At 72.8% G+C, this 55345-nt stretch carries 53 protein-coding genes and 1 pseudogene; 31 read left to right on the top strand and 23 right to left on the bottom strand.

Features of this window, described 5'->3' with window-relative positions; translation table 11 throughout:
- The first annotated feature begins 6 nt into the window (after positions 1 to 6).
- The 3 genes from ilvA (at position 7) to EDD39_RS02515 (ending at position 3308) form a co-directional block, all read left to right on the top strand.
- Positions 7 to 1218, top strand: coding sequence for a threonine ammonia-lyase (ilvA, locus tag EDD39_RS02525; protein ID WP_123553168.1), 1212 nt, complete (start codon positions 7 to 9; stop codon positions 1216 to 1218).
- Positions 1219 to 1414: 196 nt separating this feature from the next.
- Positions 1415 to 2446, top strand: coding sequence for an ATP-binding cassette domain-containing protein (locus EDD39_RS02520; RefSeq protein WP_123553167.1), 1032 nt, complete (start codon positions 1415 to 1417; stop codon positions 2444 to 2446).
- Position 2447: 1 nt separating this feature from the next.
- Complete coding sequence (locus EDD39_RS02515; protein ID WP_123553166.1) at positions 2448 to 3308, top strand: ABC transporter permease; 861 nt, start codon at positions 2448 to 2450, stop codon at positions 3306 to 3308.
- A 151-nt stretch (positions 3309 to 3459) separates the two neighbouring features.
- On the opposite strand, the gene greA is transcribed toward EDD39_RS02515, so the two are convergent.
- Positions 3460 to 3957 (bottom strand): transcription elongation factor GreA, encoded by a 498-nt coding sequence (gene greA / locus EDD39_RS02510; protein ID WP_030462771.1) that lies wholly within the window; start codon positions 3955 to 3957, stop codon positions 3460 to 3462.
- A 322-nt stretch (positions 3958 to 4279) separates the two neighbouring features.
- Positions 4280 to 4717, bottom strand: a complete 438-nt coding sequence (locus EDD39_RS02505; protein WP_123553165.1) for a DUF4307 domain-containing protein — start codon at positions 4715 to 4717, stop codon at positions 4280 to 4282.
- 157 nt (positions 4718 to 4874) lie between these two features.
- On the opposite strand from EDD39_RS02505, the gene mca reads away from it, so the two are divergent.
- Together mca and EDD39_RS02495 are read left to right on the top strand one after the other, a co-directional pair.
- Positions 4875 to 5744, top strand: a complete 870-nt coding sequence (gene mca / locus EDD39_RS02500) for a mycothiol conjugate amidase Mca (RefSeq protein WP_123553164.1) — start codon at positions 4875 to 4877, stop codon at positions 5742 to 5744.
- A 60-nt stretch (positions 5745 to 5804) separates the two neighbouring features.
- Positions 5805 to 5996 (top strand): hypothetical protein, encoded by a 192-nt coding sequence (locus tag EDD39_RS02495; RefSeq protein WP_030462774.1) that lies wholly within the window; start codon positions 5805 to 5807, stop codon positions 5994 to 5996.
- Between the two features lie 293 nt (positions 5997 to 6289).
- On the opposite strand, the gene EDD39_RS02490 is transcribed toward EDD39_RS02495, so the two are convergent.
- Positions 6290 to 6856: a Uma2 family endonuclease gene (locus EDD39_RS02490; RefSeq protein ID WP_123553163.1), complete on the bottom strand. Its 567-nt coding sequence runs from the start codon at positions 6854 to 6856 to the stop codon at positions 6290 to 6292.
- 196 nt (positions 6857 to 7052) lie between these two features.
- Between EDD39_RS02490 and EDD39_RS02485 the strand changes: the two are divergent.
- From EDD39_RS02485 to EDD39_RS02475, 3 genes and pseudogenes are all read left to right on the top strand, one after another.
- A pseudogene (locus tag EDD39_RS02485) lies at positions 7053 to 7208 on the top strand (DUF255 domain-containing protein); the annotation flags it as partial.
- Positions 7209 to 7363: 155 nt separating this feature from the next.
- Positions 7364 to 7717, top strand: a complete 354-nt coding sequence (locus tag EDD39_RS02480; protein WP_123553161.1) for a hypothetical protein — start codon at positions 7364 to 7366, stop codon at positions 7715 to 7717.
- On the top strand, positions 7714 to 7965 hold the full coding sequence (locus EDD39_RS02475) for a hypothetical protein (RefSeq protein WP_123553160.1): 252 nt from the start codon (positions 7714 to 7716) through the stop codon (positions 7963 to 7965). Before EDD39_RS02480 ends, EDD39_RS02475 begins: the two co-directional genes overlap by 4 nt.
- A 107-nt stretch (positions 7966 to 8072) precedes the next feature.
- Here EDD39_RS02475 and EDD39_RS02470 read toward each other — a convergent pair whose 3' ends face one another.
- Positions 8073 to 8603 (bottom strand): hypothetical protein, encoded by a 531-nt coding sequence (locus tag EDD39_RS02470; protein WP_123553159.1) that lies wholly within the window; start codon positions 8601 to 8603, stop codon positions 8073 to 8075.
- 91 nt (positions 8604 to 8694) lie between these two features.
- Here EDD39_RS02470 and EDD39_RS02465 point away from each other — a divergent pair, with 91 nt between their 5' ends.
- The 3 genes from EDD39_RS02465 (at position 8695) to EDD39_RS02455 (ending at position 13339) form a co-directional block, all read left to right on the top strand.
- The gene (locus tag EDD39_RS02465) at positions 8695 to 10257 is read left to right on the top strand and encodes a 5'-methylthioadenosine/S-adenosylhomocysteine nucleosidase family protein (protein WP_341869278.1); all 1563 of its coding nucleotides are present in this window, start codon (positions 8695 to 8697) and stop codon (positions 10255 to 10257) included.
- Between the two features lie 142 nt (positions 10258 to 10399).
- The gene (locus EDD39_RS02460; RefSeq protein ID WP_123553157.1) at positions 10400 to 12436 is read left to right on the top strand and encodes a thioredoxin domain-containing protein; all 2037 of its coding nucleotides are present in this window, start codon (positions 10400 to 10402) and stop codon (positions 12434 to 12436) included.
- 51 nt (positions 12437 to 12487) lie between these two features.
- Positions 12488 to 13339 carry a GNAT family N-acetyltransferase gene (locus tag EDD39_RS02455; RefSeq protein ID WP_123553156.1) on the top strand — a complete coding sequence of 284 codons (852 nt, stop codon included), beginning with the start codon at positions 12488 to 12490 and terminating at the stop codon, positions 13337 to 13339.
- Between the two features lie 19 nt (positions 13340 to 13358).
- Here EDD39_RS02455 and EDD39_RS02450 read toward each other — a convergent pair whose 3' ends face one another.
- Positions 13359 to 14297, bottom strand: a complete 939-nt coding sequence (locus EDD39_RS02450) for a hypothetical protein (protein WP_123553155.1) — start codon at positions 14295 to 14297, stop codon at positions 13359 to 13361.
- Positions 14298 to 14539: 242 nt separating this feature from the next.
- Here EDD39_RS02450 and EDD39_RS02445 point away from each other — a divergent pair, with 242 nt between their 5' ends.
- Positions 14540 to 15184: a papain-like cysteine protease family protein gene (locus EDD39_RS02445; protein WP_123553154.1), complete on the top strand. Its 645-nt coding sequence runs from the start codon at positions 14540 to 14542 to the stop codon at positions 15182 to 15184.
- An 11-nt stretch (positions 15185 to 15195) separates the two neighbouring features.
- Entirely contained in the window at positions 15196 to 16035 is an 840-nt protein-coding gene (locus EDD39_RS02440) for a hypothetical protein (RefSeq protein WP_123553153.1), read from the top strand.
- Positions 16036 to 16158: 123 nt separating this feature from the next.
- On the opposite strand, the gene EDD39_RS02435 is transcribed toward EDD39_RS02440, so the two are convergent.
- Positions 16159 to 17124 carry a GlxA family transcriptional regulator gene (locus EDD39_RS02435; RefSeq protein WP_123553152.1) on the bottom strand — a complete coding sequence of 322 codons (966 nt, stop codon included), beginning with the start codon at positions 17122 to 17124 and terminating at the stop codon, positions 16159 to 16161.
- A gap of 162 nt (positions 17125 to 17286) precedes the next feature.
- On the opposite strand from EDD39_RS02435, the gene EDD39_RS02430 reads away from it, so the two are divergent.
- The gene (locus EDD39_RS02430; protein ID WP_123553151.1) at positions 17287 to 18222 is read left to right on the top strand and encodes an NADP-dependent oxidoreductase; all 936 of its coding nucleotides are present in this window, start codon (positions 17287 to 17289) and stop codon (positions 18220 to 18222) included.
- Positions 18223 to 18240: 18 nt separating this feature from the next.
- On the opposite strand, the gene EDD39_RS02425 is transcribed toward EDD39_RS02430, so the two are convergent.
- A complete protein-coding gene (locus tag EDD39_RS02425) occupies positions 18241 to 18909 on the bottom strand; it encodes a TetR family transcriptional regulator (RefSeq protein ID WP_123553150.1) in 669 nt (222 codons plus the stop codon).
- A gap of 344 nt (positions 18910 to 19253) precedes the next feature.
- Here EDD39_RS02425 and EDD39_RS02420 point away from each other — a divergent pair, with 344 nt between their 5' ends.
- Positions 19254 to 19523, top strand: coding sequence for a hypothetical protein (locus tag EDD39_RS02420; RefSeq protein ID WP_123553149.1), 270 nt, complete (start codon positions 19254 to 19256; stop codon positions 19521 to 19523).
- 19 nt (positions 19524 to 19542) lie between these two features.
- Here EDD39_RS02420 and trhA read toward each other — a convergent pair whose 3' ends face one another.
- Positions 19543 to 20211, bottom strand: coding sequence for a PAQR family membrane homeostasis protein TrhA (gene trhA, locus EDD39_RS02415; RefSeq protein ID WP_123553148.1), 669 nt, complete (start codon positions 20209 to 20211; stop codon positions 19543 to 19545).
- A 264-nt stretch (positions 20212 to 20475) separates the two neighbouring features.
- Here trhA and EDD39_RS02410 point away from each other — a divergent pair, with 264 nt between their 5' ends.
- Positions 20476 to 22305 (top strand): phosphoenolpyruvate carboxykinase (GTP), encoded by a 1830-nt coding sequence (locus EDD39_RS02410; RefSeq protein ID WP_208765444.1) that lies wholly within the window; start codon positions 20476 to 20478, stop codon positions 22303 to 22305.
- 69 nt (positions 22306 to 22374) lie between these two features.
- On the opposite strand, the gene EDD39_RS02405 is transcribed toward EDD39_RS02410, so the two are convergent.
- Positions 22375 to 23589 carry a pyridoxal phosphate-dependent aminotransferase gene (locus EDD39_RS02405; RefSeq protein ID WP_030460567.1) on the bottom strand — a complete coding sequence of 405 codons (1215 nt, stop codon included), beginning with the start codon at positions 23587 to 23589 and terminating at the stop codon, positions 22375 to 22377.
- A gap of 119 nt (positions 23590 to 23708) precedes the next feature.
- On the opposite strand from EDD39_RS02405, the gene EDD39_RS02400 reads away from it, so the two are divergent.
- Positions 23709 to 24380, top strand: a complete 672-nt coding sequence (locus tag EDD39_RS02400) for a prepilin peptidase (RefSeq protein ID WP_123553147.1) — start codon at positions 23709 to 23711, stop codon at positions 24378 to 24380.
- 165 nt (positions 24381 to 24545) lie between these two features.
- Here the strand turns inward: EDD39_RS02400 and EDD39_RS02395 are convergent, their stop codons facing one another.
- On the bottom strand, positions 24546 to 26159 hold the full coding sequence (locus tag EDD39_RS02395; RefSeq protein ID WP_123553146.1) for a chitinase: 1614 nt from the start codon (positions 26157 to 26159) through the stop codon (positions 24546 to 24548).
- A gap of 330 nt (positions 26160 to 26489) precedes the next feature.
- Between EDD39_RS02395 and EDD39_RS02390 the strand changes: the two genes are divergently transcribed.
- The 4 genes from EDD39_RS02390 to EDD39_RS02375 all read left to right on the top strand — a co-directional run bounded on the left by EDD39_RS02390 (position 26490) and on the right by EDD39_RS02375 (position 31730).
- Entirely contained in the window at positions 26490 to 27284 is a 795-nt protein-coding gene (locus EDD39_RS02390; protein ID WP_123553145.1) for an isoprenyl transferase, read from the top strand.
- Between the two features lie 191 nt (positions 27285 to 27475).
- On the top strand, positions 27476 to 28807 hold the full coding sequence (gene phoH2, locus EDD39_RS02385; RefSeq protein WP_123553144.1) for an RNA 5'-3' helicase PhoH2: 1332 nt from the start codon (positions 27476 to 27478) through the stop codon (positions 28805 to 28807).
- Positions 28808 to 29214: 407 nt separating this feature from the next.
- Positions 29215 to 29889, top strand: a complete 675-nt coding sequence (locus EDD39_RS02380) for an aggregation-promoting factor C-terminal-like domain-containing protein (RefSeq protein ID WP_030460562.1) — start codon at positions 29215 to 29217, stop codon at positions 29887 to 29889.
- Positions 29890 to 30293: 404 nt separating this feature from the next.
- Positions 30294 to 31730, top strand: coding sequence for an AI-2E family transporter (locus tag EDD39_RS02375; protein ID WP_123553143.1), 1437 nt, complete (start codon positions 30294 to 30296; stop codon positions 31728 to 31730).
- A gap of 115 nt (positions 31731 to 31845) precedes the next feature.
- Here EDD39_RS02375 and EDD39_RS02370 read toward each other — a convergent pair whose 3' ends face one another.
- A complete protein-coding gene (locus EDD39_RS02370; RefSeq protein WP_123553142.1) occupies positions 31846 to 32379 on the bottom strand; it encodes an alkyl hydroperoxide reductase in 534 nt (177 codons plus the stop codon).
- A 5-nt stretch (positions 32380 to 32384) separates the two neighbouring features.
- Positions 32385 to 32936, bottom strand: a complete 552-nt coding sequence (locus EDD39_RS02365) for a peroxiredoxin (protein WP_123553141.1) — start codon at positions 32934 to 32936, stop codon at positions 32385 to 32387.
- 173 nt (positions 32937 to 33109) lie between these two features.
- Between EDD39_RS02365 and EDD39_RS02360 the strand changes: the two genes are divergently transcribed.
- From EDD39_RS02360 to EDD39_RS02350, 3 genes are all read left to right on the top strand, one after another.
- Entirely contained in the window at positions 33110 to 34051 is a 942-nt protein-coding gene (locus EDD39_RS02360) for a LysR substrate-binding domain-containing protein (RefSeq protein ID WP_123553140.1), read from the top strand.
- Positions 34052 to 34148: 97 nt separating this feature from the next.
- Complete coding sequence (locus EDD39_RS40535; protein WP_279638377.1) at positions 34149 to 35126, top strand: AAA family ATPase; 978 nt, start codon at positions 34149 to 34151, stop codon at positions 35124 to 35126.
- Positions 35123 to 35848: an HNH endonuclease gene (locus EDD39_RS02350; RefSeq protein WP_244256573.1), complete on the top strand. Its 726-nt coding sequence runs from the start codon at positions 35123 to 35125 to the stop codon at positions 35846 to 35848. Before EDD39_RS40535 ends, EDD39_RS02350 begins: the two co-directional genes overlap by 4 nt.
- A gap of 50 nt (positions 35849 to 35898) precedes the next feature.
- Here EDD39_RS02350 and EDD39_RS02345 read toward each other — a convergent pair whose 3' ends face one another.
- The 3 genes from EDD39_RS02345 to EDD39_RS02335 form a co-directional block, all read right to left on the bottom strand.
- A complete protein-coding gene (locus EDD39_RS02345; RefSeq protein ID WP_123553138.1) occupies positions 35899 to 37653 on the bottom strand; it encodes an ATP-binding SpoIIE family protein phosphatase in 1755 nt (584 codons plus the stop codon).
- Between the two features lie 52 nt (positions 37654 to 37705).
- Positions 37706 to 38443: a class I SAM-dependent methyltransferase gene (locus EDD39_RS02340; protein ID WP_123553137.1), complete on the bottom strand. Its 738-nt coding sequence runs from the start codon at positions 38441 to 38443 to the stop codon at positions 37706 to 37708.
- Positions 38444 to 38869: 426 nt separating this feature from the next.
- The gene (locus EDD39_RS02335; protein ID WP_123553136.1) at positions 38870 to 41851 is read right to left on the bottom strand and encodes an AfsR/SARP family transcriptional regulator; all 2982 of its coding nucleotides are present in this window, start codon (positions 41849 to 41851) and stop codon (positions 38870 to 38872) included.
- Between the two features lie 211 nt (positions 41852 to 42062).
- Here EDD39_RS02335 and EDD39_RS02330 point away from each other — a divergent pair, with 211 nt between their 5' ends.
- Positions 42063 to 42269 (top strand): hypothetical protein, encoded by a 207-nt coding sequence (locus tag EDD39_RS02330; RefSeq protein ID WP_123553135.1) that lies wholly within the window; start codon positions 42063 to 42065, stop codon positions 42267 to 42269.
- Positions 42270 to 42344: 75 nt separating this feature from the next.
- Here the strand turns inward: EDD39_RS02330 and EDD39_RS02325 are convergent, their stop codons facing one another.
- Positions 42345 to 44006, bottom strand: coding sequence for a fumarate hydratase (locus tag EDD39_RS02325; protein ID WP_123553134.1), 1662 nt, complete (start codon positions 44004 to 44006; stop codon positions 42345 to 42347).
- A gap of 160 nt (positions 44007 to 44166) precedes the next feature.
- On the opposite strand from EDD39_RS02325, the gene EDD39_RS02320 reads away from it, so the two are divergent.
- Entirely contained in the window at positions 44167 to 44895 is a 729-nt protein-coding gene (locus tag EDD39_RS02320) for a DUF1707 SHOCT-like domain-containing protein (RefSeq protein ID WP_123553133.1), read from the top strand.
- A gap of 243 nt (positions 44896 to 45138) precedes the next feature.
- Positions 45139 to 45489 carry a WhiB family transcriptional regulator gene (locus EDD39_RS02315; protein ID WP_030460549.1) on the top strand — a complete coding sequence of 117 codons (351 nt, stop codon included), beginning with the start codon at positions 45139 to 45141 and terminating at the stop codon, positions 45487 to 45489.
- A 184-nt stretch (positions 45490 to 45673) separates the two neighbouring features.
- Here the strand turns inward: EDD39_RS02315 and glpX are convergent, their stop codons facing one another.
- Positions 45674 to 46714, bottom strand: coding sequence for a class II fructose-bisphosphatase (gene glpX / locus EDD39_RS02310; protein ID WP_030917639.1), 1041 nt, complete (start codon positions 46712 to 46714; stop codon positions 45674 to 45676).
- Positions 46715 to 46907: 193 nt separating this feature from the next.
- Between glpX and EDD39_RS02305 the strand changes: the two genes are divergently transcribed.
- Positions 46908 to 47435: a DUF4245 domain-containing protein gene (locus EDD39_RS02305; RefSeq protein WP_244256572.1), complete on the top strand. Its 528-nt coding sequence runs from the start codon at positions 46908 to 46910 to the stop codon at positions 47433 to 47435.
- Positions 47436 to 47554: 119 nt separating this feature from the next.
- On the opposite strand, the gene EDD39_RS02300 is transcribed toward EDD39_RS02305, so the two are convergent.
- Both EDD39_RS02300 and EDD39_RS02295 read right to left on the bottom strand, forming a co-directional pair.
- A complete protein-coding gene (locus EDD39_RS02300) occupies positions 47555 to 48148 on the bottom strand; it encodes a malonic semialdehyde reductase (RefSeq protein WP_123553131.1) in 594 nt (197 codons plus the stop codon).
- Between the two features lie 145 nt (positions 48149 to 48293).
- Positions 48294 to 48533, bottom strand: coding sequence for an exodeoxyribonuclease VII small subunit (locus EDD39_RS02295; protein ID WP_123553130.1), 240 nt, complete (start codon positions 48531 to 48533; stop codon positions 48294 to 48296).
- Positions 48534 to 48606: 73 nt separating this feature from the next.
- On the opposite strand from EDD39_RS02295, the gene EDD39_RS02290 reads away from it, so the two are divergent.
- Positions 48607 to 49089, top strand: a complete 483-nt coding sequence (locus EDD39_RS02290; RefSeq protein WP_123553129.1) for a GNAT family N-acetyltransferase — start codon at positions 48607 to 48609, stop codon at positions 49087 to 49089.
- On the opposite strand, the gene EDD39_RS02285 is transcribed toward EDD39_RS02290, so the two are convergent.
- From EDD39_RS02285 to EDD39_RS02275, 3 genes are all read right to left on the bottom strand, one after another.
- On the bottom strand, positions 49020 to 49712 hold the full coding sequence (locus EDD39_RS02285) for an RNA polymerase sigma factor (RefSeq protein WP_123553128.1): 693 nt from the start codon (positions 49710 to 49712) through the stop codon (positions 49020 to 49022). The two genes, EDD39_RS02290 and EDD39_RS02285, sit on opposite strands and share 70 nt — an antisense overlap.
- 165 nt (positions 49713 to 49877) lie before the next feature.
- The gene (gene xseA / locus EDD39_RS02280) at positions 49878 to 51104 is read right to left on the bottom strand and encodes an exodeoxyribonuclease VII large subunit (protein ID WP_123553127.1); all 1227 of its coding nucleotides are present in this window, start codon (positions 51102 to 51104) and stop codon (positions 49878 to 49880) included.
- A 236-nt stretch (positions 51105 to 51340) separates the two neighbouring features.
- On the bottom strand, positions 51341 to 52675 hold the full coding sequence (locus EDD39_RS02275) for an APC family permease (protein ID WP_123553126.1): 1335 nt from the start codon (positions 52673 to 52675) through the stop codon (positions 51341 to 51343).
- 84 nt (positions 52676 to 52759) lie between these two features.
- Between EDD39_RS02275 and EDD39_RS02270 the strand changes: the two genes are divergently transcribed.
- Both EDD39_RS02270 and ppgK read left to right on the top strand, forming a co-directional pair.
- On the top strand, positions 52760 to 53734 hold the full coding sequence (locus tag EDD39_RS02270; protein WP_123553125.1) for a 4-hydroxy-3-methylbut-2-enyl diphosphate reductase: 975 nt from the start codon (positions 52760 to 52762) through the stop codon (positions 53732 to 53734).
- Positions 53735 to 53888: 154 nt separating this feature from the next.
- The gene (gene ppgK, locus EDD39_RS02265) at positions 53889 to 54665 is read left to right on the top strand and encodes a polyphosphate--glucose phosphotransferase (protein ID WP_123553124.1); all 777 of its coding nucleotides are present in this window, start codon (positions 53889 to 53891) and stop codon (positions 54663 to 54665) included.
- A 10-nt stretch (positions 54666 to 54675) separates the two neighbouring features.
- Here ppgK and EDD39_RS02260 read toward each other — a convergent pair whose 3' ends face one another.
- A complete protein-coding gene (locus tag EDD39_RS02260; protein WP_148089377.1) occupies positions 54676 to 55257 on the bottom strand; it encodes a DUF6542 domain-containing protein in 582 nt (193 codons plus the stop codon).
- Positions 55258 to 55345: the final 88 nt, after the last annotated feature.

Here is a 55345-nt window from a genome sequence, read left to right as displayed (position 1 = left end):
GCCCCCATGCACAGGTGGCCGATCACGGTGGACGACGTCCGGGGCGCGCAGAAGATGCTGGCGGGGGTGGCCCGGGTGACCCCGATGCAGACCAGCCGCCACCTCTCCGGGACGGCCGGCACCCCCGTCCACCTCAAGTGCGAGAACCTGCAGCGCACCGGCTCGTTCAAGCTGCGCGGCGCGTACGTGCGGATCGCCGGGCTCTCCCCGGTCGAGCGGGCCGCCGGGGTGGTCGCCGCCAGCGCCGGCAACCACGCGCAGGGCGTCGCGCTGGCGGCCGCGCTGCTGGGGGTGCGCTCCACCGTCTTCATGCCGGTCGCCGCCCCGCTGCCGAAGGTGGCCGCCACCCGCGAGTACGGCGCCGAGGTCCGGCTGCACGGCGCCAACGTCGACCAGGCGCTGCGGGCCGCCCGCGAGTACGCCGAGGACACCGGAGCGGTCTTCATCCACCCCTTCGACCACTGGGACGTGATCACCGGTCAGGCCACCGTGGGCCTGGAGGTCCTGGAGCAGTGCCCCGAGGTGCGCACCGTGCTGGTCGGCACCGGCGGCGGCGGGCTGCTGGCGGGCGTGGCGATCGCGATCAAGGCGCTGCGCCCGGACGTCCGGGTGATCGGCGTGCAGGCCGCGGCGGCGGCCGCGTACCCGCCCTCGCTGGCGGCGGGGCGTCCGGTCTCGCTGGAGCGGTTCGCCACCATGGCGGACGGCATCATGGTCGGCCGCCCCGGCGACATCCCGTTCGACGTGGTGAACGTCCTCGCCGACGGGGTGCTGACGGTCTCCGAGGACGCGCTCTCCCGGGCCCTGCTGGTCGGCCTGGAGCGGCTCAAGCTGGTGGTCGAGCCCGCCGGGGCGGCGCCGATCGCCGCGCTGATGGCGGAGCCCGGCCGGTTCGAGGGCCCGGTGGTGGCGGTGCTCTCCGGCGGCAACATCGACCCGCAGCTGATGCAGCGGGTGCTGCGGCACGGCCTGGCCGCGGCGGGCCGCTACCTGTCGCTGCGGGTCCGCCTCGCCGACAAGCCGGGCGCGCTGGCCGACCTGCTGGGCGTGCTGACCAGGGTGGACGCCAACGTGCTGGACGTCGCGCACGTGCGGATCGACCCGCAGCTGGGCCTGGCCGAGGTCGAGGTGGACCTGCACCTGGAGACCAAGGGCCCCGAGCACTGCGCGGCGGTGATCGGCGAGCTGCGCGAGGACGGGTACGTGGTCAGCCGCTGAGCCGGCCGGCGCCCTCCGGCGGGACTGTCAGTGGCGGCTGCCAGGCTGTGACCCGTCTCACCTGCGACGCTTGACGCGATATATCGCGAGTGGAAGCATCTTGCGATGTATCGCGAGCTTGCCGCAGGCAGGCCCGGGTAACAAATCGGATGATTTCCTTCCAGAACCGACTCGCATCAGGAGATGAGGCAGCCCCATGGCGGCAGCCATCGAAGCCGAGAACCTGGTCAAGACGTTCGGTGACGTCCGCGCCCTGGACGGCGTGAGCCTGGACGTCCCCGAGGGCACCGTGCTCGGGCTGCTCGGCCCCAACGGCGCGGGCAAGACCACCACCGTCCGCGTCCTGACCACCCTGCTCCAACCCGACTCCGGCCGGGCCACCGTGGCCGGCGTCGACGTCCTCAAGCACCCCAACAAGGTGCGCAGCCTGATCGGCCTGTCCGGCCAGTACGCCGCCGTCGACGAGTACCTCACCGGCCGCGAGAACCTCCAGATGGTCGGCGAGCTCTACCAGATGAGCGCCCGCGACGCGAAGCGCCGGGCCCTCGAACTGCTCGAGTGGTTCAACCTCTCCGAGGCCATGGACCGCACCGCCAAGACCTACTCCGGCGGCATGCGCCGCCGCCTCGACCTGGCCGCCGCCCTGGTCGTCCGGCCCCCGGTGATGTTCCTCGACGAACCCACCACCGGCCTCGACCCGCGCAACCGGCTCGCCCTCTGGGAGGTCATCGAGACCCTGGTCGAGCAGGGCACCACCCTGCTGCTCACCACCCAGTACCTGGAGGAGGCCGACCGCCTCGCCCACGACATCGCGGTGGTCGACCACGGCAGGGTGATCGCCCGCGGCACCGCCGACGAGCTCAAGGCCCAGATCGGCGGCGAACGCATCGAGGTGGTCGTCCGCGCCGCCGACCTCGTCCCCGAGGCGGTCGCCGCGCTCACCCCCTACGCCAAGGGCGACCCCACGGTCGAGCGCAACACCCGCCGGATCACCGTCCCGGTCAGCGGCGGCGCCCGGGTGCTCGCCGACGCCATCCGCGAACTGGACGCCCGCTCCATCGAGATCGACGACATCGGCCTGCGCCGCCCCACCCTCGACGACGTCTTCCTCTCCCTCACCGGCCACGCCACCGAGGACGGGACGGGCCCGGACGGCGCGGCCGGAGGCGGGGGCGACGCGCCCGCGGCGGCCGGGAAGGGCCGCCGCGGCCAGGGGAAGGACGCCTGAGATGACACTCTCCGACACCCGGGGCGCCATCGGCGGCGCCCCCGTCACCCCGCGCCGCGGCGTCGCCGCCACCGCCCACGACTCCTGGGTGGTGGCGAAGAGGAACCTGCGCCGGATGACCCGGATCCCCGAGATCGTGGTCTTCGGCCTGATGCAGCCGGTCATGTTCGTGCTGCTGTTCTCGTACGTCATGGGCGGCGCGATCGCCATCCCCGGCGCCCCGACCAACCACCAGACGTACATCGAGTACCTGATGGCCGGCATCTTCGCCCAGACCGTCACCTTCGCGGTGGCCGGCGCCTCGGCCGGCATCGCGGAGGACATGACCAAGGGCCTGGTCGACCGGTTCCGCTCGCTGCCGATGTCCCGGGCCGCCGTGCTCACCGGCCGCACCCTGGCCGACCTGGTGCAGACCGCGTTCACCGTGGTCGTGCTGGCCCTGGTCGCGCTGCTGGTCGGCTGGCGGATCCACCACGGCTTCCCCAAGGCGCTCGCCGCGTTCGGCCTGCTGCTGCTGCTCGGCTACGCCTTCTCCTGGATCGGCGCGCTGATCGGCCTGTCGGTGCGCAGCCCCGAGGCGGCCACCTCGGCCGGCCTGATCTGGCTGTTCCCGCTGACCTTCGTCTCCAACGCGTTCGTGCCGGTCAGCTCGATGCCGAGCTGGCTGCAGCCGATCGCCTGCTGGAACCCGTTCTCCGCCACCGTCCAGGCCTGCCGCAGCCTGTTCGGCAACCCGCTCGGCCCGGTGCCGGACTTCTGGCCGATGCACCACCCGGTGCCGGTGTCGGTGGGCTGGTCGCTGGTCATCCTGGCGGTGTTCTCCTGGCTGTCGGTGCGCAAGTACCGCCGCGCCGCGGGCTGAACCGGCCGTCCGACCGCCGCCGGACGCACGACGGCCGCTCCCCCCACCCGGGGGAGCGGCCGTCGTCGTGCGTGCGGGCCCTGCGTGCGGGCGGGGCTTGCGTGCGTGCGGGCCTGCGGGTCTTGCGGGCCGCGCGTGCCTTGCGGAGCGGTCAGCCGGAGAACGGCTTGGCGTCGACGATCTTCACGCTGGCCTTCTTGCCGTTCGGCAGCTCGTACTGGGCGTCCTCGCCCACCGACTTGCCGATGATGCCCCGGCCCAGCGGCGACTGCGGGGAGTACACGTCGATGTCGCCGTCGGTGACCTCGCGGGAGGCCAGCAGGAACTCCATGGTGTCGTCCAGGTCGCCGTCGAAGGCGACCTTCACCAGCATGCCCGGGGCCACCACGCCCGAGTCGGCCGGGGCCTCGCCGACCTTCGCGCGCTCCAGCAGCTGGGACAGCTGGCGGATCCGCGCCTCGGTCTTGCCCTGCTCGTCCTTGGCCGCGTGGTAGCCGGCGTTCTCCTTGAGGTCGCCCTCCTCGCGCGCGGCCTCGATCTTCTTCGCGATCTCGATGCGCCAGGGCCCGGTCAACTGGTCAAGCTCGGCCTTGAGCTTGTTGTAGTGGTCCTGAGTGAGCCAGGTCACGTCATCGTTGGTCTGGGTCACAGGGGTGCTCCTCGTCGGTGCCGGCGCCGCCCCGGGGGTGGACCGGTGGCGGTGGGTCGATTTTCTGGGTTTTCTGGGCAGATGCAAAGCAACGCCCGCTCCCGTGCCGACCGGCGTGGAAGGGGCGAAACCACGAGCCTAACAAGTTCCCGGCCTGGACGGGAGGTTTGCGGGCAGGCCGCCCGCCGGGCCCGGGGCCGCCGCGCGCACCGACCCCTCCGAAAGGGTGAGCGGGCGGGCCGGGCGGGGCGTCACCCCCGTTGTCGCGGGCAGGGACGCTGCTCCTAGTCGCGGACGGCGCTGCTCCTCGTCGCAGGCGGCGCTACTTCTTGCCGGGGGTGCAGCCGAGCAGTTCCGCCGTGGTGCCGCGGGCGGTGGTGCGCAGCGTGACCACCTCGACGTAGCTGCTGCCCGCCGCCGGGACCTGGAAGTCCGACTGGCCGACCACCGCGCCGTCCGCGCCCTGCGAGCGGACCGTGCAGACGCCCGCGGTGCCGTCGCTCTTGCGCACCGAGAGCTGCAGCTGCAGCTCGGTGTCCGACACCGCCTGGAAGGTCGGCACCGTCCCGTTCAGCTTGGTCTCCCGCAGCAGGTACGAGCCGCCCAGCCAGGCGATCAGCCCGAGGAACAGCACGCCGCAGACCACCGCGGCGATCCGCAGCTTGCGGTCGGCGGCCCGGTCGTCGGTCCGGCTGTAGCGGCCGGCCGGCGGGGCGGCCGGGGCGGCGGCCGGGGTCCGGGGCGTAGGGCTGTGGTCCATGGCGGGGCTCGGTCCTTTCGCTGAGGGGCGTTCGTCCTTCGGTGGGAATGGACTGGCCCTTCAGTCCGTCACTATAGGAGGGGCACGTCCGCGCCAGAGGCGGCGGGGGAGCCGGCCCGACGAACCGGACATACCTGTACCTGAAGGGGACCAGGCGTTGAGCGAGCAGTTGCGTTTGATGGCGGTGCACGCGCACCCGGACGACGAGTCCAGCAAGGGCGCCGCCACCATGGCGATGTACGTGTCACAGGGGGTGGAGGTCCTGGTCGCCACGTGCACCGGGGGAGAGCGCGGCTCGATCCTCAACCCCAAGCTCCAGGGCGACCCGTGGGTCGAGGAGAACATCCACGAGGTCCGCCGCAAGGAGATGGACGCCGCCCGTGAGATCCTCGGCGTCCAGCAGGCCTGGCTCGGCTACGTCGACTCGGGCCTGCCCGAGGGCGACCCGCTGCCCCCGCTGCCCGAGGGCTGCTTCGCCCTCGAGGAGGTGGAGGTCGCGGCCGGGGCCCTGGTCAAGCTGATCCGCGAGTTCCGCCCGCACGTGATCACCACGTACGACGAGAACGGCGGCTACCCGCACCCCGACCACATCATGACCCACAAGATCACCATGGCCGCCTTCGACGCCGCCGGGGACCCGGCGGCCTACCCAGAGGCGGGCGAGCCCTGGCAGCCCTCCAAGCTCTACTACAACCACGGCTTCCCGATGGGCCGGATCCGCGCCCTGCACGCCTACCTCAGCGCCAACGGCCACGAGTCCCCCTACGGCGAGTGGATCGAGGGCTGGGAGAAGTCCGGCCGCGCCGAGCGGGAGATCACCACCCGGGTCGAGTGCGGGGACTTCTTCGAGATCCGCGACAAGGCCCTGATCGCCCACGCCACCCAGATCGACCCCGACGGGCCCTGGTTCCGCGTCCCGCTCGACGTCCAGCGCGAGGTCTGGCCCACCGAGGACTACGAACTCGCCAAGTCCCTGATCGACACCGACCTCCCCGAGACCGACCTCTTCGCCGGCCTCCGCAAGTAACCCCACCCCGCACCACCCCCCGGTGACCCGGCCGCCTTAAGGCCGGGTCACCATGGAGGAATGAGCACCCCCGTGAACCCCACCCAGCTCGCCACCGCCCTGGCCCTCGACGAAACCAAGGTCACCCCCGGCCTCCTCGGCTTCGTCGTCTTCGCCGCCCTCGGCATCGCCACCTGGTTCCTCCTCAAGTCCATGAACGCCCGCTTCAAGAAGATCGACTTCACCGAGCAGCCGGACCCGAAGGACGACTGACCCCCCGGTACGGCGGCTGCGGATCCACCCGTGCCGTCGTCGAGCGGGCCGAAGGCCGCAAGGGGAATGCCGGCTTCCGCCGGACCGGTGACCACGACCGGCTGCCGGGAGGAGGGGAACGGGGACGAGTTGCCCGGTACTTGGACCGTGGCACCGCTGACGGCGACGTCCGCGTAACGGTCGGCTGGAGGCCCAAGCCCGGGTCGTTCTTGTAGGCACCGCCGATCGGTCCGCGAAGAAGCGAGGCGGACGCCGGCGGTCGAGCGTCGACAGCGGGGCGGTTTCGCGGTTCCTTACAAGTCCCCAAGATCGACGGTGATGGCGAAAGGCGCGGTCGCCTTCACCGAGCCGGTGAACATGTCGCCGTCCCTGTAAGTCTTGGTGGCAGGGTCGAGAACGTAGGTGTACACGATCGGGATCCCGGTGGCGGCCTGTTCGACCCGCCAGTAGAAGGGGATGCCAGCCCTGGCGTACTGGTCGACCTTCACGATCCGGTCCGTGGTCTCCGAGCCGGGCGACACGACCTCGACGACCAGCAGTACGTGCTCGGGGCGGGTGGGCGTGAGGTCGATGGTCTCCGCCCGGTAGACGATGACGTCAGGGCGGCGGTTGGTGAGGGGAACGTCCTGCAGGCGGACGTCGAAGTCCGTGTCGGCGTTCCAGTCCGGGCCCGCGGCGGCGTCCAGGGCGTTGGCCAGGATGCGGGCCAGCCGGTTGTGGCGCTTGGAGGCGCTCGGGCTCACGACGACCATCCCGTCCACGACCTCGATGCCGGCGCACTGCTCCTCGGACCAGGAGTCGTACTGCTCCGCGCTGATCTGCGTGTGCATCCACGCGGGCGCCACCATCTCGGCGCTCATGGTCTACCTCCTTCGAGAGGCTTCGGCAGGTCCGGCGCTGCTGCGCTCAGCCTACTGTTCCGAGGTGCCGGGCCGTCCGACTCGGAAGGGGAGGAGCCGCCCACCACGTCATGGCGCACGAGTGCGATTCGGCCAAGTGCGGCGGGCCCGTCAGTGTTTCACCGGTCGCGGCAGGCGCTGTGAGAGGCTGGGGCGTATGAACCGGCTGGCTGGTGTGACCTCGCCTTATCTGCTTCAGCACGCTGACAACCCGGTCGACTGGTGGCCGTGGGGACCGGAGGCGTTCGAGGAGGCGGAGCGGCGGGGGGTGCCGGTCCTGCTGTCGGTGGGGTACGCGGCCTGCCACTGGTGCCAGTGAACTCGTACAAGGCGGTAGCCCTGAACCGGCGGGTTGTCGAACACCACTGAGACGGGCACGCGTGATGGGGGAGGGCGAGTCACCGAATCCGAGGATCGGCAGACCTGCTGCGCTGTAGCGTGGTGCTGACCCAACTGCACGGAGGAGATGTGACCGCACAGCCGGAGCACCATGCCGAAGAGCTGATCCCGCGCCCCGAGCGGACCATCACCGCCCTCAAGGCTGCCCTCGCCGTCGTGGCCCCGGACCGTCTGCTGGAGATGCAGACCGAGCAGGCGGAAGCAATCACCAGGGCCATCGACTCCGACACCCTCGATCCACTTCGCGGATTCCTCCTGCGGTGGGCTGTCGTGGTCGAGATCGAACGGCATCCGGAAACGGCTTCCAAGCTCCGCCGGACTGAGTACCTCATGCAGGTGGCGGAGGAGCCTGATGACTCACGACGTCATGCCCTCGCTGCTGCCGAGATCATTCGAGCCGCTTACCGGATGTTGGGCGCATGACGTGGGCCTGGGAGTACCTCCCCAGTGAGGAACATGTGATCGCCGGAGCGCCGCTGGCCTTCATCGCTGAAGTCGAGAAGAAGACTGACGAGTTGGTTCGGGCCGCGGAAGCCCTCTACCTCGATGGGAGCTCGTACCGGGGGGAGAACCCCAAGAGCAGGACCGCCGATGTCCCGGGTGGCATGTTCGAGTACCTGACCGTCGTACGACACGAGCGGATTTACATCGTCCAGGTCACGTCCCTCTAAGCCCACCTGTGTGGTCCTGAGAGGTGATCTTCGGTGCTCAAGCCGTGTCAGAACGGTTTCGTGGCGTAGGCGGACCCACGGTTCCAGCGGTCAGCGGGCTGATCATTCTAGCGTTCGGCGTAGCGCAGGAACTGCCAGGCCAGCACAGTCAGCGCAATCGTCTCCGCGATCGATACGACTAGAAGCGGCGGATGGATGGATGCCGAGTTCCAGAATACGATCATGTTGGCTAGTGGGAATACCAGGTATGTGAACAGGTCCACGGCGGTCTGCAGGCGCTTGCGTGTGGCGCGGCCGACGTCGCTACGGTGGTAAGCCTCCCAGCCGAACACGGGGGCCGGGGCATCGCTGAGTTCCGTTAGTCGCGGCCCCAGGTGGTCGCGTATGTAGCGGCCGATCGCCGAGATCTTTTCGTCGTTGACAAGGTAGGTCCAGCCGAGGACGAGGCAGATCATGGGGGGAACGAGCAATAGCTGGGAGCGTTTGGTCTGGACTGTGATCGCCAGGACAGCAGTGGAAGCGGCGAGTGTGAAGTAGAGCAAGTTGTCTCGGAAGCCGATCCGTGCCTTTTGCTCCTCCTTGATCCGGTCGTACTCGGCCAGGAGCAGCTTGCTCTCAGTGACGTCCTCAGTGGCCATGATGCCCCTCTTCGAGAAGGCTGAACGGTAGTCGGATAAGAATCTAATCACCTTATTTCTGGCCGGGTTTGACGATTCGAAGGGCTACGCTGTGATCCATGCCCCTGGCGCAGAGGCAGGTCATCGCCGGTCGCGGGCAGACAAGCCAGTCCTAGTGAGGTGTCAGGTGCGTTCGTCCGGAGGAAAGATCGTTGTTTTTACTGCGCTGCCTCTGGAGTACCGGGCCGTGAGGGCTCGGATGGAGAACCTGCAGAGGGTGGATCATGAGGCAGGGACGATCTTTGAGCGCGGCCATGTCCCAGGAACCGCCTGGGAGGTGTACCTCGCGCGGGTTGGCCAGGGGAACCAGGCAGCAGCGATTTTGACCGAGCGCGCCATTGGCATGATCAGGCCCGAGGCTGTCTTCTTTACGGGGATCGCCGGTGCGCTCAAGCATGATGTTGCGCTAGGTGATGTCGTCGTCGCGACACGGGTCTTCGCTTACCACGGTGGAAAGCAGGAGGAAAAATTCAAGCCCCGGCCCGAGATGTGGCAGGCGTCGCACCGCCTGGAGCAGGTGGCTGGCTATGTTGCGCTGGATGCGCAGTGGGCGGATGAGTTGCTGTCTGAGGGGCGCGAAGTTCCAGAGGTGCACTTCAAGCCGATCGCTGCCGGTGAGGCGGTCGTGAATGCTTCCATGTCTGCGCTCCAAGTCCTGCTGGACGAGCATTACAACGGCGTCGCGGCGATCGAGACGGAAGGAGCCGGTTTCGCAGGTGCCGCATCCATGGCTGGCCAGGTTCCTGCGCTGGTCATCCGTGGGATCAGTGATCGTGCCGACGGTAGCAAGCAGCATACGGACAGCGGTGGATTTCAGCGGATCGCTGCGGAGAGCGCTGCGGCAATGACCATCGCCGTCATCAGGGCGTTGACATCTCCAGGCGGAGCTGAGGCCGAGCCGTCGAACCCGCAGATCGTTGCCTCCACCCCCTCCTCCGTCGCTGGCCTTCCTGACAGCGAGAAGCTCAAGGAGCCACTGCCGGTCGTCTGGCGGAGAACATTGTTGCCGTCGTGGTCCAGCGAGGGTGCCACCCTGGAGGTGCACTTGATCCCGGAGTGCAGCGTTCGGCTGCCGATGCGACAGATGAACCAGCTCAAGGACGGCCTTGTGTCTGCGGGAAGGTCTGAAGCGGTATTCACGACCACCGAGGCAGTGTCCCGTGTTCTTGAGGCCGACTTCGCCGCCGCGTTCGTCCGGGATCCCAACCGCGGTGGGAGCGTTGGCTTGGCGATCTCGCAGGCCGGTCAGCGGAGTTGCTGGGAACCGCTCCCGCGCCCCTCCCACATTCCGGTGCTCGACCCTGAGTACACGCAAAAGCGCATCGCGCACTTGCTCCGGTTGCTGTTGCGTCTCCATGCTGTCCCGCAGACTCGGTACGCTCCCGCGCTGGGTATTGACCCCGCCGAGTTCCTGACGGTGATGAGTCTCGATACCGCCAGAACATCCCACAGAGCGACCCTGGCGCGCGGTGGCGGCGGTGGCCCGGTGCATGTCCTGCCCGACGAGGTCTGGGACGCTGCAACCATCGATGCCGCCGTGCCGACGATCGCCGAGGAACTCACTCTGAGGCTCATGCAGCATTTCCAGGCCCCGGGAGATCGTCGGCTGTTCTGATACGGAGTCCCGGCTCGCTTCTTGGGGACTTGGTTGTCGCCTTGAACGACGATGCTGGCAAGACTTGGTCCGGCGCGGTCGGCCTCGGCGTGTTCGAGGGGATGGTCTCCGCGGGGCGTGAGGCTGCTGGGATACTGCCCGCATGGTGAACCGCTTGGCCGATGCCACCTCCCCGTACCTGTTGCAGCACGCCGAGAACCCCGTCGACTGGTGGGAGTGGGGCCCCGAGGCGTTCGAGGAGGCGGAGCGGCGGGGGGTGCCGGTGCTGCTGTCGGTGGGGTACGCGGCCTGCCACTGGTGTCACGTGATGGCGCACGAGTCGTTCGAGGACGAGGCGACGGCGGGGTTCCTGAACGAGCGGTTCGTGGCGGTGAAGGTCGACCGGGAGGAGCGGCCGGACGTCGACGCGGTGTACATGGAGGCGGTGCAGGCGGCCACGGGGCAGGGCGGGTGGCCGATGACGGTGTTCCTGACGCCGGGGAAGGAGCCGTTCTACTTCGGGACGTACTTCCCGCCGGAGCCGCGGCACGGGATGCCCTCGTTCCGGCAGGTGCTGGAGGGGGTGGACAAGGCGTGGACGGGGCGGCGGGACGAGGTCGCCGCCGTGGCCGGGCGGATCGGGCGGGACCTGGCGGAGCGGGCCTCGGTGTACGCGGTGGGCAGCGGGGTGGCGGAGCTGCCGGGGGAGGGTGAACTGCACGGGGCGGTCGTGGAGTTGACGCGGTCGTTCGACGAGCGGCGGGGCGGGTTCGGCGGGGCGCCGAAGTTCCCGCCGTCGATGGTGCTGGAGTTCCTGCTGCGGCACCACGCGCGGACCGGGTCCGAGGCGGCGCTGCAGATGGTGGAGCGCACCTGCGAGGCGATGGCGCGCGGCGGGATCTACGACCAGTTGGGCGGCGGCTTCGCCCGGTACGCGGTGGACGCGACCTGGACGGTGCCGCACTTCGAGAAGATGCTCTACGACAACGCGCTGCTGCTGCGGGTGTACCTGCACCTGTGGCGGGCCACCGGCGAGGAGCGGGCGCGCCGGGTCGCGCTGGAGACCGCCGACTTCCTGCTGCGCGAACTGCGCACCCCCGAGGGCGGGTTCGCCTCCGCGCTGGACGCCGACTCGCTGGACGCGGCGAGCGGGAAGAACGCCGAGGGCGCGTACTACGCCTGGACGCCGGAGCAGCTGGAGCAGGTGCTCGGGGCGGCGGACGCGGCCCTCGCGGTGGAGCTGTTCGACGTCACCGGGACGTTCGAGCACGGCAGTTCGGTGCTGCAGCTGCTCAAGGACCCCGAGGACGAGGGGACGTACCGGGAGATCCGGGCGAAGCTGTTCGAGGCGCGGGCCGGGCGCCCGGCCCCCGCGCGGGACGACAAGGTGGTGGCGGCCTGGAACGGCCTGGCGATCGCCGCGCTCGCCGAGGCCGGCGCGCTGCTGGAGCGCCCCGACCTGGTCGAGGCCGCCGAACGCGCCGCCGACCTGCTGATCGCCGTCCACCTCACGCCCGAGGGGCGGCTGCTGCGCACCTCCCGGGACGGGCGGGCGGGCGCCAACGCGGGCGTGCTGGAGGACTACGCGGACACCGCCGAGGGCTTCCTCGCGCTGTACGCCGTCACCGGGGAGAGCTCCTGGCTGCAACTGGCCGGGGAGCTCCTCGACCTGGTGCTGCTGCACTTCACCGACGAGGCGTCCGGCGCGCTGTACGACACCGCCGACGACGCCGAGCAGCTGATCCGCCGCCCGCAGGACCCCACCGACAACGCCACCCCGTCCGGCTGGACCGCCGCCGCCGGCGCCCTGCTCACGTACGCCGCGTACACCGGCTCGGCGCGCCACCGCACCGCCGCCGAACGGGCGTTGGGCATCGTCTCCACCCTCGGCACCCGCGCCCCCCGGTTCACCGGCTGGGGCTTGGCCGTCGCCGAGGCGCTGCTCGACGGGCCCCGCGAGGTCGCCGTGGTCGGCCCGGCCGACGACCCGGACCGGGCCGCGCTGCACCTGGCCGCGCTGCGCTCCACCGCGCCCGGCGCGGCCGTCGCCGTCGGCGAACCCGGCGACACCGAGGTGCCGCTGCTCGCCGACCGACCGCTGCTGGACGGACGGCCCGCCGCGTACGTGTGCCGGCACTTCGCCTGCGAGCTCCCCACGGCGGACGCCGCCGAACTCGCCGCCCGCCTGCGGGGGCGGTAGCGGGCCGGAAACCGTTGGTCACGGACGACCGCCCCGGGGGAGGATGCGGCAATGGGCTGGACACTCACCACGTCACTGGACGCGTTCCGCACCGCAGCCGGGGCTTTCCTCGCGGCCGATCCCGTCGAGAACACCGTGCTGCTCACCGTCCTCGACCGCATCGACCGGGACGGGCCGCGGGCCTACGGCGAAACGCCGCCCGAGTACGGCTGGTGGCGCGAACCGGACGGCACCGTCACCGGCGCCACCCTGCGCACCCCGCCGTACGGGCAGCGCCTCGGCCGGATGGGCACCGCCGCCGCCGAGGAGCTCGCCCGGGCGCTCGCCGACCGGCCGCAGCGGCCCGAGGACGCGGGCGGCGGCCGGGAGACGGTGTTCGCCTTCGCCGCCGAATGGGCCCGGCGCACCGGCCTCGGCTGGGCCGTCGCCTCCGACGAACGGCTGTACCGGCTCGGCGAGTTGACCCCGCCGCCGGCCCCGCCCGCCGGTCGGCCCCGCCCCGCCGCACCCGCGGACCGGGACCTGGTCGCGCACTGGCTCGCCGCGTTCTGCACCGAGGCCGGGATCAGCGCCCCCGGCGACGTGCAGGCCGACGCCGACCAGCGGATCGCCGCCGGCACCCTGCTGCTCTGGGAGACCGGCGACGGCCGCACCACCGCCCTGGCCGGAGCGAGCCCGGCCGTCGCCGGCATGTCCCGGATCGGCCCCGTCTACACCCCGCCCGAGCACCGCGGCCACGGCTACGCGAGCGCCCTGACGGCGGCGGCCTCCGCCCGCGCGCGGGCCGGCGGCGCGGCCGAGGTGCTGCTCTACACCGACCTCGCCAACCCCACCAGCAACGCGATCTACCGGCGCATCGGCTACGTCCCGGTCGGCGACGCGGCGAACGTCGTCTTCCGCTGAACCGGAGGACCGCGGCGCGCTACTCCCAGTCCCAGCGCAGGCCGAGCAGGCAGGGCGGCAGGTCGGCGGCGACCAGGTGGGCGCAGTGGTGGCCGTCGAGGGTCAACTCCTCGGTCTCCAGCGGGGACTGGCCGGGGGTGCGCAGGGTGAAGCGGTCGCAGCGGACCGGGAGGGCGGCGGCGGAGAAGGTGACCTGCAGGACGTACTGGCCGGCGCCCGCGTTGAAGCCGCGGACGTACTCGTGGCTGGGCCCGGCCGACGGGGCCTCGTCGAAGCCGTAGCCGAGCAGGTGGGTGTCGCCGGTGCGCAGGCGGCGGTCGAGGAGGAGTTCGGCGACCAGCAGGTTGGCGGCGGGGTCGCGGCGGATCCGGCCGGGCCGGCAGTTCTCCTCGGCCCGGACCCGGACGCGTTCGATGTCGCAGCCCGGATCGCCCTGGTAGATGGCCAGGTAGCGGTCGATGCCGTCGCGGTGCGCGCGCAGCACGTGCTGGGAGTCGCGGCGCAGCAGCCGCCGGTCCGCGCCGACCCGGATCCGCTCGATGTGGGTGATGGTGTGCAGGCCGGTGTCGGGCGGTCCGGACAGGACGGCGAGCAGCCCGTCGACGGCCTCGGCGGGGCTGATCAGGTCCCGGTAGGGGCGGACCGCCGGCCCGGCCGGCGCGGGGTCGGGGACGCTGCGGCGGGGGCCGAGCAGCCGGGTCAGCGAGTGCTCGGGCAGGTCCAGCAGTTCCTCCAGCACCGCGACGGCGCGCAGCGACTCGGCCCGCTCGGGCCGCCGCAGCCCCTGCTGCCAGTAGCTGAGGCTGGTCACCCCGACCCGCACGCCGCGCTGCGCGAGCCGTTCGCGCAGCCGGTGCAGAGCCAGCCCGCGGGCGGCGATCGCGGCCCGCAGCGCGAGGTGGAACGGCCCGGTGCGCAGGGCGAGGGCCAGGTCGGACGGTGCGGTCGGCTGCTGCATGGCCACCTCCTCGATCGACCGTGAATATTCACACCTCGCGGCCGCCCTGTCATCGGACCGGACGATATCCGCGCTGCCCAGGTCCGCCGCGTTCACACCGCCGCCGACCCCGTTCACACCCCGGCCGCCGGGCGGGCCGCGGCCGTTGACCTGCGCCCCGGCCCGGCCGGATGCTCGTCCCGCGCCGTCCGGACGCCGCCCCCCACATCCACTCCTCGCCCCTGCCAGGAGGCCGAACCCCCATGCCACACCTCCCGATCCGGCTGCGCCGGACGGCCGCCGCACTCGCCCTGGGCGTCCTCGCCCCGGTGCTGGGCACGGCCGCCACCGCCACCCCCGCCCGGGCGGCCACCGCCCCCACGACGGCCGCCGCCCCCGCCGCGCCCCAGGCCCCGGCCCTGGCCGGCACCTCGCGCATCCTCAACCTCACCATGCAGGCCCAGCAGCAGACCAACTGGTGCTGGGCGGCCAGCGGCAACACCATCGCCACGTACTACGGCTACACCTACAGCCAGAACCAGTTCTGCAACCTCGCCTTCGGACGCTCCGTCAACTCCTCCTGCCCCAACAGCCAGGCCAGCCTGGCGGAGGTGCAGAACGCGCTGTACCGGATCGGCATCAGCACCGGCTCGTACGTCAACGGCTACCTGCGCTACGCCACCGTGCAGGGCGAGATCGACGCCGGCCGGCCCGTCGAGACCCGGATCCAGTGGAGCTCCGGCGGCGGCCACATGAACGTCCTCTACGGCTACGACACCGGCAGCAACTGGCTGTACTGGGGCGACCCGTGGCCGTCCGACTACCGCTACAACTGGGGCGACTACAACTACTACGTGAGCAACGGCTCCTTCTCCTGGACCCACTCCCTGTACCGGATCGGCGCGTGAGGAGCCCCGCCATGAACAGCCACCACCGCGTCCGCACCGCCCGCACCGCGACCGCCCTCACCGCCGTCGCGCTCGCCCTCGTCCTCGCGCCCGCGGCCCACGCCGCCGACGCCCCCGGGGCCCCCGCCGCACCCGGCGCCGGCGAACTCGCCGCCGCCCGCACCGCGACCCAACAGCCCGCCGTACTCGACAAGTTGGGGCACTTCTTCGCCCGCAAGGGCGTGCCGCCCACCCAGCAGCTCGGGATCAGCGCGGCCGACGAGGCCAAGGCCGCGACCGCCGCCGCACCCCGGCTCACCGGGGACACCGTGCCCGTCTACACCCTCTCCGCCGCCTTCGTCTCCGGCCGGGCCGGGGCCGAGGTCGCCGAGGCCGGGTTCACCGCGACGACCGCCGTCGCCGCGGACGGACAGCGCGCCTCGGTCTGGACCGCCCGGCAGAACGGGAGCTGGCGGGTCGTCAACATCGCCTCCGGCAGCGACGAGGCCGACTACGCCGCCAAGGCCGCGGCCGACGGCGGCACCGCCTTCCGCGAACCCCAGATCAACGCCTGGTACGAGCTCAAGGACGGCCGCGTCCTGCCGCTCGACGACGAGGCCCGCCGCTCGGTCGGCGCCCGCGGCAGCACCCTCGCCGCCTACCAGCGGCTGGTCCGGCAGCGCTACGGGGACAAGCTGCCCGGCTCCGCGTACGACGCCTCCGGCAAGGCCGGCGGCTTCACCGCGGAGAGCGCCGCACCGCAACCCGACCGGACGGCGCCGCTGCTCACCGCGGGCAGCGCGATCGGGCTGACCGCCCTGGTCGGCACGGCGCTGGGCCTGCGCCGCCGCAAGGCCCGCATCACGTACTGACGCGCACACCGAGCACCGGACCCGCACCAGGACGCCCGCCGTCGGAGACGGCGGGCGTCCGCCGTGCGCGGGGGCCTCGACCGGACAGGGCCTCGACCGGACAGGGCCTCGGCCGGGCCGGGCCTAGCGGGCGGTGCCGGCGAAGGTGCGGCGGTAGGCGAGGGGGGAGACGCCGATCGCGCTGTGCAGGTGCTGGCGCAGCGAGACGGGGTTGGCGAAGCCGACGCGGGTGGCGATCTGGTCGATGGTGAGGTCGGTGGCCTCCAGGAGGTGGCGGGCCAGGGCGATGCGCTGCTGGGTGAGCCAGCGGCCGGGGCTCTGGCCGGTCTCCTCCTGGAAGCGGCGGGCGAAGGTGCGGGTGCTCATGGCGGCGTGGGCGGCGAGTTCGGCGAGGGTGAGGGGCCGGTGGAGCCGGGTGAGCGCCCACTCGCGGGTGGGGGCGGTGCCGGTGCTGCCGGTGGTGGGGACGGGCCGCACGACGTACTGGGCCTGGCCGCCCTCGCGCCAGGGCGGGACGACGCAGATCCGGGCGGCCCGGTTGGCGGCGGCGGTGCCGTGGTCGCTGCGCAGGACGTGCAGGAAGAGGTCGATGCCGGAGGCGGCGCCCGCCGAGGTGAGGACGTCGCCGTCGTCGACGAACAGCACGTCGGGGTCGAGCCGGACGTGCGGGAAGAGCGCGCGGAAGCGGTCGGCGAGGGCCCAGTGGGTGGTGGCGGGGCGGCCGTCGAGGAGTCCGGCGGCGGCGAGGACGAAGGCGCCGGTGCAGATGGAGATCAGCCGGGTGCCGGGCCGGACCAGGGCGAGCGCGGCGGCGGTCGCCGGGTCGAGCACGGCGGTCTCGGGGACGGGTGCGAACGGCGGGATCACCACGGTGTCGGCCTCGGCGAGGACCTCGGGCCCGTGGTCGGGGGCGACGGTGAAGTCGGCGTCGGCACGGACCGGCCGGCCGTCGACGGTGCAGGTGGACAGCCGGTAGAGGCCGTCGGTGCTGCCGAACACCCGCTTGGGGATGCCCAGTTCGAACGGGTACACGCCGTCCAGGGCGAGCACGGCGACCCGGTGCGGCGGCGGAGCGGGGGCGGTGGCCATGGCGGACCTCCTGGCAGGATTCCATCGAACGGTGACCATCTTGCCACTCACGTCCGGCCGCCCGCCGCCGCGAGGCTGGAGCACATGACGACGGACGAGACGAACACCAAGACGGACACCAAGGCGAGCACGAACACGAGCACGGGCGCGGACGCGGACACGATGCGCGCGGTCAGCCAGGACGTCCTCGGCGGCCCCGAGGTGCTGCGGGTGGTGGAGCGCCCCCGCCCGCGGCCGGGGGCGAGCGAGGTGCTGGTGCGGGTCCGGGCGGCGGGCCTGAACCCGACCGACTGGAAGCACCGGGCGGCCGGGATCTTCCTCGGCGAGCCGCCGTTCGTGCTCGGCTGGGACGTGGCGGGCACGGTCGAGGCGGTCGGCCTCGGCGTCACGCTGTTCGCGCCGGGCGACGAGGTGTTCGGCATGCTGCCCTACCCGCACGGGGTCGGCGCGCACGCCGAGTACGTGACCGGCCCGGCCCGGGCCTTCGTCCGCCGCCCCGCCCCGGTGGACGTGGTGCAGGCGGGCGCGCTGCCGCTGGCCGCGCTGACGGCCTGGCAGGCGCTGGTGGACACCGCGCAGGTCCGGGCCGGGGACCGGGTGCTGGTGCACGCCGCGGCCGGCGGGGTCGGACACCTGGCGGTGCAGATCGCCAAGTCCCGCGGCGCGCACGTGATCGGCACCGCCAGCGCGGGCAAGCACGACTTCCTGCGCCGGATCGGGGTGGACGAGCCGGTCGACTACCGGGCGGTCGACTTCGCCGAGGCGGTGCGCGACGTCGACGTCGTGCTCGACACCATCGGCGGCGACTACCAGCTGCGCTCGCTGCGCACGCTGCGCCGGGGCGGCCTGCTGGTGTCGATCCTGCCCGTCCCGGCCGAGGGCCTGGCCGAGGAGGCGGCCCGGCTCGGGGTGCGGACCGCGCTGCTGCTGGTGGAGGCCGACCACGCGGGCATGACCGCCGTCGCCGACCTCGCCGAACGCGGCCTGCTGCGGGCCGAGATCGCCGGGACGTTCCCGCTCGCCGAGGCCGCGAAGGCGCACGAGCTGGGCGACGGCGGGCGGGTCGCGGGCAAGCTGGTGCTGCTGCCGACGGACTGAGCCCGGCCCCGGCTCCGGTCAGCGGGTGCCGAGTTCCTGGAGGTGCCGCAGGGCCTGGTCGAGCAGGTCGGCGAGGTCGTCCCGGCCCCCGCGGTCGGCCCAGTACAGGGAGGTCTCGGTGAGCGCGGCGGAGATCGCGGCGGCGGTGACCCGCAGTTCGAGGGGGGAGGCGTCCGGGGCGGCCCGTTCGGTGAGCAGGTCCAGCAGCGTGCCGCGCGGCCGGCCGGAGCCCTCCAGCATCCGGACCCGGACGGACGGGACGGAGGCGGCCAGCCGCATCCGCTCGTACAGCTCGGTGCGCTCGTGCTCGGCGGGCATCCGCCGGACCAGCCCGACCAGCACCTCGCGGGCCGAGGTCAGGAAGGGCTCGCCCGCCGGCCGGGCCCGGATCGCGTCGGCCACCAGCGGGTCGTACTCGTCGGTGAGCAGCAGGTCCTCCTTCACCGGGAAGTACCGGAAGAAGGTGGACGGGGAGACCTCCGCCGCGGCCGCGATCTGGTCGACGGTGGTGGCCTCCCAGCCCTGTTCGGCGAAGAGCCGCAGCGCCTCCCGGCGCAGCGCCTGACGGGTCTTCAGCTTCTTGCGCTCGCGCAGCGACAGCGAGGCCTCGACGAGTTCCTCCGGCGAACCGGGCGCGCCGGGGGAGGAGTCGGACGGTCGGGGCCGGGCGCTGCGCGGGGCGGTCATGCCGGTGATTCTCCGCGATCGCCCGCCGCCGCGGCCACCGGCCGCACCGGCCCGCCCGGCACCGCACCGCCCGCCCGGCACCGCACCACCGGACACCCGACCGCCCGGCTCCGGGAGGGCGGCACGGGCACGGCGGAGCCGCCATCGGAGAGTTTCTCTCACATGGGGGTAACTCTCAAAAGATGGTCACCGTCAAGCGAAGAGCGGTCTGCAGGATTCCCACCTCTGGAATTGATGCGTTGTTGATCCCCGTTCGCCCTCGGAGCGTGCTGAACATGTCACTGTAGGTGGGGAGTTCTCTGACGGAGGGTCAGAAGACCTGTCGGCCGGCGGGAGGTTTGCCGATGGAGTACGGTGCGGCGCGGTTCTGGAGCGGCGTGGTCGGTGTGCTGGCCGCGCTGGCCGTCATAGCCGGGTACCTGGCGGGCGGTGCCCGCGTGGTCTGGGGCGTCTCCGCGGTGGAGGTGCTGGCGGTGATGGCCTGGGTCGGGTACCGCTTCCGCGGCCGGGCCCACCAGCGGGCGGCAGGCGAAGGGCCCGACGCGGCGCACTGCGAGCGCTGCCGTCGGGCCCGGGAGCGGCTGGAGGCCAAGGCCCAGCCGGTTCGCTACTGAGGAGTCGGTCGGAGGGGGTTCAGGAGGCGACGGTGTACGCCACCAGCGAGACCCCCACGTACTGCACGATGAACGCGCCCAGGGTGAAGGCGTGGAACACCTCGTGGAAGCCGAACCAGCGCGGTGACGGGTTCGGCCGCTTGAGGCCGTAGACCACGCCGCCGACGGTGTAGAGCGCGCCGCCGACGATGATCAGCGTCAGCACGGCCGCGCCGCCCTTGTGCAGGAAGTCCGGCAGGAAGAACACCGCCGCCCAGCCGAGGGCCAGGTAGCACGGGGTGTACAACCAGCGCGGCGCGCCGACCCAGAACACCCGGAACGCGATCCCGGCCAGCGCCCCGCCCCACACCAGCCACAGCAGCACCTGCTGCCGCGCGCCGTCCAGCAGCAGCATGGTGAACGGGGTGTACGTCCCGGCGATGATCAGGAAGATGTTGGCGTGGTCGAGCCGGCGCAGCACCGCCTCGCCGCGCGGCCCCCAGGTGAAGCGGTGGTAGACCGCGCTCACCCCGAACAGCATCCAGGCGCTCACCGAGTAGACGACGCAGGCGACCCGCGCCGCCGTCGAGTCGGCCAGGCAGATCAACACGATTCCGGCGGCCAGCGCGGCCGGGAACATCCCGGCATGCAGCCAGCCGCGCCACTTGGGCTTCACGAGCTCCAGTGCTTCCGCGGTCATGGACAGCATCTTACGGAACCGTAGGTTACTGGCGCGTAATGAAGTGGCGATCCTCACTCTTGTACGTTCTGGAGCAATAGGGGTGAGTGATCAAGGTCTCCCTCGGGCATCCGAGGGGTGGCCCCGAGCCCTCGAATCAGACAGTACGTAGTAAAAATCTCGTCAATGACGCCAATTCGACGAAGAAGGGGGCTCCTCCCGGGGCTACCGTGTAACCACCCTCAACCCCCGCGAAGCCGTCTCCTGGCCGAGATGGTGTGAAACGGAGCGATCGTGCCGCCTCAGATCTCTGCGCTCGCCGAGTCCGCGCCCACCCGCCACCAGCGCCTGGTGGACTGGGTGAACGAGATTGCCGACCTCACCCAGCCGGACCGCGTCGTGTGGTGCGACGGCTCGGAGGAGGAGTACCACCGCCTCGCCGGGCAGCTCGTCGCCCAAGGCACCTTCACCAAGCTCGACGAGACCAAGCGCCCGAACTCCTACTACGCGGCCTCCGACCCGTCCGACGTCGCCCGCGTCGAGGACCGCACCTTCATCTGCTCCGAGCAGGAGAAGGACGCCGGCCCGACCAACCACTGGAAGGCCCCCGCCGAGATGCGGGCCGTCTTCAGCGGCGAGGACGGCCTGTTCCGCGGCGCGATGCGCGGCCGGACCATGTACGTGGTGCCGTTCTCGATGGGCCCGGTCGGCTCCCCGCTGGCCGCGTACGGCGTCGAGATCACCGACTCCGCGTACGTCGCCGTCTCGATGCGCGTGATGACCCGGATGGGGCAGGCCGTGCTCGACCAGCTCGGCGAGGACGGCGAGTTCGTCAAGGCCGTGCACACGGTGGGCGCCCCGCTCGCCGAGGGCGAGGCCGACGTGCCGTGGCCGTGCAACAGCACCAAGTACATCTCGCACTTCCCGGAGACCCGGGAGATCTGGTCCTACGGCTCCGGCTACGGCGGCAACGCGCTGCTCGGCAAGAAGTGCTACGCGCTGCGGATCGCCTCCACCATGGCCCGCGACGAGGGCTGGCTGGCCGAGCACATGCTGATCCTCAAGCTCACCCCGCCGTCCGGTGAGGTGAAGTACGTCGCCGCCGCGTTCCCGTCCGCCTGCGGCAAGACCAACCTCGCCATGCTCCAGCCGACCGTCCCGGGCTGGAAGGTCGAGACCATCGGCGACGACATCGCCTGGATGCGGTTCGGCGCCGACGGCCGGCTCTACGCGATCAACCCGGAGGCGGGCTTCTTCGGCGTCGCCCCCGGCACCGGCGAGGACACCAACGCCAACGCCATCAAGACCCTCTGGGGCAACACCGTCTTCACCAACGTCGCGCTCACCGACGACGGCGACGTGTGGTGGGAGGGCCTCACCGAGGAGCCGCCCGCGCACCTCACCGACTGGCGCGGCAACGACTGGACGCCCGCGTCCGGCACCCCCGCCGCCCACCCCAACGCGCGGTTCGCCGTCCCCGCCGCGCAGTGCCCGACCATCGCCCCCGAGTGGGAGGACCAGGCCGGCGTCCCGATCTCGGCCATCCTGTTCGGCGGCCGCCGGGCCACCGCCGTCCCGCTGGTCACCGAGTCCTTCGACTGGCAGCACGGCGTCTTCCTCGGCGCCAACATCGCCTCCGAGAAGACCGCCGCCGCCGAGGGCACCGTCGGCGAGCTGCGCCGCGACCCGTTCGCCATGCTGCCGTTCTGCGGCTACAACATGGGCGACTACTTCGCGCACTGGCTCAAGGTCGGCGCCGAGGCGGACGCCGCGAAGCTGCCGAAGATCTACTACGTCAACTGGTTCCGGAAGAACGCCGACGGCCAGTTCGTCTGGCCCGGCTACGGCGAGAACAGCCGCGTCCTGAAGTGGATCGTCGAGCGCCTGGAGGGCACCGCGGCGGGCGTCGAGACCCCGATCGGCGTGCTCCCCGAGGTCGACGGCTTCGACCTGGACGGGCTGGAGCTCTCCGACGCCGACCGCGAGCTGCTGTTCACGGTCGACAAGGAGATCTGGAAGCAGGAGGCCGCGCTGGTCCCGGCCCACCTGGAGCTGTTCGGCGACCACACGCCGAGCGAGCTGTGGGACGAGTACCGGGCGCTGGTCAAGCGCCTGGGCGACTGACCCGGCAGGTGGCGAAACGTTCGCCCCGCGTCCCGGAAGGGGCGCGGGGCGTCGTCGTTGCCGCGGCCGCTACGGCTGCGCGTAGCCGGACAGGAAGTCGCCGATCCGGGTGACCGCGTCCGTGATGTCCTCCGGGCGCGGGAGGGTGACCAGGCGGAAGTGGTCCGGGTCGGGCCAGTTGAAGCCGGTGCCCTGGACGATCAGGATCCGCTGGGAGCGCAGCAGGTCCAGCACCATCTGCGCGTCGTCCTTGATCTTGTAGACCTGCGGGTCGAGCCGTGGGAAGGCGTACAGCGCGCCCTTCGGCTTCACGCAGGAGACGCCGGGGATCTCGTTCAGCAGCTTGTACGCCGCGTCCCGGGAGGCGAGCAGCCGGCCGCCGGGCAGGATCAGGTCGCGGATCGACTGCCGGCCGCCGAGCGCGGCGGCGACCGCGTGCTGGGCGGGCATGTTGGCGCACAGCCGCATCGAGGCCAGCACGTTGAGGCCCTCGATGTAGGAGCGGGCCCGGTGCCGGTCGCCGGAGAGCACCATCCAGCCGGAGCGGAACCCCGCCACCCGGTAGGACTTGGACATGCCGTTGAAGGTGACGCAGAACAGGTCGGGCGCCAGGGTGGCCAGCGGGGTGTGCTCGACGCCGTCGTACAGGATCTTGTCGTAGATCTCGTCCGCGTAGACCACCAGCTTGTGCCGGCGGGCGAGTTCGGCGATCCCCTCCAGCAGCTCGCGCGGGTAGACCGCACCGGTCGGGTTGTTCGGGTTGATCACCACGATCGCCCGGGTGCGGTCGGTGACCTTCGCGGCGATGTCGGCCAGGTCCGGGTACCACTCGGCCTGCTCGTCGCAGCGGTAGTGCACGGCGGTGCCGCCGGCCAGCGAGACCGAGGCCGTCCACAGCGGGTAGTCGGGGGCCGGGACGAGCACCTCGTCGCCGTCGTCGAGCAGCGCGGTCATCGCGAGCTGGATCAACTCGGAGACGCCGTTGCCCAGGTAGACGTCCTCGACCGACAGGCCGTGCAGCCCGCGCTCCTCGTAGTGCATCACCACGGCCCGCCGGGCCGACAGCAGGCCCTTCGAATCGCCGTACCCGTGCGCCGAGTTGAGGTTGCGGAGGATGTCCTGGAGGATCTCGGGCGGCGCCTCGAAGCCGAACGCGGCGGGGTTGCCGGTGTTGAGCTTCAGGATGCGGTGGCCCTGCTCCTCCAGCCGCATCGCCTCGTCGAGCACCGGGCCGCGGATGTCGTAGCAGACGTTGGCGAGCTTGCTGGACTGGATGACCTGCATACCCGCCTACTTTACGGGCGCGCCACACCGATCACCGAGTGCTGTTCGCCACCTGGACACGGACGGGCGAACCGCCCCGCGGGGGTAGGGTCGCGGCGGACCGTCAGGGGAGGGGCCGGATGACCGGGGCAGTGGTCGGAGCCGTACTGGGACTCTTCGCGGGCGCACTGCTGCGCCCCGCGGTGGCGCGCTACGCGGTGCCGCCCGGCGAGCCGTGGGGCAGCTGCCTGCCCACCCCGCTCGGCCGGTGCGTCCGGCACGGCGAACGGACCGGGCCCCCGCCGCTGGCCGTCGAGGCGGTCGCCGCCGCGCTCGGCGCGGCCCTGGGCGGCTGGGCGCCGGGCCGCTGGCTGCCGCTGCTGGTGTGGCTGGCGCTGTTCGGCACCGTGCTGGGCTTCGTGGACGCCGCGGTCAAGCGGCTGCCCGACGCGCTCACCCTGCCGCTGTTCCTCGGCACCGCCGTGCTCGTCCCGCTCACCGACCACCGCCCGGCGGTCTGGCTGCGCTGCGCGCTGGCCGCGGGCGTCCTCGGACTGCTGTTCCTGCTGCTGGCGCTGCTCGCCCCGATGGGCCTGGGCGACACCAAGCTGGCCCCGTCGCTGGGCGCCGCCCTGGCGCTCGGCGGCTGGCGCGCGGTGTACGGGGGCCTCTTCTACATGTGGCTGGTCGCCGGGCTCTGGGCGGTGGCGCTGCTGGTGCTGCGCCGCGCGGGCCGCCGCACCGAACTGGCCTTCGGCCCGGCGATGCTGCTCGGCACCCTGGCGGCACTGCTGGCGGCCGCCCACCGCTGACCGGCCGGGGCTCGAACGGCCGGAGCCGGAACGGACCGGGGCTCGAACGGCCGGGGCCGGAACGGACCGGGACATGGGCGGGGCCCGTCGTACCCCAGCGGTACGACGGGCCCCTGTGAGTCCACCTGCCCCACCCTCGAGGAGCGGCGCACCGGTCTCCGGGTGCTACTGCATGTTGTGGGCGAAGGCGCCGACGTTGTTGGAGAAGTCGTTGCCGTTGTTGGCGTCCCAGTTGGTCGACCAGGTCATCGCGCCGCGGATGGTCGGCCACTTGGCCGGCGGGACGAAGCTGCCGCAGTGGTTGCCGGTGGCCAGGCAGTCCAGCGCGTTGTTCACCACGGTGGAGTTGACGTAGCCGCCGCCCGCCGCCTTGGTGGAGGCCGGGACGCCGATGCCGACCTGGTCCGGACGCAGGCCGCCCTGGATGTGGGTGCAGACCTGCGCGGTGATGAAGTCGATGGTGCCCTGGGTGTACACCTTGCCGTCGCAGCCGTTCATGCCGCCCGAGTTGTAGAACTGGGTGTTGACGACGGTCAGGATGTCCTTGGTGTTCAGCGCGAGCTGGAAGTACGCACCGGCGGTGGAGTACATGCCGATGGTCTCGGGCGCCATGGTCAGGATGAAGTTGGGGCCGACCTTGGACTGCAGGGTGTGCAGCGCCTGCGACATGTAGGTCGGGTCGACGCCGTTCTCCAGGTCGACGTCGATGCCGTCGAAGCCGTACTGCTGGATCAGGCCGTACGCCGAGTTGGCGAAGTTGGCGGCCGCGGTGGCGTTGCCGACCGAGATGGCGCCGTTCTGGCCGCCGATGGAGAGGACGACCTTCTTGCCGGCCGCGTGCTTGGCGGCGATGTCGGCCTTGAACTGGGCGTCGGTGTAGCCGCCGAGCTTGGTGGCCAGCGCCGGGTCCAGGGTGAAGGAGATGCCGCCCTGGGTGGTGGTCGCGTCGGCGAAGGAGACCGCGATGATGTCGTACGCGGACTGCACGTCGGAGAGCTTCTGCACGGTCGAGCCGTTGTCGAAGTTCTGCCAGTAGCCGGTCAGCACGTGCTTCGGCAGGCTGCTGTTCGACGGCGGGTTGCTGGTGCTCGACGAGGCGGACGGCGACGGCGAGGAGGACGCCGAGGCCGACGGGGAGGAGCTCTTGGTCGGGGAGGCCGACGCGGACGGCGACGCGCTCCTGGTCGGCGAGGCGGAGGCCGACGGCGAGGCCGAGGTGGCGGAGGCCGACGGGGTCGGGGAGGCGGTGCCGCCCGGGCCGATCAGCTGGACGTCGTCCGCGTAGTAGGTGGGCTGGCCGTACCAGCCGTGCAGGTAGAGCGTGACGCTGGTGGTGTTGGCGCCGGTGGTGAAGGTGGTGTTCAGCTGGTTCCAGGCGCTCTGCGCCGACCAGGTGGACGGGTCGGTGCCGCCGGTGCCGCGGGCGCCCAGGTAGACGTACTGGCCCTGGACCCAGCCGTTCAGCGTGTAGGCCGTGTTGGGGAGCACCGAGACGGTCTGGGTGCACTCCGCGGTGTCGCCGGCGCCGGGGGTGGCGGCCAGCGCGCCGGTGCCCGAGTGCACCGGGGTGGAGACCGCGGTGGCGGTGCCGGCGCAGGTCCAGCCGGCCAGGCCGGAGTCGAAGCCGCCGTTGGCGACCAGGTTGCCGACCGCGGCGTTCGCGCCGCCGGCCGACAGGGCCAGGCCGGTGCCGGCCAGGGCCAGCGCGGTCGCGGTGGCGAGCACCGCCGGGATCTTGTTGCGGCGCCGGTGGGACGGCTGCTGCAGGGTACGGGCCATGGCAGGCTCCAGTGCAGGGGAGTGGGGGTGTGGGGAGGCACGCTGGGAAGGCCGGAGGAGAGCCGCCGCGGTGGGGGTCGCGGCGGCTCCGCTGTGGGGGAGGGTCCGATGTGGTGCTGACCACACGCTGGACTAGACCAATGGCAAGCGTCAAGACCCGGAATCCGGTTTAGGGGGTGTTTAAGGATTCGGAGACCGTTCCGTAGCCGTCCCCGTGCGCGCACTGTGACAAGACCGGTACCTGCGGTTTTGCCGTGCGCAAACCCGGGCGGAGTAGGCTGCCGCAGGGATTTCGCACCCGGAGCAATCAGCACGGAGGGGCCGTTCACGATGGGTCTGCGCGATGTGGTGGAACGCACGCCGGGGCTGCGCAGCCTGCTGGACCGGGCCTACCGGCTGTACGGCCGCCGGGTCGAGGTGCACCTGGCCAACACCCCGCACCACATCGGCGTGATCCTGGACGGCAACCGCCGCTGGGCCAAGGCCACCGGCGGCAGCACCGCCTACGGCCACCAGCGCGGCGCCGACAAGATCAGCGAGTTCCTGGGCTGGTGCGCGGAGACCGAGGTCCGGGTGGTCACCCTCTGGATGCTCTCCACCGACAACCTGGCCCGCCCCGCCGAGGAGCTCGTCCCGCTGCTGGGCATCATCGAGGACACCGTGCAGGGCCTGGTCGAGGCCGGCCGCTGGAAGGTCCACCCGGTGGGCGCGCTCGACCTGCTGCCCGCCCGCACCGCCGAGGTGCTCAAGCAGGCCGCCCAGGACACCGAGCACGTCGACGGGCTGACCGTCAACGTGGCGATCGGCTACGGCGGCCGCCAGGAGATCGCCGACGCCGTCCGCTCGCTGCTCCAGGAGCACGCCGGGCGCGGCACCTCGATCGAGGAGCTGGCCGAGATCCTCGACGTCGAGCACATCGCCGAGCACCTCTACACCAAGGGCCAGCCCGACCCGGACCTGGTGATCCGCACCTCCGGCGAGCAGCGGTTGTCCGGTTTCCTGCTCTGGCAGTCCGCGCACAGCGAGTTCTACTTCTGCGAGGCGTACTGGCCGGCCTTCCGGAAGGTCGACTTCCTGCGGGCGCTGCGCGACTACCAGTTGCGCAACCGGCGGATGGGGCGCTGACCCCGGGTCAGGCTCCACTACCCGTGGGACGGGTGGGAAAACGTTCACCTGCTGTGATCCCGCCATTCGCTCCGGCGCGAATGCGGTGCCCCTCGCCTGGGAATACTCCCCTCAGACCGTCCCCCCGGCCAGCGGGGCCGCGGGGACCGGTGGGCCGCGGGTGACGTCGGGTCACCCGCTCTGGAGGGCTAGTGGTCAGTTCCAAGAGCCGCCGGACACCTGACCGGCGCACGTACGTCCTCGACACCAGCGTGCTCCTGGCCGACCCCCTCGCGATGACGCGGTTCGAGGAGCACGAGGTGGTCCTCCCGGTCGTCGTGGTGACGGAGCTGGAGGGCAAACGGCACCACCCGGAGCTGGGCTACTTCGCCCGCCAGGCGCTGCGGATGCTGGACGACTACCGGGTCCGGCACGGGCGGTTGGACGAACCGATCCCGGTCGGCGAGCTCGGCGGCACCATCCGGGTCGAACTGAACCACTCGGACACCTCGATCCTCCCGGCCGGCTACCGGGTCGGCGGCGGCGAGGCCGACACCCGGATCCTCGCGGTCGCCCGCAACCTGCAGGCCGAGGGCTACGACGTCACCGTCGTCTCCAAGGACCTGCCGCTGCGGATCAAGGCCAGCTCGGTCGGCCTGCTGGCCGAGGAGTACCGGGCCGAGCTGGCGATCACCTCCGGCTGGACGGGCATGACCGAACTGCACGTCCCCGCCGACCAGGTGGACCAGCTGTTCGCCGGGCAGGAGCACGCGCTGGAGGTCGAGGGCGCGGAGCAACTCCCGGTCCACACCGGCCTGGTGCTGCACTCCGAGCGCGGCCGGGCACTCGGCCGGGTGGCCCCCGACGGCCGGGTGCAGCTGGTGCGCGGCGACCGCGAGGCGTTCGGCCTGCGCGGCCGCAGCGCCGAGCAGCGGATCGCCCTCGACCTGCTGCTCGACCCGGAGATCGGGATCATCTCGATGGGCGGCCGGGCCGGCACCGGCAAGTCCGCGCTCGCCCTGTGCGCCGGGCTCGAAGCGGTCCTGGAGCGCCGCCAGCACCGCAAGGTGATGGTGTTCCGCCCGCTGTACGCGGTCGGCGGCCAGGAACTCGGCTACCTGCCCGGCAGCGAGGCCGAGAAGATGGGCCCCTGGGCGCAGGCGGTCTTCGACACCCTCTCCGCCGTCACCACGCCGGACGTGATCGAGGAGGTCATCTCCCGCGGGATGCTGGAGGTCCTGCCGCTCACCCACATCCGGGGCCGCTCGCTGCACGACGCCTTCGTGATCGTCGACGAGGCGCAGTCGCTGGAGCGCAACGTGCTGCTCACGGTGCTCTCCCGGATCGGCCAGAACTCCCGGGTGGTGCTCACCCACGACGTCGCCCAGCGGGACAACCTGCGGGTCGGCCGGTACGACGGGGTGGTCGCGGTGGTCGAGAAGCTGAAGGGCCACCCGCTGTTCGCCCACATCACGCTCACGCGTTCGGAGCGCTCGCCGATCGCCGCACTGGTGACCGAGATGCTGGAGGACATCCAGCCGTAGCCATAACCGGACACAACGGGGCAAAGGGGTCTGGCGCATAGCGTCAGGCCCCTTCGCTGTCAGTCGAACTGACGTCCCCTCGGCGGCCCCGCCGCCAAAGCCGCAGGTGGAAAAGTTTGTGAGATCCGCCACGGCCAAGGGAATTGCGTAGACACGCCCGCGTGCGGCATGGTGTGGGTTCTGTCAGGCCCCGCGTACGGCAAAAGCACGTCCGACGACCCCGGTCGGCGGACGGACAATTGAACACCGCAAGGCCGTACGCCGCTCGATCCAACCGAACTCCCGGGCTCCGTCCGGAGGTGCGGCCGAGCCCGTGCCTCCCGTGACCAGCGTTCGACGGAGGCCAGTGCCAGGGGCAGATACGCGCCCGTGCGGTCACAGGACGGGCGACGCTGGAAGGAAACCATGTGACTCGGATCTCGGTCCGGGGAGTCGCTGTCGCCTCCGCCACCGCGGTGACCGCCGTCGGTGCCGTCGTGGGTGCGGCCTCTGGCAGTGAGGGCAAGACCGTCCAGACGGTCGACGTCGCGAGCGCCACCCTGCTCGCCGACGCGCCCACCGGTGCACAGGCCCAGAACGTCAGCGACGGCATCAGCCGCCAGGCGAACGCCCAGCAGGTCTCCGCCGACACGGCCGCCAAGAAGGCCGCCGCCGAGGCCGCCCGGCAGAAGGCCGCGGTCGACGCCCAGGCGAAGGCCGACGCGGACAAGGCCGCCAAGGAGGCCGAGGCCAAGCGCGCCAAGGAGGAGGCCAACCGCGCCGCCGCCCGCAGCGTGCTCGCCACCGTCAGCCCCGGCTCGGTCCAGGACATGGCGCTGCAGATCGTCGGCGACCCCACCCAGTTCCAGTGCTTCAGCCAGATCGTGAAGCGCGAGAGCGGCTGGAACTACACCGCCACCAACGCCTCCTCCGGTGCCTACGGCCTGGTCCAGGCGCTGCCGGGCTCCAAGATGGCCTCGGCCGGCGCGGACTGGCGGACCAACCCCGAGACCCAGATCAAGTGGGGCCTCAACTACATGAACAGCCGCTACGGCAGCCCCTGCGGCGCCTGGTCGTTCTGGCAGGCCCACAGCTGGTACTAGACCGGCCCCGCACGTGACGGAGGGCCCCGGCGCGTCCCGCGAGGACGCGCCGGGGCCCTCCGCGCTGCTGCCGCGGGACAGCCGCCACGGCGCGGGCCGCCCCGCCCGGGCGACGCTGACCAGTGCGCCGCGGGCGGTGACGGCTCGGTGCGGACGCGGGGAAGCGGAGCGGGTCCTGGTTTCTCTCCGCTCCCGGCCGGTCCGCCGGCAGAAGGTCCGTTCGGTACTTCTCCCGTTCCCCGGACCCGCCGGTCAAAACGTCCCCAAAGCCAGCGATTTGCCCGATTCCACCCGCAGCCGCCCGAGATACCCCCGAGACCGGGCCCCCCGGCGCCGGGTAGCGTTCCTCACCGACGACCGCGCGACCCGCGGCCGAGAGGAACCGACACGGGGGAGACCGGGCAGTGACGGAAGAAGAGCCGGGCGGCGGCCGCTGGCGCGGCATCGCCAAGATCGGAGCGGTCGCCGCCGGACTGTTCGCGGCCGCCGAACGCCGCCGCCGCGCGGCCATCTCCGCCGAGGCGCACGTCCTCGCCACCGAACAGGCCGTCGAACTCGCCGCCGAACGGGCCGCCCTGCGCACCGCCGAGCAGACGGCCCGTCAACTCGCCGGCCACGGCGCACCGGCCGACCCCGAAGGAGCGGTCGTGCGCACCGACGACACCGTCCCCGCCCCGCGCACCGCGCCGCCCGCCGAAGCCCCGGCCGCCGAACACCCGCTCGGCACCGCCCCGCTCGGCCGGCCGGCCAACCCGGTGGACGCGGTGCCCTGGTCGCTGCGGGTCGCCGCCGAGTCCACCTGGCGGCTGCTGCTGCTCGGCGTCGCCCTCTACGTGGTCCTCCGGGTCGTCGACACCCTCAAGCTCGTCGCCTTCGCCGCGGTCGCCGCCCTGCTCATCTCCGCGCTGCTCGAACCCACCGTCTCCTGGCTGCGCCGGTACGGCGTCCCCCGCTCGGTGGCCGCCGCCATCACCTTCCTGGCCGGCCTGGCCAGCATCGGCCTGGTCGGCTGGTTCGTGTTCTGGCAGGTCTCCAGCAACCTCGACCCGGTCACCATCCAGGTCCAGAACGGCGTCCGGCAGCTGCGCGACTGGCTGCTGACCGGCCCGTTCCACCTCACCCCGGACCAGCTCAACAACGTCACCAACCAGATCACCACCGCCATCGGCAAGAACTCCGAGCAGCTCACCTCGGCCGGCTTCACCGGCGTCACCATCGCCGTCGAACTGCTCACCGGCGTGGTGCTCACCGCCTTCACCACCTTCTTCCTGCTCTACGACGGCGCCCGGATCTGGAGCTGGGTGCTGCGCGGACTGCCCCGGCACTCCCGCTACGCGCTGGCCGGCGCCGGCCCCAAGGCCTGGGCCACCCTCACCGCGTACGTCCGCGGCACCGTCACCGTCGCCTTCATCGACGCGCTCTGCATCGGCATCGGGCTCTTCATGCTCGGCGTGCCGATGGCCATCCCGCTCGCGGTGATCATCTTCCTGGGCGCGTTCGTCCCGCTGGTCGGCGCGCTGGTCACCGGCACCATCGCGGTGCTGATCGCGGTGGTCACGGTCGGCCCGGCGAAGGCGCTGATCGCGCTGGCCATCCTGATCGGCGTCCAGCAGCTGGAGGGCCACATCCTCCAGCCGCTCATCCTCGGCCGCGCCGTCCGGGTCCACCCGCTCGCCGTGGTCCTCGGCGTCGCCGCCGGCTCCATCCTCGGCGGCATCCCCGGCGCGATCGTCGCCGTCCCGCTGATCGCCGTCACCAACACCGTCACCGGCCACCTCCGCCAGCGCAACGCCGCAGGCCAGGAGGTCTTCCAGGCCATCGAAGCCGCCCGGAAGCAGTGAAGCCCGCGCGCCCCGCCAGGGGCGCGCGGGGAACTGCGCGGGCAACCCCGGTGACGCAGAAGGTCCGCCCGAGGGGGAGAACCCCCTCCTCGGGCGGACCTTTCGCGCAGCAGGCTCAGCGGAGCAGCTGCGCCTCCGCGTCCAGCACCGCGGCGACGGCCTGGACGGTGGCGGCGACCTTGATCGCGGCCTGGATCACCTCGCGGTCGACCCCGGCCTTGCGCAGCACGCCCTCGTGCGAGTCGAGGCACTGGCCGCAGCCGTTGATCGCCGAGACGGCGAAGGACCACAGCTCGAAGTCGACCTTGTCGACGCCCGGGCTGCCGATGATGTTCATCCGCAGGCCGGCCCGCATCGTCCCGTACTCCTTGTCGGAGAGCAGGTGCAGCGTCCGGTAGTAGACGTTGTTCATCGCCATGATCGCGGCCGCGCCCTTGGCGGCCTCGTAGGCCTCGGGCTTCAGGACGGCCTTGGCCTCGGGCTCCAGCTCGCGCAGCACGCTCGCCGAGCCGGTGGCCATCGCGCAGGCCAGCACGGTGCCCCAGAGCTGCTGCTCGGGCAGGTCGGAGTTGCCGATCACGGAGCCGAGGTTGAGCTTGAGGTCCTTGGCGTAGTCCGGCAGGGCGGCCTTGAGTTCGTCGAGCGCCATCGGGGTCAGCCGGCCAGCAGGGACTGGGCGTCGAGGGTGTCCTCGCCCTTGGTCCAGTTGCACGGGCACAGCTCGTCGGTCTGCAGGGCGTCGAGGACCCGCAGCACCTCCTTGGGGTTACGGCCGACGGAGCCGGCGGTCACCATGACGAACTGGATCTCGTTGTTCGGGTCGACGATGAACACCGCGCGCTGGGCGGTGCCGTCCGCGCCCTCGACGCCGCAGGCGCGCATCAGGTCGTGCTTGATGTCGGCGAGCATCGGGAAGGGCAGGTCGCGCAGGTCCTTGTGGTCCTTGCGCCAGGCGTGGTGCACGTACTCGGAGTCGCCGGAGACGCCGAGGATCTGGGCGTCGCGGTCGGCGAACTCCTCGTTCAGCTTGCCGAACGCGGCGATCTCGGTCGGGCAGACGAAGGTGAAGTCCATCGGCCAGAAGAAGACGACGCGCCACTTGCCCTCGTAGGACTTGTGGTTGATCTCGGCGAAGGCGCCGGCAGCGTCGAGGTCCACGCAGGCGTTGAGTTCGTACTCGGGGAACTTGTCGCCGATCGTCAGCACGTCGCTTCTCCAGGGTTTGGGACGAGGGATGTCCGGATTGCGGACACTCCCCAGCCTTGCACAGAGCAACTGATCAGTGAAATCGGTTCTGGCGCGCAGCGCGATAGGCAAGTCCGATCAGTGCGGCAGACTGGAGGGGAGCACCCCCGTCGGCCGGCAGGAAGCACCCCCCAGTGAAGCCCAGCGCCCCCCGCACCCCCACCGTCTCCCAGCTGCGGGCCTTCGCCGCGGTCGCCGAGCACCGGCACTTCCGGGAGGCCGCGTCCGCGATCGGCACCAGCCAGTCCGCGCTGTCCGGCGCGGTCGCCGCACTCGAGGAGTCGCTCGGCGCCCAGCTGGTCGAACGGACCACCCGGCGGGTCGTGATCACCCCGCTCGGGGAGCGGATCGCCGCGCACTCCCGCCGGGTGCTGGCCGCACTGCACGCGCTCACCGAGGAGGCCGAGGCCGCCCGCCGCCCGTTCACCGGGCCGCTGCACCTCGGGGTGATCCCGACCGTCGCACCGTACCTGCTGCCCGCCGTGCTGCGCCTGGTCCGGGACGCCTACCCCGACCTCGAACTGCACGTCCACGAGGAGCGCACCCCCTCGCTGCTCGGCGGCCTGGCCGACGGGCGGCTCGACCTGCTGCTGCTCGCCCTGCCCGCCGGCGGGAGCCTGCCGGTGGCCGAGATCCCGCTGTTCGACGAGGACTTCGTGCTGATCGTGCCGCCCGAGCACGAACTCGCCGGCCGCGCCGACGTCCCCCGGGACGCCCTGCTCGACCTCGACGTGCTGCTGCTCGAGGAGGGCCACTGCCTGCGCGACCAGGCGCTCGACATCTGCCGCGAGGTCGGCGCCGACCCGGCCGGCGGCAGCACCCGGGCCGCCGGGCTCTCCACCCTGGTCCAACTGGTCGCCGGCGGACTCGGCGTCACCCTGCTCCCCGCCACCGCGCTCGACGTCGAGACCGGACGCACCGACCGGCTCGCCGCCGTCCGCTTCGCCCACCCCGCCCCCGGCCGCCGGATCGGCCTCGCCCACCGCCCCGGCTCCGCCCGCACCACCGAGTACGGCCGCTTCGCGGCGGCGCTCCGGGAGGCCCTGCGCGGCCTCCCGATCCGGCCCGCCTCCTGACGGCACCCCACCCGGTTTCACCCGGACGGGCGACCCGCCTTCCGGGCAGCGGAGTTGACGGAGCGTCCGTTCACCTCCCGGCCGGGCCCGCGGGGGGATGGGCGGGCCGGGGCGTGGGCATGAATCGCTCCGAGGGGGTGGTCCGGTGTACGTGTCGCGGATCAGGGTGTCCGGAGTGAAGTGCTTCACCGGCGCGCGCGAGGTCGACCTGGCGGTCCCGCCGGGCCCCGGCTGGACGGTGTTCGCCGGACCGAACGGCAGCGGCAAGACCACCCTGCTGCGGGTGCTCGCCATGGCGCTCGGCGCGCTGCCCACCGGCCCCGCCGCCCGCTGGGGCGCCGACGGCTGGGTCCAGGCCGACCCGGCCCCGCGCTGGCGGGTCGGCGACCCGCCGGGCACCCCGCGCGCCCACTACCCACTGCCCGCCCCGGGCCGCCGCGTCCCGCTGGACGCCGAACTGGCGGCCGAGGTGCTGCCCCCCGGCTGGCGGGTCAGCGACCCGGAGCGGCAGCACGTCGCCCGCGGCGGCCTGGAACTCCCGCTGGACGAACTCGGCGACGGCACCGCCCGATTGGCCCGCCTGGTCAGCCAACTCGCCGCCGCCCCCGTCGCCCCCGGACCGGTCCTGCTGGACGACGTCGACCGGCACCTGCACCCGCACTGGCAGCAGCGGATCGGCCCCTGGCTCACCGAACGCTTCCCGCACACCCAGTTCCTGGTCGCCACCCACAGCCCCTACGTCTGCCAGGCCGCCGACCCCGGCGCCCTGATCCGGCTGCCCGGCCCCGACGAGGACCGCGCCCCGTACCGGCTCGACGAGGAACTGCACCAGCGGGTGCTGTACGGCAGCGGCGAGGACACCGCGCTCTCCGAACTGTTCGCCCTGCCCAGCGCCTACTCGCCCGCCGCCGAGGCCGAACGCCGGCTGCTGGTGCGCCTGGAACGCAAGATGTACGCCGGGCAGGCCACCGACGCCGAACTCGCCGAGTACCGCGAACTCGGCGCCAAGCTCAACAGCTCGCTGACCGCCCGGGTCGACGAGGTCACCGCCCGGCTGCTCGGCAGGGACGGGTGATCCCGCTCCGGCGGCCGTCCCTGCAACCCCGGCTGGCCGCCGAACTCGCCCGCGCCACCGACCGGATACGCACCGAAGGACCCACCACCGCCACCGGACGCGCCGCCTGGCGCCGCGCCGTCCGCCCCAAGGCCCAACTGCGGCTGATGCTCCGGCAGATGGCCCCCGGCCTGGAACGCTGCATGTACTGCGGCGACAACCTCGGCACCGACATCGACCACTTCGAACCGATCGCCCAGGCCCCGCTGCGCACCTTCGACTGGCAGAACCACCTGCTGGCCTGCGCGCACTGCAACAGCAACCGCAAGCGCGACCGCTTCCCGCGCGACCCCGCCACCGGCGACGGCCTGCTGATCGACCCCTGCCGCGAGGACCCCGCCGACCACCTGCGGCTCTACCTCGACTCCGGCGCGTACGACCCGCTGACCGTCCGCGGCGAGGCCACCATCGAGGTGTTCGGCCTCAACGAGCGGCCCGAACTCGTCCGCGGCCGCCGGATGATGTTCGCCGTGGTCAAGGCCCTGCTGCTGGCCCGGCGGGCCGCCCCGCCCGCCGAGGCCGCCGAGTACGCCGCCGCCCTGCGCGAGATCCACCACGCCGACGTGCTGCGCACCGTCCTCGCCCTGCGCCGCAGCCGCCCGCTGGCGCTCGCCGTGCTCGGCCCCGACGTGCTCGCCGCCCTCGACGAACTCACCACCGCCGAGGGGGAGGCCGGAGGCTGACGGGAGCCCGACGGCCGACGGGAGCCCGGAGGCCGACGGGAGTCCGAGGGCTAACGGGTCAGCCGCTGCTCGAACCAGACCACCTTGCCCGTCCCCAGCCGGGTCGCCCCCCAGCGGTCCGCGCACCGGGCCACTATCTGCAGGCCCCGCCCGCGCTCCTCCTCCGGCCCGGCCCGGCGGGTGCGGGGCAGCGCCGGCGAGTCGTCGCCGACCTCGCAGCGCAGCAGCGAGGTGCGCACCAGCCGCAGCGTCACCGGCCGGGTGGCGTGCTGGATCGCGTTGGTGACCAGCTCGCTGACCATCAACTCGCAGCTCTCCGCCAGGTGTTCCAGCCCCCACCGGCGCAGCGCGTGCCCCGCCAGCCGGCGCGCCCGGCCCGGCGTCTCGTGCCGCGGCTGCAGGTGCCAGTGCGCCACGTCCTCGGCCGGGATGCCGTCGAACGCCGCCGCCAGCAGCGCGATGTCGTCCGCCCGGTCGCCCGGCGGCAGGATCCGCAGCGCCTCCTGGCACAGCTGCTCCGGGTCGAGCCGGTTGCCGCCCGCCAGCCGGGCCCGCAGCAGCTCCAGGCCGGTGCCCAGCGGGCGGCGCCGGGTCTCCACCAGGCCGTCGGTGAACAGCAGCAGCGCCGAACCGGGCGGCGCGGGCAGCTCCACCGAGGAGAAGTCCACCCCGCCGACGCCGATCGGCGCGCCCGGCGGCAGGTCCAGCAGCTCGCTGGTGCCGTCCGGGCCGATCAGCACCGGCGGCACGTGCCCGGCGTTGGCGATCCGCACCCGGCCCGCGATCGGGTCGTACACCGCGTACACGCAGGTCGCCAAGTGGTGTTCGCGGCCCAGCCGTTGGGCCTGCTCGTCGAGGTGGTACAGCACCTCGTGCGGCGGCAGGTCCAGGCCCGCCAGGGTCTGCGCCGACGTCCGCAGCTGGCCCATCACGGCCGCCGAGGTCAGCGAGTGGCCCATCACGTCGCCGGTGATCAGCGCGACCCGGTTGCCCGGCAGCGGGATCGAGTCGTACCAGTCACCGCCGACCTGCGCGCCCCGCTCGCCCGGCAGGTAGCGGTGCGCCAGCCGGACGCCGTGCGGCTGCGGCAGGTGCGCGGGCAGCATCGAGCGCTGCAGCTCGTCGGCGATCTCCCACTCGCGGGTGTAGCGCAGCGCGGTGTCCACCGCCAGGCCGCCGTGGGTGGCCAGGTGCGCGGCGGTCGCCGCGTCGGCCGGGTCGAAACAGGCCGGGGCGCCGTCCGGACGCGGGCGGCGCACCAGCAGCAGCATGCCGAGCGCGGCCTGCCGCCCGTGCAGCGGCAGCGCCAGCAGCGCCGTTCCCGCCGCCAGCCGGCCCAGCGCCCGGGCCCCCAGCAGCTCGGCGGCCAGCCCGCCCCGGCGGGCGTCCAGCACGGTCGGGGCACCCGGGGCGCGGCGGGCCAGGGCGCGCTCCAGGTCGCCGCCGGGCGGCACCGGGCGCACCCCGGCCCGGCGGCCCAGTCTCGTCCCGCAGGTGTGCCGCACCCGCAGCGCCCGCGGCGGGCCCGGGTCGCGCTCGACGTCCGGCAGCGGGTCGCGCACCAGCACCACCAGGGCGTCCGCGAGCGCCGGGACGAGCACCCGGCCCAGGTTGCGCAGCGTCGCGCCCAGGTCCAGCGAGCTGTTGATCCGGCGGGCCGCCCGGTCCAGCGCCGCCAGCCGCTCCGCCAGCCGCCCGGGCACGCCGGGGCCCGCCCCGTCCGGCCCGTCCCCGCCCGGCGGCGGGTGCCGCTGGACGGGAACGGCGGGCGGCTGCCCCGCCAGGGGCTCCAGGTGGTCGCGCACGGGCTGCCCGATCTGTGCAGATGTGGTCTCGGGGACGGAAGCCGACGCCTCGTCAGCCGGTGCGCCGACAGCGCAGGTACAGCTGGGTCTCCGGCGGCTGCGCCGACCCGGCGGGCGCGTACGACTGGCTGTCCACCGCCTCCACCGCGAAGCCGCCGCGCTCCAGCAGGCCGGACAGCTCCTCGCGCAGGTAGCCGCTGACCCGGATCTCCTGCTCCAGGAACGGCAGCGGTGCGTCGTCCAGGTCCGCCTCGACCATGCCCAGCGCCAGCAGGCCGCCCGGACGCAGCAGCCCGCGGATCCGGCCGAGGGTCTCGGCGATCTCGGCCCGGGGCAGCATCAGCAGCGAGAAGAACGCCGTCGCGGCGTCCAGCGAACCGTTCCCGTCCGGGCCCAACTCCGGTACGCCCCACAGGGATCCGGCGCTCTCCAGGCCCAGGTCCAGGACGTCCATCCGGTGGAAGACGGCCCCCGGGACGGCCGCCCGGGCCTGCGCCAGCATGCCCTCCGACAGGTCGACGCCGGTCACCCGCAGCCCGCCCTCGGCCAGCTGGCGGGCGGTCGGCTCACCGGCCCCGCAGCCCACGTCCAGCACCCGGGCGCCGGCCGGGAGCTCGGCCAGCAGCCAGTCGCCGCACGCCGACTGCCCGGCCCTGGCCGGAAACACCTCCTGGTAGCGGGCCCCGACCGTGTCGAACACGGCGGCCTGCCGGGCCCGCTCGGCCCGGCGCACACCCGCCGCGGACGTCCGGTCGGCGTCGGCGGCGGCAGCGGTCTGTTCGTCCGTCACGATGATCTGGGCACCTCTCCCGCGCGCGTCCTGCCCTGCCCGTCGTGGCTCGCACTCCACTCCCGACCCTGGCCTTCGAGAATAAACGCGATCACCGCACCGTGGAGTCCGTTTCCGGCCAACTCGGGTGCCGTTGGGCGCTTATCGCCCGCCAGGGGAAGCACACCGGGGCCCGCGACGGAGCGCGCCACCGCACCGCACGCCGCACGGCGCGCCCGCACCACCGCGGTGACCTGCGCCGACGCCCGGTCAACGCCCTTGCCGCGGACGTTTATCGAACGTCAATCGCCACCTGTCAGAGTCTTCTCAGCGCCGGGGAAGCGTCAAGGCGTTCCCGCAGCCGGGGGGCTGCGGGGACGCCGACGCTCCGGGGGGAACGGGCTTCCGCCGGGGGGACCAGGGGGGTACCGCGGGGGGAACGGGAGCCTACGGCGCGACCGGGGGAAGAGGGGGAGGGGAAGGCTCGGTGTGCCGAGAAACGATGAGGTCCTGCACGGGCTGGGCCTCGGGCACACCGAGCCGCGTGAACACCGTGAGCGCCTCCCGGAGACACGCCAGCCCGCGCGAGGGCTGCCCCAGCTCCAGGAGCGCCTCGCCCAGCGCCGCGTTCGCCATCCCCTGGCAGTACGCGGCCTCGATCTCCTGGGCGATCGACAGCGACTCCTCGGCCGCCTCCGCCGCCGCCGCGAACCGGCCGTCGGCGAGCAGGCAGGCCGCCAGCCGGGCCAGCGAGTAGCCCTCCCAGATCGGGTGCTGCTGCTGCCGGTACAACTGGTGCGCCTCCCGCAGGTGCACCGCGGCCTCGCCGGGGGAACCGGTCGCTCGCAGCACCACGCCCAACTGGTAGAGCGTGTCCGCCAGGCACGGCACGTTCCCGGACGCCCGGGCCGCCGCCACCGCGGCGCGCGCGGCGTCCACCGCCTCGGCGTGGCGGTCCAGACCGACGTAGGCGCGGGCCATGTTGCCGAGCAGCCGGGCCTCGCTGATCGGTGAGTCGAAGTGCCGGACCGCCTCCTGCGCCTGCTCGTAGAACGGCAGCGCTTCGCCCGGACGGCCCGCCATGAACAGGACGATCGCCAGCGCGTTCGTCGTGACCAGTCGCAGCACGGTCGAGCGGTCGGCGGGCTGCAGCTCCAGGCTGCGCGCGAACCACCGCTCGGCCTCGGCGAGTTCGCCGCCGATCCGGTGGATCTGGCCGAGCACGGAGTACACGCAGGCCAGCGCCCGCGGGTCCTGCTGCGCGGCGGGACTCGACGCGGCGGCCCGGAGCATCGCCAGTATCCGGGGCACCAGGGTGGGGTCCTCGGCCACCGACACCAGGCTCTGCAGGATGTCCAGCGCCGGGTGGAGCAGCACCAGCGGGGCGTTCGCGGCCGCCTCGACGGCGCTCAGCAGCACGGAGACCTCCGAGCGCAGCCAGTCGCGCGCGGTGCCGTTGTCGGGGAACGCCGGCCCGGCCGCCTCGGCCCGGTGCAGCGGCTCGACCGGTTGGTCGTCGGGCTCCATCACCCGCTGGGCGTTCTGCATGGTGGCGTGCAGCAGGTCCAGCAGCCGCAGCAGCGCCGCCTGCTGCTGCTCCCCGTCCCCCTGCTTGGCGTTCTGCCGCTGCGCGTACAGCCGCAGCAGGTCGTGGTAGCGGTAGCGGCCGGGGGTGAAGCACTCCAGCATGTTGGCCTCGACCAGGGCCTCCGCCAGGTCCTCGGCCTCCTGCTCGGCGGTGCCGAGCAGCGCGGCGACGGCCGACAGCGGCAGGTCGGGGGAGTCCACCAGGGCGAGCAGCCGGAACGCCCGGGCCTCCTCCGGCCGGAGCTGGGCGTAACCGAGCCCCAGGGTGGTCTCCACGGCGAGGTTGCCGAGCTGGAGCTCCTGGAGCCGGTTGCGCTGGTCCGCTAACCGGCGGGCCAGGTCGGAGACGCTCCAGCGCGGACGGCTGGCCAGCCGGGCGGCGGCGATCCGGACCGCCAGCGGTAGGAACCCGCAGGAGGTCACCACCTGCAGCGCGGCCTCCGGTTCGGCGCCGACCCGCTCGGCGCCGACGATCGCCGAGAACAGCGCCAGCGCCTCGTCCGGGGTCAGCTCCTCGATGTCGACCAGGTGCGCGCCGGGCAGTTCGGCCAGCCGGGAGCGGCTGGTCACCATCACCGCGTTGCCGGAGACGCCGGGGATCAGCGGCCGCAACTGCCCGGCGTCGCGGGCGTTGTCCAGCAGGATCAGCATCCGCTTGTCGGCCAGCAGCGAGCGGTACAGCGCGGCGCGCTGCTCCAGCGAGTCGGGGGCGTCGGAGCTGCCGAGCGCGTGCAGGAAGTCGCCGAGCACCACGGCCGGGTCGGCCGGGGACGCGCCCGCGCCGCGCAGGTCCACGTAGAGCTGCCCGTCCGGGAAGTCCGGCCGCAGCGAGTGCGCGACGTGCACCGCGAGGGTGGTCTTGCCGACGCCGCCGATGCCGGCCAGCGAGGTCACCACGACGGCTTGGCCGGAACCCGCCCTCAGCACGTCCCGCAGCTCGCCCACCATCTTGCTTCGGCCGCTGAAGTCCGAGACGTCGGCCGGGAGTTGGGCGGGCGGAACGAACGCGGGCGACTCCTCGGCGGCCTTCGGCGGGGCGGCCGAGGGTGCCAGCAGCTCCGGGTCGCCGGCCAGGATCCGGGCGTGCATCGTGGACAGCCCGCCGCCCGGCTCCACCCCGAGCTCGTCGATCAGCAGCTTCCGGGTGTCCGCGTACACACCCAGCGACTCGGCCTGCCGGCCGCTGCGGTACAGCGCCAGCATCAGCAGTTCGCGCAGCCGCTCGCGCAGCGGGTACGCGGCGGACAGCGAGTTCAACTCGGCCACCACGTCGGCGTGCAGGCCGATCTCCAGGGCCAGCGCGCAGCGCTCCTCGGCCACCGCGAGCTGCCGCTCGGCCAGCCGGGTGCGCTGGGCGTCGGCGTACGGCCCGGGCACGCCGGGCAGCGGACGGCCGCGCCACAGGTCGAGCGCGGCCACCAGGGTGTCGTGGGCCGGACGCAGGCCGCCGTCGGCCCGGGCGGCGGCCGCCTCGGCGACGTGCCGCTCGAAGACGGCCAGGTCGAGGGCGTCGGCCGGGATCCGCAGCGCGTAGCCGTCGGTCATCGAGACCAGGACCTCGGAGGGCGTGCGGGCGGCCCGGTTGGGCTCCAGCACCGAACGCAGCCGGGAGACGTAGGTGCGCAGCGCGGCCACCGCCTGCGGCGGGGTACGGTCTCCCCAGATGCCGTCCACCAGGTCGTCGGTGGTGACCGGACGGCCCTCGCCGAGCAACAGGGCCACCAGCACTGCCTGCTGCTGCGGTGATCCGAGCGCCAGCGGCGCGCCACCGCGCCACGCCTGGACAGGGCCGAGCACTTGGAACCGCAACGCCTCGGCGGAGCGCGTGTCCTGATGCTCCATGTCCTCCCCTGTGGCCGATGAACCGTCTGTTTCCCGCACTGCCGCCGGTCGTGTGGGGGCGTCAGCTTATGAGGAAGCGCGCAAACGTCCACCAAGCGGATGCGCGGTGCGACGTTTATAAGACATTTAGCGGTCCCTACGATACTGTCCGCGCGCCCCACGACAGTCGTCCGGGCGATCGAACCCTCTCAGCTGAAAGGCGGCCCGCCCCATGGCCGACGAGACCACCACCGCTGTTCCCGAGACCGGGCAGACCCCGGCCCCGGTCGAGCACACCGCCGCCGCCACCGACCCGAACGCGATCGAGCACGCCCTCGAGGTGCTGGCCGAGCGGCCCGTCGAGGTGCCCGTTCCGGCCAAGGACCCCGAGGGCGGCGAGGTCTTCGAGCCGCTCGGCACCATCACCAACTGCCCGTGACCTGCGTCCGCACCGCCAGAACGAGCCCCGACCCTCACCGGCCGGGGCTCGTCCCGTTTCAGCGCACCACCGGCGTCACTCCGCCGAGCGCACCCGCAGGCTGGTGATCAGCGGGCCGTCGGTGACCTCGGCGAAGAAGTCGTTGCCCTTGTCGTCCACCACGATGAACGCCGGGAAGTCCTCCACCTCGATCCGCCAGACCGCCTCCATGCCGAGCTCCGGGTACTCCAGCACCTCGACCTTCTTGATGCAGTCCTGCGCGAGCCGGGCCGCCGGGCCGCCGATCGAGCCCAGGTAGAAACCGCCGTGCTCGTTGCACGCCTTGGTGACCTGCTTGGAGCGGTTGCCCTTGGCCAGCATCACCATCGAGCCGCCCGCCGCCTGGAACTGGTCGACGTAGGAGTCCATCCGGCCGGCCGTGGTCGGGCCGAACGAGCCGGACGCGAAGCCCTCGGGGGTCTTCGCCGGGCCCGCGTAGTACACCGGGTGGTCCTTCAGGTACTGCGGCATGCCCTGGCCGGCGTCCAGGCGCTCCTTGATCTTGGCGTGCGCGATGTCGCGGGCCACCACCAGCGTGCCGGTGAGCGAGAGCCGGGTCTTCACCGGGTACTTGGACAGCTCGGCGCGGACCTCGGACATCGGGCGGTTCAGGTCGATCCGCACCACGTCGTCGTTCAGGTGCTCGTCGGTGGTCTCCGGCAGGTACTTCGCCGGGTCGGTCTCCAACTGCTCCAGGAACACGCCCTCGGCGGTGATCTTGCCGAGCGCCTGGCGGTCCGCCGAGCAGGACACCGCCATCGCGACCGGCAGCGAGGCGCCGTGCCGCGGCAGCCGGATGACGCGCACGTCGTGGCAGAAGTACTTGCCGCCGAACTGCGCGCCGATGCCGATCTTCTGGGTCAGCTCGAAGACCTTCTGCTCCAGCTCCAGGTCGCGGAAGCCGTGCCCGGTCCGCGCGTCGCCGCCGGTCGGCAGGTTGTCCAGGTAGTGCGCGGAGGCGTACTTGGCGGTCTTCAGGGCGAACTCGGCACTGGTGCCGCCGACCACGATCGCCAGGTGGTACGGCGGGCAGGCCGCGGTGCCCAGCGAGCGGATCTTCTGCTCCAGGAAGTTGAGCATCGACGCCTCGTTGAGGATCGCCTTGGTCTCCTGGTACAGGTACGACTTGTTGGCCGAGCCGCCGCCCTTCGCCATGAACAGGAACTTGTAGGCGTCCCCGTCGGTGGCGTACAGCTCGATCTGGGCCGGCAGGTTGTTGCCGGTGTTCCTCTCGTCCCACATGGTCACCGGCGCCATCTGCGAGTACCGCAGGTTCAGCTTGGTGTACGCGTCGAACACGCCGCGGGCGATCGCCGACTCGTCCTCGCCGGAGGTCAGCACGTGCTGGCCGCGCTTGCCCATCACGATCGCGGTGCCGGTGTCCTGGCACATCGGCAGGATGCCGCCGGCCGAGATGTTGACGTTCTTCAGCAGGTCCAGCGCCACGAACCGGTCGTTCGGGCTGGCCTCCGGGTCGTCCAGGATCCGGCGCAGCTGCGCCAGGTGCGCCGGGCGCAGGTAGTGCGAGATGTCGTGCATCGCCTCGGCGGTCAGCAGCCGCAGCGCCTCCGGTTCGACCTGCAGGAAGGTGCGACCGCCGGCCTCGAATGTCGAGACCCCCTCGGAGGTGAGCTTGCGGTACGGAGTGGAGTCCGTGCCGAGCGGGAGCAGGTCGCGGTAGGCGAACTCTGGGGCCATGGGGAGATCCTTCGGTTCTTTCGGCTTCGTCGACGAGGCACCCTCCAGGTTAGGCGCACCCGCCGCGGCCCCGGCGCCCAGGTTCGCCTGCGTGACCGGCGTCACGCCCGTTGCGTCGAACCGCCGTTCGGTTCACGGGCCGGCTCGCTAGGCTTGTGACGTGGACAACTCTCCCGAGCAGGACCCGCGGGGCAAGTCGCCCGCCCCGCTGCCGAAGAACGAGCCCGCCCAGGCCCCCGGCACCGACCTGGCCGCCGAGCTGCGCGCCTCCGATGCCGACCGCGAGCGCGTCGCCGAACTGCTCCGCGACGCGTACGCCGAGGGCCGGCTCACCGTCGACGAGCACGCCGAACGCATCGAGGCCGTCTACAACGCGCGCACCTTCGGCGAGTTGGAGCCCCTCACCCGCGACCTGCCCAGCCACCCCGGGCCGATCCGGCACAACCTCACCAAGGTCCCGCTGGACGCCCCGACCCCCGCCCCGCAGCCCCCGCTGCCCCCGGCCCGGGCCGAGGCCCCCACCATGGTCGCGGTGTTCGGCGGCGCCGCCCGCAAGGGCCGCTGGCGGGTCGGCTCGCACCTCAAGGCGGTCGCCGTGTTCGGCGGCATCGAGATCGACCTCACCGACGCGGTCTTCGAGTCCCCCGAGGTGGTCATCGAGGTGGTCTCGGTGTTCGGCGGCGTCGAGATCCGGGTCCCCGAGAACGTCAGCCTGCACGGCGGCGGCGCAGGGGTGTTCGGCGGCTTCGAGGTCCGCGAGCAGACCTCCGCCGACCCGTACGCGCCCGTGGTCCGGGTCAAGGGCGCCGCGGTGTTCGGCGGCGTCGAGGCCAAGCCGCGGCGCGGCAAGAAGCTCAAGGAATGGGTGCGCCGACAGCTCGACAGCTGACCTGCGGGATCGCCGTCGGGCCGTCAACTCGCCCGGCGGCACTCGTCGTTGCTCCGAGTGCAGGGTGTAGTCGATTGCGTGCGGTGTGCATGAATCCCGGGGCGGCGGGGTAGTTCCAATCGCACATCGTTCCTGTACGGCTGTGACCCCGCGGGTCGGCGACGGTGCCACGGCGAGGGAGCACGGGGCAGTCGGGCAGGAGGCGAGATTGTCCCCGAGCCTTGAGCCTGGTCAGGAGTTACCGTGCTGCATCCGATCGAGTCCAGCGCCACCGCCGCCGCCCGCCGCCCGGCGGCCCAGCCGGACGTGGACGACAACCCCTGGCACACCTCGGCCGCCTGCCGCAGCGACGAGGCCGGGCTGTTCTTCGCCCCCTCCAAGGAGCCGACCGCCGCCCGCCTCGCCCGCGAGGAACAGGCCAAGCGCGTCTGCGCCCGCTGCCCGGTCCTGCTCGAATGCCGCGAACACGCCCTCGCCCAACCCGAGCCCTACGGCGTCTGGGGCGGCCTCACCGCCGCCGAACGCCGCGTCGTCCTCACCCGCCGGCGCCGCCGGGACACGGAGATCCGCGTCCCGGCCCGCATAGCCGGCTGAGGGCCCGCGACCGTACGAGAGCAGGAAGCGCACCGACAGGGGCGCGGGGAACTGCGCGGCCGACCGAGCACGCACAGCCGGATCGCCTCGCGGGACAGCCACTTGCACTGTCCCACGACCGCACCGACGTGCGACTCCTGCCGCGCGCAGTTCCCCGCGCCCCTGACTTCGCCCGCGGCGGCTCTCAGTTCGCCCGGTCGAAGTCGATCGCGCTGTACGCCCGCAGCTTCGCCAGCTTGTGCGTGGAGTCGATCCGCCGGATCGTCCCGCTCTTGGAGCGCATGACCAGCGACGAGGTGGTGGCGGTCTCCTGGCGGTAGTGGACGCCGCGCAGCAGTTCGCCGTCGGTGATGCCGGTGGCGACGAAGAACACGTTCTCGCCGCTGACCAGGTCGTCGGTGGTGAGGACGCGGTCCAGGTCGTGCCCGGCGTCCAGCGCCTTCTGCCGCTCGGCCGCGTCCTTGGGCCACAGCCGGCCCTGGATGACGCCGCCCATGCACTTCATCGCGCAGGCGGCGATGATGCCCTCGGGGGTGCCGCCGATGCCCATCAGCAGGTCGACGCCGGTCTCCTCGCGGGCGGCCATGATCGCGCCGGCCACGTCGCCGTCCGAGATGAACTTGATCCGGGCGCCGGCTTCGCGGATCTCCCGGACCAGGCCGTCGTGCCGGGGCCGGTCCAGCACCACGACGGTGACGTCCTCGACGGCGGAGCCCTTGGCCTTGGCGACCCGGCGGATGTTGACCGCGGGCGGGGCGGTGATGTCGACGTAGTCGGCGGCCTCGGGGCCGCAGACCAGCTTGTCCATGTAGAAGACCGCGCTGGGGTCGAACATGGTGCCGCGGTCGGCGACCGCGAGGACGGCGACGGCGTTGTTCATGCCCTTGGCGGTGAGGGTGGTGCCGTCCACCGGGTCGACCGCGACGTCGCACTCGGCGCCGGTGCCGTCGCCGACCCGTTCGCCGTTGTAGAGCATCGGGGCCTCGTCCTTCTCGCCCTCGCCGATGACGACGATGCCGTTCATCGAGACGGTGGAGACGAGGGTGCGCATGGCCTTCACGGCCGCGCCGTCGGCGCCGTTCTTGTCGCCCCGGCCGACCCAGCGGCCGGCGGCCATCGCGGCGGCCTCGGTGACCCGGACCAGTTCGAGGGCGAGGTTGCGGTCGGGCGCCTCCGGAGCGACCTCAAGGGCGGAGGGGAGGTGGTGCGGGTACTGCGTGGTCATCGTCGTTACCTCTCTGTACGCGACGGCCAGTCAGCACCGGGACACGGAGTGGCACCGGCGCTGCGATGAGGGTTGCTGCGATCGTATCGGCAGGTGGAACGGGTGTCTGTGGCGCACTCCTCGCCCGCCCCCCGTCCGCCCCCGTCCGGTACCGGTGCGCGGCGTCCGCGTAAGCGCCGCCTACCATGGGCGGGTGGCAGGCAACAGCAGCAAGAGGGGCCGTCAGACGGTACGGGACATGGTCCTGTCGATGGCGGCGGTCGGCGTCGTGGTGGTGGTCGCGTACTTCTCGATCCCCAGCGCGGACGGCAAGGGCGGCGCCCACGCGGTGCCTTACCAGGTCGAACTGGCGTCGGCGAAGCGGGCCGCGCCGTACCCGCTGCTCGGGCCGCAGCAGCTCCCGGACGGCTGGAAGGCCACCTCGGTGAGCTACAGCCCGAACGACAAGGGCCACGCCGCCTGGCACCTGGGCCTGAGCACCGCCTCCGGCCAGTACGCGGCGATCGAGCAGAGCGACGGCAGGTCCGAGGACGTGGTGGCGCAGAACGTGCCGGGCGCCAAGCCGGACGGCACCGCCACGGTGGCCGGCCAGGAGTGGCAGCGGGTGCAGGGCGACCGCTACCGGGCGCTGGTCCGCCCGGCCGGCGACACCGGCACCACGGTGCTCACCGGCACCGCCTCGTACGAGGAACTCGCCCGGCTCGCCGAGACCCTGGGCTGAGACCCCGGGCCGGGGCCCCGGCCCCGCAGAGGAGCGGAGACGAGCACGCGGAAGGCCCCCGCCGGGGAACGGCGGGGGCCTTCGCTGTCACCGGGCCCCGGACGGGTCGGCGGGACGGGTCAGACGGTGGTGACGACCTGGTCGTACTCCAGGCGCGGGCCGCGCGGGAACCAGGCCTCCTCGCCGGGCTTGCCGATGTTGACCACGGTCAGCACCGTGTGCTCGCCGTCGCCGAAGAACTCCTTGTTCAGGCCCTCGGCGTCGAAGCCGGTCATCGGGCCGGCGGCCAGGCCGGCGGCGCGGACGCCGATGATGAAGTAGGCGGCCTGCAGCGCGGCGTTCAGCGCGGCGGAGGACTCGCGGACCGGGCGCTCGGAGAAGAAGAGGTCCTTCGCCTGCGGGAAGTGCGGCAGCTGCGACGGGAGCTCCTCGTGGAACTCGTTGTCGGCGGCCAGGATGGCGACCAGCGGGGCGGTGGAGGTCTTGGCCTTGTTGCCGTCCGCCATGTGCTGGACGAGGCGGGCGCGGCCCTCCTCGGAGCGGACCAGGACGATGCGCAGCGGCTGCTGGTTGAAGGCGGTCGGGCCGAACTTCACCAGGTCGTAGATCGCCTGGACCTGCTCGTCGCTGACCGGCTCGTCCGAGAAGGTGTTGGCGGTGCGGGCCTCGCGGAAGAGCAGGTCCTGGGCGGCGGCGTCGAGTGCCAGGGTCATGTCGGTGTCCTACCTCAGAGCTGGGGACGGGGGTCCGGCTGGCGGCGGGGTGCCGCACGCTGAGGTCCAACTTCGATGAAACTTAAACGATTCCCGGGCGCCGGGGTGACGTACCTCACAACCGCCCGGGCTCGGGGCGTTGCCGTCACTCGGCGGCGGGCTCCTCGGCGGCCAGCGCCGCGTCCAGCCGGGCCCGGGCGCCGTCCAGCCAGCGCTGGCAGACCTTCGCCAGCCGCTCGCCCCGCTCCCACAGCGCCAGCGACTCCTCCAGCGTCGTCCCGCCGGTCTCCAGCCGCCGGACCACCTCCAGCAGCTCGTCCCGCGCCTGCTCGTACCCGAGCGACTGCTCCGGACCGGCTTCCCGCTGCCCCTGCTGATCTGCCATGCCGCCCAGGGTAGGCGCTGCCCCCGACAAACCCGTTGCGCCCCGCCCCCCGCCCCGCCCTACCCTGCCCGGCATGAGCACCCCACGCCCGGCCGTCCCCGCGGACGCGGAAGAACTGGTCGAACTCCGCGCGCTGATGTTCGAGTCCATGCAGGGGGAGGCCCGCCCCGGCCCCTGGCAGCACACCGCCGCCGACCTGCTGACCACCCAACTCGCCGCCCCGGAACGGCGGTTGCAGGCCTACGTGATCGACGACCCGGAGCGCCCCGGACGGCTGCTCAGCTGCGCCGTCGGCACCCTGGAGCAGCGGCTGCCCGCCCCCGGCCACCCCGAGGGCCGGTTCGGCTTCGTCTTCAACATCTGCACCCGCCCCGAGCGGCGCGGCCGCGGCCACGCCCGGGCCTGCACCGAGGCTCTGCTCGCCTGGTTCGACGCCGCCGGCGCCACCCGGATCGACCTGCACGCCACCGAGGGCGGCGAGGCGCTCTACCGCAGCCTCGGCTTCCAGGAGCACTCCACCGCGCTCTCCCGCCAACGCCCGCCGGCCACCGCCTGACCCGCCGCCCCGACCGCCCGCCGCCGGTCCGCCCCCGCCGGTGCGGGCCGGGCCGGGAGCGGGGCGTCCGCGACCAGCGAGCGGCGCAGGTTCAGCCGGGCCCGGTAGGTCAGGGTCTTCACGGCGCCGACCCGCAGCCCGATCCGGTCCGCGATCTCCACCGAGCTCAACCCGTCCCAGTAGCGCAGCCGCAGCACCGCCCGCTGACGCTCGTTCAGCACCGCCAGCGCCACGCCCACCCGCTCGGCCTCCGCCGCCGCGATCACCGCCTCCTCCACCCGCACCCCCGAATCCAGGTCGGCGAACACCGCCACCGCCGACTCGCGCCGGGTGGAGCGCCGTTTCTCGTGGTCCAGCAGCACGTTGCGGGCGATGGTGAACACCCACGCGCCGAGATCCGTGCCCGTCCAGTGGAAACCGCGGATTCCCGCCATCGCGCGGACGAAAGTGTCCTGGGCCAGGTCCTCGGCCAGCGGGCGGTTCCCGGTCCGGCGCAGCAGGAACGCCAGCACCGCGCCGTGGTGGCAGCGGTAGATGTCCGCCCAGGCCTCGCGGTTCCCGGACTTCGCGGCCTCGATCAGCGCGGGCGTCACCGCCGGTCGCTCCGCCGGGGGGACGTCCATGCCAAACCTCCGGAAATGCCGGAAATGGGAAGGCCGTCACACTAGGACCCGCTCCGACCCGGTGCAACCAGTTCACGGAAAAGCACCGGGAACCCCGGTCGATTTCCGCGCGGAGGGGGGCTCGCGGGCAATTCCGCGAGCCGGTTCCGAACGGCGGACGGGCCGTCAGTCCCCCGCCGCCCCCTCCCCGGCCACCCGCACCTCGAACGCACCGCCCGCCACCCGGGCCCGCAGCGCCTCCCCGGCCCCGGCCTGCCCGGGATCGGTCAGCACCGTGCCGTCCGCCTTCTGCAGCACCGCGTACCCGCGCTCCAGGGTGGCCAGCGGGGAGAGCGCCACCACCCGGGCCAGCGCGTGCCCCAGGTCGGTCTGGGCGTGGTCCAACCGGTGGCCGAGCACCCGCCGGGCCCGCTCCACCAGCGCGTCCACCTCCGCACCGCGGGCCGCCACCGCCTCGGTCGGCGCCGCCAGCACCGGCCGGCTGCGCACCGAGGCCAGCCCCGCCGACTCCCGCTCCACCCGGTTCAGCACGTGCCGCCGCGCCCGGTCCCGCAACTGCCGCACCCGGGCCAGCTCCTCGCCCACGTCCGGCACCACCCGCTTCGCCGCGTCGGTCGGCGTGGACGCCCGGAAGTCCGCGACGAAGTCCAGCAGCGGCCGGTCCGGCTCGTGCCCGATCGCACTCACCACCGGCGTCCGGGCCGCCGCCACCGTCCGCACCAACTCCTCGTCGGAGAACGGCAGCAGGTCCTCCACGCTGCCGCCGCCGCGGGCCACCACGATCACCTCGACCTCCGGCAGCGCGTCCAACTCCCGCACCGCCGCACACACCTGCCCCACCGCCTGCGGCCCCTGCACCAGCACGTTGCGCACCTCGAAACGCACCGCCGGCCAGCGCCGCCGGGCGTTCTCCAGCACGTCCCGCTCGGCCGCCGAACCACGGCCGGTCACCAGCCCCACGCACCCCGGCAGGAACGGCAGCGGCTTCTTCCGGTCGTCCTCGAACAGCCCCTCGGCGAACAGCCGCCGCTTCAACTGCTCCAGCCGCGCCAGCAGTTCACCCAGCCCGACCAGCCGCAACTCCGACGCCCGCAGCGACAGCGTCCCGCGCGCCGTGTACCACTCCGGCTTCGCCCGGACGATCACCCGGGCCCCCTCCTGCACCGCGTCCGCGACCTGCTCGAACACCTGCCGGAAGCAGGTCACCGTCAACGAGACGTCCCGCTCCGGGTCCCGCAGCGTCAGGAACACCATCCCCGCCCCCGGCCGCCGGTTCAGCTGCGCGATCTGCCCCTCCACCCACACCTCACCCAGCCGATCGACCCACCCCCCGATCAACGCCGAGACCTTCCCCACCGGCAGGGGCGCTTCCGCACTGCTCGCATTGGCCATCCCCCGAGGCTAACCGCTGCCGCAGACGCGAAACCGAGGACGCGGGGAACACCCGGCGAAAGCCAACTGCCCGGGCCGGACTGCTGCACGCCAGACACCGCGAAGCCAGGGGCGCGAGGAACTGCGCGGCCAACCGAGCACCCACAGCCGGATCGCCCCGCAGGACAGCCACTTGCACTACCCCGCGACCGCACCGACGTACGACTCCGCTGCGCGCAGCCCCCGCGCCCCCGGTGTCACCTCCCGCGCTGAGCGACCAGCACCGCCAACCCCACCGCCAGCCACACCGCCCCCACCACCTGCGCCGTGTGCGAGGCCTCCACCAGCACCGCCACCAGCACCGCGATCCCGAGCAGCGGCACCACCCCGTGCCGCAGCCAGTCCCGCGAGCCGCCGCGCACCACGTACCAGCCGACCACCGAGGCGTGCAGCAGCACGAACGCGGTGAGCGCGCCGACGTTGACCACCGAGGTCAGCTGGTCCAGCCCGTCGTCCCGGCGGGCCGCCCAGACCGCCGCCACCAGCGTGATCACGGCCGCGGTCAGCAGCGCCCGCCGGGGCACCGCCGTCCGCCCGTCGACCACGCCCAGGACGCGCGGCAGCCGCCCCTCCCGGCCCATGGCGAAGACCAGCCGTCCGGCCGCCGCCTGCCCGGCCAGTGCCGCGAACGCCGCCCCGATCGCCTTGGACGCGGCGATCAGCACGTGCAGCCAGTGCCCGACCGCGGACTCCACGGTGTCGTAGAACGCCGAGCCCTGGGCGGCCGGGTCGGCCGCCAGCTGCTGCGGCGTCGTCGGTTCCAGCACCGCCGCCAGGTAGGTCTGCAGCACGAAGAGCAGCCCGGCCAGCGCCAGGCACCACAGCACCGCCCGGGCCACCGCGGCCGACGCGCCGACCGCCTCCTCGACGAACGAGGCGATCGCGTCGAAGCCGAGGTACGAGAGGACCGCCACCGACACCGCCGACAGCACCGCCGTCAACGAGAACGCGCCGACTCCCCCGAACGGGGAACCCCAGTCCCGGGCCGCCCCGTCCCGGGCCAGCACCACCACCGCCGCCACCACGAAGACCGCCAGCACCACGATCTCCATCGCCAGCACCGCGAACCCGACCACCGCCGCCGTCCGCACCCCGACCAGGTTCAGCGCCGTGGTGACCAGCACCGCCAGCACCGTCCACACCCAGCGCGAGACGTCCGGCACCAGCGAGTTCAGCGCGATCCCGGAGAACAGGTAGGCCACCGCGGGGATCAGCAGGTAGTCCAGCATCGCCATCCACCCGGCGACGAACCCCGCCCCCTCGCCCAACCCGGCCCGGGCGTACGCGAACACCGACCCGGTCCGCGGCACCGCCCGGACCATCTCGGCGTACGACAGCGCGGTGAACCCCATCGCCACCGTCGCCACCAGGTACACCGCCGCCACCGCGCCGTGGCTCTTCGCGTCCAGCACGCCGAACACGCCGACCGGCGCCATCGGGGCGATGAACAGCAGCCCGTACACCATCAGATCCCGCACCCCGAGGGTGCGCCGCAGCTCAGCCGTCCGTACCTGTGTGCTCACCCTGGCCATTCCACCCGATCCGCCCCGGCCGCGCCCGCCCCGGCCCCGGCGACGCGCGCGAGGGCCCGCGGGACTCGCCCGTACGATGGAGCCATGTCGACCACCGCTCAGCGCCGTGTCCTGCTCGCCGCCCCCCGTGGCTACTGCGCGGGCGTGGACCGCGCCGTGATCGCCGTGGAGAAGGCCCTGGAGCAGTACGGGGCACCGATCTACGTCCGCAAGCAGATCGTCCACAACAAGTACGTCGTGCAGACCCTGGAGAAGCAGGGCGCGATCTTCGTCGACGAGACGGAGGAGGTGCCCGAGGGCTCGATCGTGGTCTTCTCGGCGCACGGCGTGGCCCCGTCCGTGCACGACGAGGCCGAGACCGGCAAGCTCGCCACCATCGACGCGACCTGCCCGCTGGTCACCAAGGTGCACAAGGAGGCCCGCCGGTTCGCCGACGAGGACTACGACATCCTGCTGATCGGCCACGAGGGCCACGAGGAGGTCGTCGGCACCATGGGCGAGGCCCCGGACCGGATCCACCTGGTGGACGGCGCCGAGGACGTCGCCAACGTGAAGATCCGCGACGAGTCGAAGCTGGTCTGGCTCTCCCAGACCACCCTCTCGGTGGACGAGACCATGGAGACCGTCGGCGCCCTCAAGCAGCGCTTCCCGCTGCTGGTCTCGCCGCCCAGCGACGACATCTGCTACGCCACCCAGAACCGCCAGGTCGCCGTCAAGCAACTCGCCCCCGAGGCGGACCTGCTGATCGTGGTCGGCTCCAAGAACTCCTCCAACTCGGTCCGGCTGGTCGAGGTCGGCCTCGAGTACGGCGCCAAGGCCGCCCACCTGGTCGACTTCGCCGAGGAGATCGACCCGGCCTGGTTCGAGGGCGTCACCACGGTCGGCCTGACCAGCGGCGCCTCGGTGCCGGAGATCCTGGTCGACGGCGTGCTCGAACTCCTGGCCGGCCACGGCTTCGAGGACGTGCGGATCGTCAAGACCGCCGAGGAGCACCTCACCTTCTCGCTCCCCAAGGAGCTCCGCCGCGACCTGCGCGCCGAGGCCGCCGGCAAGCTCTGACCCGCCCCGCCCCGAGCCCCTCCAGGTGCCCGGTCCCGCCCGCCGGGACCGGGCACCGTCCGTCCGAACGGCTGCGCCCGCCCCCGTCCGCCCGTACGTTGGTCCGAGGGCCGGCGGGCAGCGGACGCCCCCGGCGGTACGGGAGGCAACGGCAGTGACGACGGTCTTCGGCGTGGACATCGGCGGCTCCGGCATCAAGGGCGCACCGGTCGACCTGGACAAGGGCGCGCTCACCCAGGAGCGCCACAAGGTGCTCACCCCCCACCCGTCCGGTCCGGACGCGGTGGTCGACGCGGTCTGCGAGGTGGTCCGGCACTTCGACCACCACGGGCCGGTCGGCCTCACCTTCCCCGGCGTGGTCGTCGACGGGCACACCAGGACCGCGGCCAACGTCGACAAGGGCTGGATCGGCCTGGACGCCGCCGCCCGGTTCAGCGACGCGCTCGGCCTGCCCGCCACCGTGGTCAACGACGCCGACGCGGCCGGCATCGCCGAGGTCACCTACGGCGCCGGCCGCGGCCGGGCCGGCGTGGTCCTGCTGCTGACCTTCGGCACCGGCATCGGCAGCGCCCTGTTCTCCGACGGCGTGCTCGTCCCCAACACCGAGCTCGGCCACCTCGAACTGCGCGGCAAGGACGCCGAACGGCGCGCCTCCTCCGCCGCCAAGGAGCGCCACGACCTCAGCTGGCCGCAGTGGGCCGAGCGGGTCGACGAGTACCTCGACCTGGTCGAGATGCTGTTCTCCCCGCAGCTGGTGATCGTCGGCGGCGGGGTCAGCCGCAAGCACGAGAAGTTCCTGCCGCTGTTCAAGGACCGGCGCGCCGAGGTCGTTCCCGCCGAACTGCGCAACGACGCGGGCATCGTCGGCGCGGCGATGGCCGCCAGCCTGAAGCCCACGGTGCCCGCCCCCGAGCCCCCGGTCGGCGGGTGACGCGGCCGGACTACCGGGTGCGGTGCCGGCGCCGCTGGGCCACGTAACGCGCGGTGACGATCGCGGCGGCCAGGGCGGTGCCGGCGAACAGCCAGCCCGCCCGCAGCGCCAGCCCGCCGGCCAGCGCCACCACCTCGCCGGTGACGCCCTGGGCCGGGCCCGGCTGCAGCAGCACCAGCGCCGCCGCGAAGGCGATCGGCCCGCAGATCGGCGCCGCGGGCAGGTCCGAGTACCGCACCCGCACGGCCAACTGGAAGCACACCACCAGGTAGCCGAGCCCGAACAGCACCCCGAGCCCGCCGAACAGCAGCCGGTCCACCCCGGCCAGCGCCAGCGTCCCGGCCACCGCCGCGACCCCGGTGCCCACCGCCGTCAGCCGGGCCGGCCGCCCGCTCCCGCCGCGCCGCTGCCGGGCCGCCAGCACCCGCTGCGCCGCGCGCTTCAGCACCAGCGGGCCGGTCCGGGCGCCGGACGCCGACCGCAACCGCGACTCGGGGGGCCCGCTCTGGCCCGGGACGGCGGCCTCGGCGGTGCCGCGCCCGGGCGGTCGCCTTCTCGGCCCTGGCGGCTGGGTACGGATGCTCTGCTCCACCCGACCAACGTACGGTCTGATCATCGCCACCCTGTGTAATGGTCCCCGCCGAGTTGTCCGTGTCCGGCCGGTGCACGCCCCCACCGCG

The sequence above is a fragment of the Kitasatospora cineracea genome (genome assembly GCF_003751605.1).
In the GTDB taxonomy this organism is placed as follows: domain Bacteria; phylum Actinomycetota; class Actinomycetes; order Streptomycetales; family Streptomycetaceae; genus Kitasatospora; species Kitasatospora cineracea.
This window is presented reverse-complemented; position numbering and strand designations above follow the sequence as displayed.

Bases quoted from the DNA above. Each gene is read 5' to 3' on its own strand.
- EDD39_RS02520 (WP_123553167.1), top strand. From the start codon at position 1,415: ATGGCGGCAGCCATCGAAGCCGAGAACCTGGTCAAGACGTTCGGTGAC.
- xseA (WP_123553127.1), bottom strand. From the start codon at position 51,104: ATGGCCAATGCGAGCAGTGCGGAAGCGCCCCTGCCGGTGGGGAAGGTC.
- EDD39_RS02490 (WP_123553163.1), bottom strand. From the start codon at position 6,856: ATGAGCGCCGAGATGGTGGCGCCCGCGTGGATGCACACGCAGATCAGC.
- trhA (WP_123553148.1), bottom strand. From the start codon at position 20,211: ATGCTGTCCATGACCGCGGAAGCACTGGAGCTCGTGAAGCCCAAGTGG.
- EDD39_RS02495 (WP_030462774.1), top strand. From the start codon at position 5,805: ATGAGCACCCCCGTGAACCCCACCCAGCTCGCCACCGCCCTGGCCCTC.
- EDD39_RS02470 (WP_123553159.1), bottom strand. From the start codon at position 8,603: ATGGCCACTGAGGACGTCACTGAGAGCAAGCTGCTCCTGGCCGAGTAC.
- EDD39_RS02505 (WP_123553165.1), bottom strand. From the start codon at position 4,717: ATGGACCACAGCCCTACGCCCCGGACCCCGGCCGCCGCCCCGGCCGCC.
- EDD39_RS02330 (WP_123553135.1), top strand. From the start codon at position 42,063: ATGGCCGACGAGACCACCACCGCTGTTCCCGAGACCGGGCAGACCCCG.
- EDD39_RS02425 (WP_123553150.1), bottom strand. From the start codon at position 18,909: ATGACCGCCCCGCGCAGCGCCCGGCCCCGACCGTCCGACTCCTCCCCC.
- glpX (WP_030917639.1), bottom strand. From the start codon at position 46,714: ATGACCACGCAGTACCCGCACCACCTCCCCTCCGCCCTTGAGGTCGCT.
- EDD39_RS02400 (WP_123553147.1), top strand. From the start codon at position 23,709: ATGACCGGGGCAGTGGTCGGAGCCGTACTGGGACTCTTCGCGGGCGCA.
- EDD39_RS02335 (WP_123553136.1), bottom strand. From the start codon at position 41,851: ATGGAGCATCAGGACACGCGCTCCGCCGAGGCGTTGCGGTTCCAAGTG.
- ilvA (WP_123553168.1), top strand. From the start codon at position 7: ATGCACAGGTGGCCGATCACGGTGGACGACGTCCGGGGCGCGCAGAAG.
- EDD39_RS02475 (WP_123553160.1), top strand. From the start codon at position 7,714: ATGACGTGGGCCTGGGAGTACCTCCCCAGTGAGGAACATGTGATCGCC.
- EDD39_RS02435 (WP_123553152.1), bottom strand. From the start codon at position 17,124: ATGGCCACCGCCCCCGCTCCGCCGCCGCACCGGGTCGCCGTGCTCGCC.
- EDD39_RS02460 (WP_123553157.1), top strand. From the start codon at position 10,400: ATGGTGAACCGCTTGGCCGATGCCACCTCCCCGTACCTGTTGCAGCAC.
- EDD39_RS02395 (WP_123553146.1), bottom strand. From the start codon at position 26,159: ATGGCCCGTACCCTGCAGCAGCCGTCCCACCGGCGCCGCAACAAGATC.
- EDD39_RS02290 (WP_123553129.1), top strand. From the start codon at position 48,607: ATGAGCACCCCACGCCCGGCCGTCCCCGCGGACGCGGAAGAACTGGTC.
- EDD39_RS02455 (WP_123553156.1), top strand. From the start codon at position 12,488: ATGGGCTGGACACTCACCACGTCACTGGACGCGTTCCGCACCGCAGCC.
- EDD39_RS40535 (WP_279638377.1), top strand. From the start codon at position 34,149: ATGGGCGGGCCGGGGCGTGGGCATGAATCGCTCCGAGGGGGTGGTCCG.
- EDD39_RS02390 (WP_123553145.1), top strand. From the start codon at position 26,490: ATGGGTCTGCGCGATGTGGTGGAACGCACGCCGGGGCTGCGCAGCCTG.
- EDD39_RS02515 (WP_123553166.1), top strand. From the start codon at position 2,448: ATGACACTCTCCGACACCCGGGGCGCCATCGGCGGCGCCCCCGTCACC.
- EDD39_RS02295 (WP_123553130.1), bottom strand. From the start codon at position 48,533: ATGGCAGATCAGCAGGGGCAGCGGGAAGCCGGTCCGGAGCAGTCGCTC.
- EDD39_RS02420 (WP_123553149.1), top strand. From the start codon at position 19,254: ATGGAGTACGGTGCGGCGCGGTTCTGGAGCGGCGTGGTCGGTGTGCTG.
- EDD39_RS02370 (WP_123553142.1), bottom strand. From the start codon at position 32,379: ATGGCGCTCGACGAACTCAAGGCCGCCCTGCCGGACTACGCCAAGGAC.
- EDD39_RS02430 (WP_123553151.1), top strand. From the start codon at position 17,287: ATGCGCGCGGTCAGCCAGGACGTCCTCGGCGGCCCCGAGGTGCTGCGG.
- EDD39_RS02270 (WP_123553125.1), top strand. From the start codon at position 52,760: ATGTCGACCACCGCTCAGCGCCGTGTCCTGCTCGCCGCCCCCCGTGGC.
- EDD39_RS02325 (WP_123553134.1), bottom strand. From the start codon at position 44,006: ATGGCCCCAGAGTTCGCCTACCGCGACCTGCTCCCGCTCGGCACGGAC.
- EDD39_RS02445 (WP_123553154.1), top strand. From the start codon at position 14,540: ATGCCACACCTCCCGATCCGGCTGCGCCGGACGGCCGCCGCACTCGCC.
- EDD39_RS02440 (WP_123553153.1), top strand. From the start codon at position 15,196: ATGAACAGCCACCACCGCGTCCGCACCGCCCGCACCGCGACCGCCCTC.
- EDD39_RS02285 (WP_123553128.1), bottom strand. From the start codon at position 49,712: ATGGACGTCCCCCCGGCGGAGCGACCGGCGGTGACGCCCGCGCTGATC.
- EDD39_RS02275 (WP_123553126.1), bottom strand. From the start codon at position 52,675: ATGGCCAGGGTGAGCACACAGGTACGGACGGCTGAGCTGCGGCGCACC.
- EDD39_RS02450 (WP_123553155.1), bottom strand. From the start codon at position 14,297: ATGCAGCAGCCGACCGCACCGTCCGACCTGGCCCTCGCCCTGCGCACC.
- EDD39_RS02300 (WP_123553131.1), bottom strand. From the start codon at position 48,148: ATGACCCTGGCACTCGACGCCGCCGCCCAGGACCTGCTCTTCCGCGAG.
- EDD39_RS02405 (WP_030460567.1), bottom strand. From the start codon at position 23,589: ATGCAGGTCATCCAGTCCAGCAAGCTCGCCAACGTCTGCTACGACATC.